Here is a 44,436-nt window from a genome sequence, read left to right on the forward strand (position 1 = left end):
GGCCAACCGGACCAGGTCAGCCGGATCGACCAACTTCCGGTCCGGGGGCCGCACCCTCGGGAGCGCCACCTTCCTGGCCGGCCAGCGACCGATCAGGTCAGCGTCGACTGCGGCGTTGAGGGCGGCGCGCCGCGCGGCGACCCGGCATTTGGCACATCAGCGCACGTGATACCAGCGCGGCTGCGCCCAGCAGCAGGAGCCGCGTCGGCTGCTCGGGATTCGGCCCAACGCCAGCAGTGGCCGCGATCAGGGACGCCGGACGGCGATACGTCGGCTGTTGGCCGCCTGGGTGCGCAGTGCCTCGAAGTCGGCCACGTCCGACGTGAGCACAAGCACGTCGTCGCGTCGGGCCACGTGGTCGGCAACCGCGACGACCACCGCGTCAACGGCCGAGGGCGCTCGTCTGCGGGTCGGGGCCACCTTGTGACGTAGCGCGCCGGCCGCGTAGGCGCGGGCCTCATCGAGCGGCGTGCGCCGGGTTGCCCGCAGCGCCGTTCGCAACTGGTGGTCCTGAGGTCGACCCGTATGCCGCTCAGCCAGCACCACAGTGGGTACCACGAGGTCGTACCCGGCTTCGAGCAGGGCTCGACGCCACTCTGGCGTGCCCAATTCGTCCAGCGCCGTCGAGTCGAGGATGCACGCCGGCACTCAGCCCGCCTTGCGTTCGACCGCCAGGGCGGCCTGGGCGTCGGCCAGGACGTGCCTCGCTCGCGCCAGCTTCTCGTCGTCGTAGACGCCGCCGTTGTCCTCGTAGTCGGCGACCTGGCGAGCCAACTCGGCTCGGGCGCCCACGGTCTCGGTGACCTCGGCGATTCCCCGCTCGCATGCCGCCGACAGATTCACCCCCAGCGACCTAGCCCGGTCGAGTAATGCCTGGTCGATCGTGACGGTGATCCTGCCCTTCGACATGTGTGCATGATAGTACACACACTGCCTCTCGCCAGGCCTATGCGCCACGCCCGCCCCGGCACCCGAGCAGTGCGCGCCGACGTGCCGAACTACGGCGCCCGTAGCCGGCGGCCGCCGAGCCCCCCGGGCGGTGAAGTCACCGGCTCTCCGAACATTCCATCGCGCTGGCCACGCGCTGGCCCCGGCGGCGCGGCGAGCCGGCAGGGAGAATCGAATCATTCGGTGTGGGCAGGCACGCGAGCCACGCGATCACTGAGCGTGCCCGAGCAAGGAACCTGTCCGGGATGCGGCCAGCCGATGGAGCACGGCTTTATCGAGGGGCGAGATCTGGGTTGGGGCGAAGTCGAAGCGCGGCGGCGGCATCCGGTCAGCGCTGGACGGAATCGAATCGGGGGGCGAGATGTCCACACAACCCGTCCCGCCTCGGGCCGCCGACAGCCTGGAGTTGCCCGTGGAGGAGCTGCTCCGGCGGGCACGGCCGCTGCCGCCGCAAGAGGAGATGGTGATCGACGATCTCAGCGAGGAAGAGGGCGCCGCCTTCCTCGCCGCGCTGGAGGCGTGACCGCGCAGCTACGGCGGGGCCCGGTTGTCATCGACACCGACGTGTACGGCGCCGATCTCGTGCCGGGCTCGGCGCTGGCGGTGATCTACGAGCCCATCATCGCCGGGCGGCCGGCGTTCATCTCGTTCCAGACGTCCGCCGAGCTCCGCTACGGGGCGCTCCGACGGAACTGGGGTGCAGCGCGCATGCGGAAGCTCGCAGCGAGGATCGCCGAAGCGGAGACGGTCCACTCCGGGCCCGAACTGGTCGCCGTGTACGCCCACTCCGCGTCGACTGCGAACGGATCGGCCACGCGCTCGGCCAGCGCGACCACGACGCGGACCGCTGGATCGCAGCCACCGCCCTCCGGCTCGGCGTCCCGCTCGTCTCCAACGACCAGATCTTCGAGAACGTCCCGGGCCTGGTGTTCGAGTCGGCGACCCGGAGGTGACCGGCATCGAGTCCGCCCCGTGTCGTGCCCGCTGCGTGCCCGGCACGTGCCCGTAGCGAACGGAAATCCCGGATTCTCACGGTCACCGGCGGACAAACTCCAGGGGCACCTGCACCCCCTCTGAGCTGGGGTTTTGGGCCTCCCTGGTGGTGGGGCTAAGTGGAGTCGAACCACTGACCTCAGCATTATCAGTGCTGCGCTCTAACCAGCTGAGCTATAGCCCCGAGGGAGGACGACGTTACACCGCCCGGGCTCAGACGGTGCTGCGAGCGGGCTCCTCCTCGAGCACCACGACCTCGATCCCGCCCACCACGTCCGACGTCAGGTTGTAGAGCACCGCCATCAAGACGTTGGCCCCGGCGCCCAGGAGTACGAGGACGCCGCCGCCGATCATCGTCGAGCGGAAGATCAGGCCACCGTTGATCCGGAACGACTCCAGGGCGAACAGCTCCTTGACGAAGCGCTCGACGTTGTCGATCACGCCCGTGGTCGACGCCGCCGCCCACAGCAGGAAGCCGGCGACCAGCGCCACCACCAGCATGCAGACGTAGAACAGCAGCGAGAAGCGCAGCACCGTCCACGGGTCGACGCGGCGGATCACCCGGCGGACCCGTCTCCCCTGCGCCACCCGCTCACGGTAGCCGCCGCTCCGGTGGCGGACAGAGCTCGAAGTGGGTGGGGTGGGTCTCGGGGTACGGCCGGCACAAACCGGCCCCGGTGGCGACCGGGAGGAGCGCCGGCACGAACGACGGAGGGACGTCGAAGGCCAGGCCCCGTGCGTGACGGGCGGCGCTGTCGCCCGGGGCCGGTCCCCCCGGAGCCGGCGGAACGGTCGGGACGGGCCGGCCGGCCAGCTGGGCGGCCCGGGCCAGGGCGGCCCGGAGGGCGGGCGCCGCGACGCCCTGGTCGGCGCCGCTGCTGCTCCTACGCGCCCGGGCCGACGCGACAGCGCCACCACCCAACGAGACCGAGGCGCGGGTGTCGGCGCCTGCGGTCTCCACCCGGGTGAGGCGGGCGCCGTTGGCCTCGGCCGCCGCCGCCGCCGCGTCGGCACCGGCCGCTGCCCCGGCCAGGGCGGCCGCGTCGGCCGCGGTGGCGGCCTGCGCCTCCTCCACGGCCCGGCCGCCCACCCTCCCGGCGGCCAGCGACACCATGCCGGCCACCACGATCACCACCGTCAGCAGGGGCAGGACCTGCCCGTGCTCGCGCCTGTGCATCCCGACTCCTCGTTGCTCGTCCGCGCTGGAGGGGGAAGAGGCGACCGGCAGAGCCGGCCCGGTCAGATGCCGGCCGGCTCACTCTCGTCGGCGGCCAGGATGGGGGCGACGGACGCCACCGTGGCGCCGGCGTCGAGGTTCATGATCCGCACCCCGGTGGCGTCCCGGCCCTGCGACGGGATGCCCCGCACCGGGATGCGCATGGTGACGCCGGCCGAGGAGACGGCCATGATCTCGTCGTCGAGGCCGACCATGAAGGCGCTCACCACGTAGCCGCGACGGGCGGTGAGCTTGATGCCCTTCACACCCATAGTGCCCCGGCCCTTCCTGGGGAACTTGTCGAGCTGCGTGCGCTTGCCGAAGCCGGCGTCGGTCACGAGGAGGATGGCGGCGTCGTCCCGGGCCACGTCGCACGACACGACCTCGTCGCCGTCCCGCAGGCGCATGCCGATCACGCCCTGGGCGGCGCGGCCGGTGGCCCGCACCTCGTCCTCGGCGAAGCGGATGGTGAGCCCGTGGCGGGTGACCATGAACAGGTCGTCGGCGCCCGACGTGCGGATCACCCGCACCAGCTCGTCGCCCTCCTTGAGGTTGATGGCGATGAACCCGTCCCGGCGGGACTTGTCGTACTCCGAGAAGGTCGTCTTCTTCACCTGGCCCAGGCGGGTGGCGAAGACCAGGAACTCGTCGTCGCCGAACTCCCGGGTGTCGATGATGGCCTGGATGTGCTCGCCGGTGTTCAGCGGCAGGAGGTTCACGATGGCGGTGCCCCGCGCCGTGCGCTCCTTCATGGGCACCTCGTGGGCCTTCAGCCGGTACACCTTCCCCTGGTTGGAGAAGAAGAGCAGGTAGGCGTGGGCCGTGGTGTGGATGACGGTGTTGACGAGGTCCTGCTCCTTGAGGCGGGCGCCCTGGATCCCACGGCCGCCCCGCCCCTGGGTGCGGAACGCCCCCGCCGCGACGGTCTTGATGTAACCGGCCCGGGTCATGGTGACCACGAGGGGCTCGTCCTCGATGAGGTCCTCGACGCCGATGTCACCCGGGTCGAAGGTGATCTCGGCCCGGCGGCCGGTGGCGAACTTCTCCCGGATCTCCCCCAGCTCGCTCTTGATGACGCCGCGCAGGCGGTCGGGGTCGGCGAGGATCGCCTCCAGCTCGGCGATGGTCTCCCGCAGCTTGGCCATCTCGTCCTCGAGCTCCTGGCGGCCCAGGCGGGTGAGCCGCCCCAGGGTCATGTCGAGGATGTGGTTGGCCTGGACCTCGCTGAACCGGAACGGCTCGGCCATGAGCCCGGTGCGGGCGGCCGAGCGGTCGGCCGACCCCCGGATGAGGGCGATGATGGCGTCGATGGCGTCCAGCGCCTTGAGGAGGCCCTCGACGATGTGGGCCCGGTCCTGGGCCTTGCGCAGCCGGAACTGCGAGCGGCGGGTGATGACCTCGACCTGGTGGTCGATGTAGGCGCGGAGCATCTGCGCCAGGTTCAGCGTGCGGGGGATGCCGTCGACCAGGGCGACCATGTTCACCCCGAAGCTCGTCTGCAGCGGGGTGTGCTTGAACAGGTTGTTGAGCACGACGTGGGGGTTGGCGTCGCGCTTGAGGGGGATGACGACCTTGGTCTCCAGCCCGGCCGAGAGGTTCTGCACGTCCCGGATGCCCTCGATCTCGCGCGCGTTGACGAGCTCGGCGATGCGCTGCTCGATCGCCGCCACCGAGGCCTGGTACGGCAGTTCGCTGACCACGATCGAGTGGCCCGACTTGGTCTCCTTGATCTCCGCCCGGGCCCGCATGCGGATGCTGCCGCGGCCGGTGCGGTACGCGTCGAGGATCCCGGCCCGCCCGAGGATGAATGCCCCGGTGGGGAAGTCGGGGCCCTTGACGAAGTGCATGAGGTCGTCGGGCGTGGACTCGGGATGGTCGATCAGGTGGACGGTGGCGTCGATGACCTCACCGAGGTTGTGGGGCGGGATGTTGGTGGCCATCCCCACGGCGATGCCCTGGCTGCCGTTGACCAACAGGTTGGGGAACCGCGACGGCAGGACGACGGGCTCCACGAACTCGTTGGTGTACTGGGGGACGAAGTCGACGGTGTCCTCGTCGATCCCGGCCAGCATGAAGGTGGCCAGCGGCGACAGCCGGCACTCGGTGTAGCGCTCGGCCGCCGGCGGGAAGTCGGGCGAGCCGTAGTTGCCGTGGAAGTCGACCAGCGGGTTGCGCAGGCTGAACGGCTGGGCCATGCGCACCAGGGCCTCGTAGATGGCCTGCTGGTTGTGGGGGTGAAACTTCCCCATCACCTCTCCGGTGACCCGGGCGCACTTCATGAACGGCCGGTCGGGCCGCAGGCCCAACTCGTGCATGCCGTAGAGGATCCGCCGGTGCACCGGCTTGAACCCGTCACGCGCGTCGGGCAGCGCCCGCTGCGTGATCATCGACATGGCGTACTCCAGGAAGGAGCGCTCCATCTCCTCCTGGATCTCGACGGGCTCGATCCCCCCCAGCCCGTCGTCGCCCGAACCGATCATCACATCAGTCACGCCAGAACCTCGGAGAGAAGGGGCGAGGACCGTTCCGGCGGCAAGAACGGGCGGATACCGCCCCGTTTTGCCGCCAGAGCCGGAGAAGAGCGTCACCACGGGGAGGGCGGGGCGGGGCGGTATAGCGGGAGCGGGCGCCAGGGCACCCGGCAACGGGACGCCGCCGCAGGCGGCCGCCCTGGCTGGGCGCCACCACCGCCGGCCCAGCCGGCGGTGCGAGAACCCGAGCGCGGAGGCGGACGGGCTCCGCCCGTCCGCCGGAGCACCGTCGAGCTCGGTGAGCAGGCTCTGCTTGCGAACCGAAACTAGATGTCAAGGAACCGCACGTCCTTGGCATTGGTGACGATGAACTGCTTGCGCAGCGGCACGTCGTCGCCCATGAGGACCGAGAAGATGTCGTCGGCGATGGCGGCCTGCTCCACGGTGACCTGGAGCAGCGTGCGCTTGTCGGCGGCCATGGTGGTCGAGCCCAGCTCGTCGAAGTCCATCTCGCCCAGGCCCTTGAGGCGCCCGAACTCGGCCTTGTGGTTGGGGTGCTGCTCCAGGAAGCGGGCCTTGGCCACGTCGTCCTTCAGGTACGCCTTCTCCTTGCCCACCACCGTGGAGTAGAGCGGCGGCTGGGCCACGTAGACGTGCCCGTGCTCGACCAGCGGCTTCATCTGCCGGAAGAAGAAGGTGAGCAGCAGGGTGCGGATGTGGCTGCCGTCCACGTCGGCGTCGGCCAGCACGATCACCTTGTGGTAGCGGATCTTGGCCAGGTCGAACTCGTCGCCCACGCCGGCGCCGATGGCGCCGATGAGCGACTGGATCTCGGTGTTCTTGAGCATGCGGTCGAGACGGGCCCGCTCGACGTTGAGGATCTTCCCCCGGATGGGGAGGATGGCCTGGGTGTTGGGGTCCCGGGCCCGGATGGCGGAGCCGCCGGCCGAGTCGCCCTCCACGATGAACAGCTCCGCCTCCTCCGGCTTGCGGCTCGAGCAGTCGGTGAGCTTGCCCGGCATCCCGGCGCCCTCGAGGGCCGACTTGCGGCGGATGAGGTTGCGGGCCTGCTGGGCGGCGGAGCGGGCGCGGGCGGCCTGGACGCTCTTGTTCACCACCTGGCGGGCCTCGGTGGGGTGCTCCTCGAACCACTCGGCCAGCTTCTCGTTGGTGGCCCGCTCGACCAGGCCGCGGATGGGCACGTTGCCCAGCTTCGACTTGGTCTGCCCCTCGAACTGCGGGTCCTGGAGACGCACGGCGATGATGGCGGTGAGCCCCTCCCGGATGTCCTCGCCCAGCAGGTTCGGGTCCTTCTCCTTGAGCAGCCCCTTGGCCCGGGCGTACTTGTTGAGCACGTTGGTGAGGGCCTTCTTGAAGCCCTCCTCGTGCATGCCGCCCTCGGTGGTGGCGATGCCGTTGGCGAAGCTGTGGATCCCCTCGTAGAACCCGGCGTTCCACTGGAGGGCGACCTCGACCTCGTGGTCGCGCCCGGCATCGTCCTGGCCGGCGTGGCTGTAGGAGGCGACCTTCTTGAACAACGGCTCCTTCGCCGCGTTGAGGTGCCTGACGAAGTCGACGATGCCGCCGGCGTAGCGGTAGGTGACCTGCTGGTCGTGGCCCGGGCGCTCGTCCCTGAAGCGGATCTCCAGGCCCTTGTTGAGGAAGGCGATCATCTGGAGGCGCTCGACGACCGTCTGGGCGCGGAACTCGACCTCCTCGAACACCGTCGGGTCGGGCCAGAACACAACGGTGGTGCCGGTGCGGTTGCGGGGCGCCCGGCCGACCACCTCCAGGTTGCCCTGGGGCTTGCCCCCCTTGGCGAACTCCATGCGGTGGCGCTCCCCGTTGCGGTCCACCTCGACGATCAACCGGCTGGACAGGGCGTTCACCACCGACACGCCCACCCCGTGCAGGCCCCCGGACACCTTGTAGCCGCCGCCGCCGAACTTGCCGCCGGCGTTCAGCATGGTGAGGGCGATCTCCACGCCGGACTTGTTGCGGTGCTGGGGATGGCGGTCGACGGGGATGCCGCGCCCGTCGTCGCTGACCCGGCAGCCGCCGTCGCCCTGGAGGGTTACCTCGATGCAGGTGCAGAAGCCGGCCATCGCCTCGTCGACCGAGTTGTCGACGACCTCCCAGACCAGGTGGTGGAGCCCGCTCGACCCGGTGGACCCGATGTACATGCCCGGGCGCTTCCGGACGTGCTCGAGACCCTCGAGGACGGTGAGGTCCTTCGCGTCGTAGGAGGCGGGGCGGCGGCTGCCGTCCGCAGTGTCAGCCATTCAGGCGCGACCTTTCACAGGCGGTATGGATGGAGGCGATCCGGGCGCAAAGACGCAGGTCAGCAGCCCGAATTGCAATGATGGCAGTTTACCACCGGGGTGGGACTGCGAAGGAGGAGCGGCCCTCAGCGACGGCCGCGGACGCGCACCTCGATGCGCTCGGCGACCCGGCTCCCGGCCACCTCGGCGACCCGTTCGAGGACCTCGTTCCCCCGGTAGCGCAGCTCGGTGGCCGCCGACGGGTCGCCCACCCCGACGACCAGCGTCCCCCCCGTCAACCACAGGGGCCGGGTGGTCCGGGCCAGGTCGGGACCGGCGATGCGGGGCCACTGACCGAACACGGCGGCCAGGACCGCGGCGGACGGCGCGCCGAGGCGCTGCGCCACCCGGTCCAGCGACGACGAGATGCGCTTCGGCGCCCTGGCGCCCGACGTCGGCAGGTCCCGCCACGTGCTCACAGGATCCTCCCGTCGCTCATCCGCAGGGTGAGCGCGGGCCGGATGCCGTCGGGGACCGCCCCGGCCGTGGTGAGCAGCGCCTGGCCGTCGGGCAGGTGGGCCACCAGGGCGGCGCTGCGGTCGGGGTCCAGCTCGGAGAACACGTCGTCCAGCAGCAGCACCGGCGGCTCCCCCACCGCCTCGGCGACGGCCGCGTGCACCGCCAGCCGCAGGGCCAGGGCCAGCGAGCGCTGCTCACCCTGGGAGGCGTGGGTGCGGGCGGGGACGCCCCCGATGGTGAGGCGCAACTCGTCGCGGTGGGGGCCGGTGGTGGTGAGCCCCCGGCGCACGTCGTCGTCGCGGGCGGCGGCCAGGGCGGCGGCGAGCGGGCCGTCCCACGACCGCTCGTAGCCCACCCCCACGTCGGCCGGGGCGCCCGCCACCTGATCGTAGGCCTTGGCGATGGGGATCTCCACGGCGCCGACCAGCCCGGCCCGGGCGGCGGCAAGGGCCTCCCCGGCGGCGGCCCACTTGGCGTCCCACACGTCCAGGGTGGCGGCGGCCGACGGGTCGAGCCGGCCCCGGCACTGCTTGAGCAGGGCGTTGCGCTGGCGGAGCACGCGCTCGGCGTCGGCCCGGAGGGCGGCATTGCGGGGGTGGAGGGCGGTGAGGGCGTCGTCGAGCCAGCGGCGGCGGCCGGAGGGGCCGGCCTTGACCAGCTCCAGGTCGTCGGGCGAGAACAGGGTGACCCGCAGGGCGCCGAGCAGGTCGGCGGCCCGGCGCAGCGGCTGGTGGTTCACCAGCGTGCGGGACCGCCCGGCCGGGTTGATCTCCACCTCGATCAGCAGGTCCCGCCCTTCCCGGCGGCCCTCGGCCCGGACCACCGCCGACGCCGCGCCGGTGCGCACGAGGGCCTCGGGCGGGGCGCCGCGGAACGACGAGAGGGTGGCCAGGTAGGCGACGGCCTCGATCAGGTTCGTCTTCCCCTGGCCGTTGCCGCCGACCACAACGCTGAGCGCGTCGGGTGCCAGCACCACGTCGGCCGCCGCGTAGTTCCGGAAATCGGCCAGCCAGAGGCGCTCCAGCTGCACGACGGCCCGCTACGACACCCGCACGGGCATGAGGAGGTACAGGTACTCCTCGCCCTCCACGGCCCGGATGACGGCGGGGCGGAGGGCGTCCAACGTCTCCAGGGTGACCTCGTCGCCCCCGACCGCCTCGACGCCCTCGATCAGGTAGGCGGGGTTGAACGCCACGGTCATCTCGGTGCCCTCGTACTTGGCGTCCACCTCTTCGCTGGCCTGGCCCACCTCGCTGCTCACCACGGTGAGGACGATGACGTCGGACCGCAGCGCCATTCGGACCGGCGTGGTGGCGTCCCGCACGAGCAGCTTCACGCGGCGGACGGCGTCCACCAGGGCATCCCTCGCCACCACCAGCCGGTTCGGGTACGACGACGGGATCAGCTGGCGGTAGTTGGGGAACTCGCCCTCGATGAGCCGGGTGGTGAGGCGCACGGGACCGACGTCGAACGTGGCGTCGTGCTCGCCCAGGCGGAGCACCACCTCCGAGTCGCCCGTGAGCAGGCGCTGGAGCTCGGACAGGGCCTTGGACGGCACCAGCACGTGCTGGCCCTCGCCGAGCACGGTGGTACCGGGCAGGTCGCGCACGGCCAGGCGGTACGAGTCGGTGGCGACCAGGCGCAGCCCCGTGGCCTCGGCGGCCATCAGCACGCCGGTGAGGATGGGCCGGGCGTCGTCGGCCGAGGCGGCCCGCACGACCTGGCGCAGGGCGTCGGCGAACTCCCCGCCGGCCAGGGTGACCGCCTCGCCGGGCGTGCCGTCCCGGCCGGCGAAGGGAAGCCGCGGGAAGTCCCCCGCCGACAGCATGCGCACGGCGAACTGCGACCGGCCCGAAGTGATCCGCACCTCGTCGTCGCCCGCCTCGAAGGTGACCGCGCCCGGCTCCAGGGATCGCACGATGTCGGCCGCCAGGCGGGCCGGGATCACACAGACCCCGTCCTCGGCGCCGCCCACCCCGACGTCGACCTGGATGGTGAGGTCCAGGTCGGAGCCGGCCACCAGGAGCCGGTCCCCCCGCACCTCGAGCCGGACACCGGAGAGCACGGGCATGGCCCCGCCGCGGCTCGTGACGGCCCGGCCGGCGGTGGTGAGCGCCTCGACCAGGGTGTCTCGTTCACTCCTGAGCTTCAACCAACTGCCTTTCTTGTGTAGAGAAAACCTAGAAGCGTTAGTAGGCGGTGTGGATTGGGGAAAACGGCGGTTGCCGCAGGTCAGCGGGGGTGTGACGTCGTGGGGTGATCCCCAGGCTCCCACACCGGTGTGACGGTCCCGGCGATGCGCCGTGGGCGCGGGCGTGGCCGTCCCCCGAATCACATCGGTCCGGCACAAGGTCATGCATCGGTTGTCAGCTTCCGCGTGAGCAGCTCGACGTCCTGGTACACCTTGGCCCGCTCCGCCATGAGGCTCTCGATCTTGTTCACGGCGTGGATCACGGTGGTGTGGTCGCGGCCGCCGAACTCGCGGGCGATGGTGGGGTAGCTGTGGTCGGTGAGCTGGCGCAGGACGTACATGGCCACTTGGCGGGCCTGGACCAGCGGCCGGTTCCGGCTGGGGCCCTGCAGCTCCTCGGGCGTGAACCCGAACACCTCGGCCGCCGTGGCGATGACGAGCTCGGGGGTGATGGGGCGGGGCCGGCTCTTGGAGAGCACGTCGGAGAGGACCTTCTCGGCCAGTTCCTTGGTCAGCGGCTCGTCGTGGTGGCGGGCGAAGGCCACGACCTGGGTGAGGGCGCCCTCCAGCTCGCGGATGTTGTCGCGGATGTTGGTGGCGATGAGGACCAGCACCTCGTCGGGTACCCGCTCGCCCCGCCGCTCCGCCTTCTTGCGGAGGATGGCGATGCGGGTCTCCAGGTCGGGCGGCTTGACGTCGGTGACCAGGCCGGCGAGCAGGCGGCTGCGCAGGCGGACGTCCACCGAGCCCATCTCGTTGGGTGATCGGTCGGAGACGATCACGATCTGCTTGGACGACTCGTGGAGCTCGTTGAAGGTGTAGAAGAACTCCTCCCCCAGCCGCTCGCTCGTCATGATGAACTGGAAGTCGTCCATGAGCAGCACGTCGCACTGGCGGTAGCGGCGCTTGAACGCCAGCGTGGTCTTCGTGCGCAGGGCCTCCACGAACTCGTTCATGCAGCCCTCGGTGGGCGTGTAGCGCACCGTGTAGTTCGGGAAGTTGTCGCTGACGTAGTTCCCGATGGCGTGCAGGAGGTGGGTCTTCCCCAGACCGCTGCCGCCGTAGATGACGAGGGGGTTGTAGGCATGGCCCGGGGTCTCGGCCACGACGCCGGCCGCGGCCCGGGCGAAGCGGTTCGAGTCGGCGGTCACGAAGGCGTCGAAGCTGAACTCCGGGCGCAGCAGCCCCCGCTCCCGGTTGCCGCTGCCGTCGCCGGTGGCCCTCGGCCCCGCCGGGCCGCCGTTCGCCGTGGACTCGGCGGCAAGGGTGCCGTCGTCGTCGCCCGGGTGGAGGCCGGCGTCGTCGGCCACGTTGGTGTCGTCCGGGCTCGACCCGTCGGCCGGCGTGGAGTGGACCACGAACTCGACGGCTACCGGTGCGCCCGCCACCTCGGACACGACGTCGGTGATGACCGGGAGGTGGACGGTGGAGAGCCGCTCCTTGGCCATGGCGCTGTGAACGGAGAGGACCAGGCGACGCTCGTCGGCGAACGACGGCTCGACGTGGGCGAACCACATCCTCCAGGCGGCGTCCGTCACCATCGGCCGGAGCGCCTCCGCAGCCAGGGCCCAGAGCTGCTCTGCGTCCGTCAACGGCGCCTCTGCCTTCCCCTCGAGCTCAGTGTCCACAACATCGTCCACACCTGTGCATAACGACAACAGGCCCCGGAGGGCCTGACCGCCGGCCCCCGGGCCCGAGGGCTCCGGGGGAAGTCGGAGCCGGGCGGGGGAGGCGGTGGAGCGACGGTAGCACCGGCACTCGGCGGTGGCGAGAGGCGACCCGGAATAGGGGCTGACCAGCCCGTCCGCCGGCCCGGCCGGGCGACCGCGCCCTGGACCACCCTCCCTCCGGCACCGGGCCCGTTTGTCATCGGCCCGGCGCCGCCCTACCGTGGAGCGGCCGGGCCAGTCACTGCCCCCAACAGGGAGCTCATGGGTGAAGCGAACCTTTCAACCGAACAACCGGAAGCGGGCCAAGAACCACGGGTTCCGCCACCGGATGTCGACGCGGGCGGGGCGCGCCATCATCAAGGCCCGCCGGCTGAAGGGCCGCCACCGGCTCTCCGCCTGATCCGGCGCATCAGCGACAAGGCCACGTTCACCGCCCTGCGCCGCTCCGGCTGCCGGAGCCGATGCGGGCCGATCACGGTAACCTTCCTACCCGGCGCTCCGCCGGGGCCGCCCCGGGTGGCCTATGCCGTCGGCCGGGCGGTCGGTGGTGCCGTCGTTCGCAACCGGCTCCGGCGCCGGCTGCGTGCCGCAGTGTTCGAGCTCGGTCCGCATCTGCGACCGGGTGCCTATCTGGTGGGAGCCGCTCCGGAGGCGGCGTCCCTTCCGTTCGGGGAGTTGAAGGCGATGGTCTCGGGAGCGTTGGACGACGCCGGCACCAAGGTCCGGCGGTGACCGGCCCCGCCCGCCTCCTGGCGGCGCCCGTCCGCCTCTACCGCACGGCCCGGGCCGGGTCGTCGTCGCCCTGCCGCTTCGTCCCCAGCTGCTCCTCCTACGCGCTGGAGGCGCTGGAGACCCATGGTGCGGCCCGGGGGAGCTGGCTGGTCGTGCGCCGGCTCGGCCGGTGCCACCCGTGGGGCGGCCTCGGATGCGATCCCGTCCCGGTGCGGGAGCGCTGATGTTCCAGCTCCTGGCCGGGCTCCTGGCCTTCTTCTACGCCGCCGTCCCCAACTACGCCGTCGCCATCGCGCTCTTGACGCTGACGGTGATGCTCGTACTGTCGCCCCTCACCCTCAAGAGCACCCGCTCCATGCTGGCGATGCAGAAGCTGGGCCCGGAGATGAAGGCCCTCCAGGCCAAGCACAAGGGCGGCGATCGCCAGAAGCTCAACGAGGAGATGATCGCCCTCTACAAAGAGCACAAGGTCAACCCGGTGGCCGGGTGCCTGCCCATGTTGCTCCAGATGCCGGTGTTCCTGGTGATGTACCAGGTCATCAACGGGCTGACCCGCAAGGCGGAGGGGGGCGGCTTCGACCCCAAGTACCTCGACAAGGGGACCGACCTGTACCAGGCCCTCCGAGAATCGGGCGGGGAGATGAAGTCCTTCGGCGTCGATCTGGCAAAACGTGCCAGCGAGAGCCACGAGTCCTTCGGGGCTGCCGTGCCCTTCTTCCTGATCGTCGGCCTCGTCGTGTTCACCCAGTACATGCAGACCCGCCAGACGATGTCCCGCAGCACCACCACCAATCCCCAGCAGCAGATGCTGTTCAAGATCATGCCTGCCTTCTTCGGCTTCATCTCGCTCAGCATCCCCGCCGGGGTGAACATCTACTTCCTCGTTTCCGCCGTCTTCCGCATCGCTCAGACGGGTGCCATGTACCGCTTCGACCCCACGCTCTCCGCCCACGCCAAGAAGCACGCCCGGGAGATCGAGGCGAAGGCGGTGGACGTCAAGCCGCCCCGGTCCAGCCGCACCACGCCGGGCAAGGGGGTGGCCAAGCCGGCCGCGAAGCCGGCCCCCAAGACGCCGCCCAAGACGCCGCCCAAGCCGGCGCAGGCCAAGGGCGCCGACCCGAAGGCGAAGGCGCCGGAGCGCAACGGGGCCAAGCCGAAGCCCGGCGGTTCCTCGAGCCCCGGCAACGGGAGGCGCCCACCGAACCGATCGCCGCAGAAGCGGCGGAGCAAGAAGGGCAGGTAGCCGCCCGTGGAGTGGGTCGAGACGACCGGGCGCACCGTCGAGGAGGCCAAGGACGCGGCACTCGACCAGCTCGGCGTCGACGAGAACGACGCCGAGTTCGAGGTCCTCGAGGAGACCAGGCACGGGTTGTTCGGGCGCATCCGCTCGGAGGCCAGGGTCCGGGCGAGGGTCCGGCCCAACCGGCCCCGCCCCAAGGACGACCGCCGGGACCGGCGCCGACGCAGCAAGGGCTCGGGCGGGGGAAGCGCCGGCCGTTCCGGTGAGGACGCCGGCCCGGCGACGGGCGAGTCACCGGCTGCCGCCCCCACGACCGGTGACGCACGGCCCGCCGGCTCGCCCGCCGAGGTGTCCGCCGATGCCGAGCGCCAGCAGGACTCGAGGCCCCGAGCCGAGAAGCAGCGACCCCAACCTGCGGCACCGGCCGCACCGACGACCGCCCAAGGAGCGACGATGGAAGACGACGTGCCGTTGAGCGAGCAGGCCGACACGGGACGGGTGTTCCTGGAAGGACTGTTGTCTTCCTTCGGCGTCCGGGCGGACGTGGACATCCGTACGGTCGACGAGGACACGGTGGAGCTGTCCGTCAGCGGCGACGACCTGGGCCTGCTGATCGGGCCGGGCGGCTCCACGCTCACCGCCGTGCAGGAGGTGACCCGCACCGTGGTCCAGCGCCAGACCGGGGGCCGCAACGGTCGTCTCCTGGTGGACGTGGCCGGCTACCGGCAGAAGCGCAAGGCGGCCCTGGAGCGGTTCACGCGCTCGGTGGCGGAACAGGTGAAGGCGAGCGGCGTCGCCAAGTCGCTGGAGCCCATGCACGCCGCCGACCGCAAGATCGTCCACGACACGGTGAACACCATTGCGGGCGTGGCGACGTCCTCGGAGGGCGAGGAGCCCCGCCGCCGGGTGGTCATCAACCCGGCTTGAGCCCGGACCGGTGCCCGACTCCGGGCTGGAGAAGGTACTCGAGGAGGCCCGTGCGCTGGGCTTCCTGGGCCCCGGACCGGTCGCCGGGCACGTCGAGCATGCGGCCGGCTTCCTGCGGGCCGTGGGGGAGCCGCCGCCCACCCGTGTCGTCGACCTCGGCAGCGGCGGCGGGCTGCCCGGGCTCGTCCTGGCCCGGGCCTGGCCCGACGCTCGAGTCGCACTTCTCGACTCCAACGACCGCCGCACCGCGTTCCTGGCTCGGGCGGTGCTGGCTCTCGGGCTCGACGGACGGGTGTCGGTGGCGCACTGCCGAGCGGAGGACGCCGGGCGGGACCCCGCATGGCGCGGCCGCGCCGACGTCGTCGTCGCCCGCAGCTTCGGCCCGCCTGCGGTGACGGCTGAGTGCGGCGCCCCCCTTCTCGCCGTGGGCGGCCGGCTCGTCGTGTCGGAGCCCCCGGATGGAGGGCCAGAGCGATGGCCGGAGGGCCCGCTGAGCAGGTTGGGGCTGCGCCCGGTCGCTCGGCTGGAGCAGGCGTTCTCCCGGTTTCAGATTCTTCGCCAGGAAACGGGCTGCCCGGAGCCGTTCCCGCGACGGGTCGGCGTTCCGTCCAAGCGCCCGTTGTTCTGAGGTTTCACGTGGAACCAACCACCCGGTCCCGCCGGACAAAGTTTCACGTGAAGCACGAGGGTCCTTGACCTTGCGCCCCCCGCGGGCAAGAGTGGCGCCGTGCACGACGTCGCGCCAGCCGAGCGGTGTCCATGACTTCGCCGGAGCACGACGATCTGGCCGTTCGGGGCCGGGCGATCTTCGACCAGCTCCGGCAGCAGGAGCCCACCGAGACGACCCCCCCGCCCGCCACGGTGTCGGCGGTCGCCACCGATGAGGACGCGTCGCCATCGCAAGACGCGTCGGCGCCCTCCACCCCTCCGGCCGACGGCCCCGAGGCGGTCGTGGCCGAGGTGGGCGGCATGGAGACCGGGCCGCCCGACGTCCCCGAGGACCGCCAGACCGCGACCCAGGTGTCCGACGACGTCCGAGCCGTCGGCGCCGACGTCCCCGAGGAGGTTGCCGTCGACGCCGTCCTCCACGAGATCGTCGCCGACGCTGCGGCTGCGCCCGCCGAACCGACCGTACCGGCGGCCACCACGGGTCCCCAGCCCCCAACGGCGTCCCCGGACCCGGTTTCGGACATCGAGGCGGGGACGGCCATCCCCGACGCCAGCCCGGAGCCGCCGGCCGCCGGCGTGGCGACGCCGGCAGATGCGCAGGACGCCGTCGGGACGGCGACGCCCTCCATCTCCGACGCCAGCCGGGAGGAGCCGCCGGTGGGCGCCGTGGTGGTGCCGGGGCACGGCCAGGACGCCGCCGCGGCCGGGGAGCCGGCGACCGCCCCCGACGCCGCACCGGCCCCGGCGCCGGCGCGTCGAACGCCGGGACCGGTGCCCCTCGCTATCCCCGCCGACGCCATCGCCACACTGCTCGCGACCGACAGGCCGCCCGGGCCCGTCGACCCCACGGACCTCTCCCCGACCCGGTTCGCCCGCCCCCTCCCGAGGGTGATCGCCATCGCCAACCAGAAGGGCGGCGTGGGGAAGACCACCACCGCCGTCAACCTGGGCGCCGGCTTCGCCGAGCTCGGCTACCGGGTGCTGGTCGTCGACCTCGACCCCCAGGGGAACGCCACGACCGGCCTGGGGATCAACCCCCGCAACCTGGAGTCGTCGGTCTACGACGTGATGATGCACGACGTCGCCATCGACGACTGCATCGAGCCCACCACCCTGCGGAACCTGTTCGTGTGCCCGGCGACGATCGACCTGGCCGGAGCAGAGATCGAGCTGGTGCCCGCCTTCAGCCGGGAGTTGAAGCTGCGGCGGGCGCTGGGCCCGGTGCTCGAGGACTTCGACTTCGTGGTCGTCGACTGCCCGCCGTCGTTGGGCCTCATCACCGTCAACGCCCTGGCCGCGGCGAGCGAGGTCGTGGTGCCGATCCAGTGCGAGTACTACGCCCTCGAGGGCCTCGGCCAGCTGCTCCGCAACGTGAACCTGGTGCAGACAAACCTCAACCCCCGGCTCGAGGTCAGCGCCATCATCCTCACCATGTTCGACGCCCGCACCAAGCTGGCCGACCAGGTGGCGGCCGAGGTGCGGGCCCACTTCGGGGCCAAGGTGTGCCGCAACATCGTCCCCCGCACGGTGCGCCTCTCGGAGGCGCCGTCGTTCGGGCAGCCGATCCTGGTGTTCGACCCGACGTCGCGAGGGGCCATCGCCTACCGCGAGCTGGCCAAGGAGGTGAGTGGTGGCGCGCCGCAGCGGGTTGGGTAAGGGCCTCGGGGCCCTGATCCCGTCGGAGGTCACCGGGGACCGGGGGTCGGCACTGGCCGAGGTCCCCATCGCCAGCGTCGTTCCCAATTCCTTCCAGCCGCGCCGGCACTTCGACGAGGAGCACCTGGCGTCGCTGACGGCCTCGATCCGCGAGCTCGGCGTCCTCCAGCCCATCCTCGTGCGCCCCGCCGCCGAGGGTCGCTACGAGCTCATCGCCGGCGAGCGCCGCTGGCGGGCCGCCAAGCGGGCCGGCCTCCAGACCATCCCCGCCCTGGTGCGGACGGTGGCCGACGAGGCCAGCCTCGAGCAGGCGCTGGTGGAGAACATCCACCGCCAGGACCTGAACCCTCTGGAGGAGGCTGCGGCCTACCAGCAGCTCCTGGAGGACTTCAACCTCACCCACGAGGAGCTGGCCACCCGGGTGGGCAGGAGCCGGGCGGCCATCACCAACACCCTGCGGCTGTTCCAGCTGCCCCCGACCATCCAGCGCCTCGTCGCCGAGGGCCAGTTGGCCGAGGGCCATGCCCGCGCCCTGCTGGGGACGCCGGACCGGGCGTTCCAGGAGGCGCTGGCCCGGCGTGCGGTCAGCGAGGGGCTGTCCGTGCGGGCCGTGGAGGAGGCCGTGCGGGCCCGGAGCGCCCTGGGGGAGGCGAAGGCGGCGTCGCACACCGACCGCCCCGGCCGCCGGCTGCGGCCGCCGGGGCTGCTCGAGCTCGAGGAGCTGCTGTCCCGGCACCTCGACACCCGGGTGAAGGTCGAAATGGGCGCCAAGAAGGGCCGGGTGACCGTCGAGTTCGGCTCCCTCGAAGACCTCGAGCGGATCTACCGGGCGATGACGGAGCCCGGCTCACCCGTGCACTAGAGGTCCACTCCCCGAACCACCCCGGACCGGACGTGGAGGTCGGGGGACGTCGAGGGTCGTCCACAACCTGTGCATGAGGTTGTGGACGAGGTTGCGGAGGCTACGTCTCGTCGACCGGCGCGGCGGCCCAGGCGGCCAGCACCGCTCCCAGGGCGTCGGCCAGGGCGGCGGTGGCGGCGACCACGGCTGCGGGGGGCCCCAGCTCGCACACCACCGCCGGCATCCGCGTCTCCTTGAGGAGGGGGATGGCCATGCCCCGGACCCCCTTGTCGGCGATGCCCACCGCCGCCGGCACGGTGGCCTGGACCAGGTCGGCCAGCCGCCTCCCGCCCGGCGACTCGTAGCGGTGGCCGGCGTAGTGCGCTGCCGAGCAGCCGTCGCTCGCCGGGTCGAGGCGCAGGCCGAGGAAGACGTCGCCTCCGGCGGCGTTGGCCTCGGCCGCCTGCTCGGACTGGTCGGGGTGGTGGACGACGGTGACGTCGGCACCCCATTCCTTGAGCACCCGCTCGGTGGCGCTCACCACGGCATGGAGCCCGCCGCCGTCGCCCAGCACGACCCGCCGCCCCTGGAGGGTCCGGGGGGCCTGGCGCAGCATCTCGAGCTCGCGGACGGCGGCGACGGGCTGGCGGTCGCCGACCTGGGTCCCGAACCGCTCGAACGTCTCGATCGTCCCCGGCCCGCACACGCCGTCGACGACCAGGCCGGCGTTGCGCTGGAACTCGGTCAGGGCCCGCTCGGTGGCCGGCCCGAAGATCCCGTCGATGCGCCCGGCGTCGAACCCGAGCGCCCCGAGGCGGCGCTGTAGGGAGGCGACGTCGTCGCCCCGCAGCATGGGCTGGCGCAGGTAGAGGAGGCGGTCGCCCAGGCGGTACCCGGCCTCGACGAGGGCAGCCCAGGTCTGGGCGCCGCACGTCCCGTCGACGCGCAGGCCCCGCGCCGCCTGGAACCCGCGGACGGCCGCCTCCGTGCGCCGGCCGAAGTGCCCCGGCTCGTCGCCCGAGGCGGCGTGCCCGACGCCGCCGAGGCGCTGCTGGAGGTCGCGGACGGGCTCCCCTCGGTCGCCGGCAGCCAGGGGCAGGCCCTCTACAGGAATTCCTCGAGCTCCTGGACCAGCTGGCCCTTGCCCTTGGCGCCCACCAGCCGCAGCTGGGGAGCGCCGTCCTTGAACAGGATGAGGGTGGGGATGCTCATGACCTCGAACCGGCGGGCCACCCCGATGTTGTCGTCGACGTTGAGCTTGGCGACCCGGATCCTGCCGGCGTGCTCGGCGGCGATCTCCTCGAGGATGGGCGTGATCATCTTGCACGGCGCGCACCACTCCGCCCAGAAGTCGACGAGCAGGGGCTCGGACGCGCCCGCCACCTCCTCGTCGAAGGTGGAGTCGGTCAGTTCGGCGATGTTGGCCGCCACGGCGGGGGACCTCCTGGAGGAGCGGGAATGGGGAGAAGGGGAAGGGAGACGCGGGCTACCAGTTGGTGGGAGTCGCCGCGACCTCGTCCTCGACGTCGGCCTGCGTCTCCAGCCAGCGTTCGGCGTCGATGGCGGCCATGCACCCCGACCCGGCGGCGGTGACGGCCTGGCGGTAGGTGGAGTCCTGCACGTCGCCGCAGGCGAAGACGCCCTCGACGTCGGTGCGGGCCGAGCCCTCCCGGGTGACCAGGTAGCCGTCGTCGCGCATCTCCAGCTGGCCCTCGAACAGGCTGGTGTTGGGCACGTGCCCGATGGCGACGAACAGGCCGGCGATCGGGAGCGTCGACTCCTCGTCGGTGACCACGTTGCGGAGCCTGACGCCCTCGACGGCCCGGTCGCCCAGGACCTCGGTGACCACCGAGTCCCACAGGAACTCGACCTTGGGGTTCTTGAAGGCCCGGTCCTGCATGATCTTCGACGCCCGGAGCTGCTTGCGGCGGTGGATGACGGTGACCTTGCTGGCGAACTTGGTGAGGAAGATCGCCTCCTCGAGGGCGGAGTCTCCGCCGCCGACCACGGCGATCTCCTCGTCGCGGAAGAAGAAGCCGTCGCAGGTGGCGCAGGTGGAGACGCCGTAGCCGAGCAGGCGCTGCTCGCTCGGGAGGTCCAGCATGAGGGCGCGCGCCCCGGTGGAGACGATCACGGCCCGGGCCCGGTACTCCTCGTCGCCCGTCCAGGCCCGGAAAGGGCGTTCGGACAGGTCGACGCGGGTCACCTTGGCGGTGACGAAGTCGGCGCCGAACCGGGCCGCCTGGGCCCGGAAGTTCTTCATGAGGTCGGGCCCCTGGATCCCGTCCGGGAACCCCGGGTAGTTCTCCACCTCGGTCGTGAGCATGAGCTGGCCGCCCGGCTGGTCGCCGGTGGAGGAGATCTCCCCCTCGATGACCAGGGGCCGGAGGTTGGCTCGGGCGGTGTAGATGGCGGCCGTCAGCCCGGCCGGCCCCGAGCCGATGATCAGGACGTCCCGCACCCCGGTGCTCACGCGTTCTCCCTCGACGACTTGTCCGACGTCGCCCTGCGCAGCAGGAACAACCCCACGACGGTGAAGATTCCACCGACCACGAGGTACGCCGCCCATACGTCGCCCGGGAGGACGACGTTGAGCAGGCGGACGGCGGCGATGGTCACGAACGCCAGCGTGGTGAGCCCCATGACGGCGGCCACGAGGCCGAACACGAGGGCTCGGGCGACCGTGGTGAGGGGGACGGACGTCTTGTCGCGGACGGTGCCGACGAACCGCTCGATCGTGTCGGCCGCCTGGACGCTCCAGTCGTTCCCCGCGGGCGCCGCACTGGGGGACTCTCCCGGCTGGGCCACAGCCGCACACTACCCTTGCCGGCCGTGCGCCGACTCCTCGCCGTGGCCGTCGGGGCGGTGGCCGCCGCGTTCGGGGCGGTGATCCTCGGCGAGTACCAGCTGGACGGCCCGACCCCGCTGGTGGCGGGCGCGCTGTTCGGCCTGATCCTGGCCGAGCTGGTTACGGCGGTGGCCAAGAGCCGCGACCCGGCCATGGCCGGCGCCTGTGCCGTCCTGGCGTCGGCCGGCATGACGTGGGGGGCGTGGCTGTCGACGGGGCCGGACGAGGACTGGTCCTTCGTCCCGGGACTGGCCTGGGTGGGTGTCGCCCTGGCCGCCGCCGCCGCCGCCGTGTGGGTCAGAAGCCCTGCGAGGCGAGCAGGCGGCAGTCGTCGCGTGCGATGACCACCGCGAGGTGGTCGGGCCCGGGCGCCGACGTGTCGGCCAGGCGGTAGGCGAGCACGACGGCGTCGGTGTCCTGCCAGCGCAGGCTGGCGGCGTAGAGGAGGGCACCGAGGCGCCCGCCGAACTCGGCGCGGACCTCGGCCCGGCACGCCGTGGCCGCCGCCCCCGCGCCGCCGGCGTTGCGGGCCGCGGCTTCGGGCGCCGGCGCCGCCAGCGTGTCCGCCGCCTCGTCGGCGCCAGGGGGCGCCGGCGCCTTCTGGGCCACCGCCCCGGGGACGGCCCGCAGGAGTTGCTCGCGCAGCGCGGCCGGGTCGGAGAGCGAGCCCAGCTCGCCGCCTTCGACGACGCCGGCGTCGAGCGACGGGGTGTTCCCGGCCGCGTCACCGGCCGGCGCCGACGCCGTCCGTTGCCCGGTGTCGGAGTCGTCGTCGAGCACCATGGGCACGGCGAGGAGCACCGCCACCAGGGCGGCCACCGCCCCGAGCGCCCACGGGGGGAAGGTGCGCCGGTCGGGGCGGCGGGGCAGCGGCACCACGTTGTCGTCGCCCCGGGCGGTGCCGTCGCCCCCTGCGGGCCCGGGCCGGGGCGGCGTGGGGGCGGGACCCCCGGCGGCCGGCTCCCGCTCCGGCTCCGGCACCGCCACTAGGGCGGCCGCCTGCTCGCCGGCCCAGGCGGCGGCCGCCGCGCCCAGCGCCCGGTCGGCGACGTCGGCCGGCGTCGCCCCGGGGCCGGTGCCCACCGCCCGGCGGACGCGGTCGAGGGCGTCGAGGCGGGCGAGGCAGGCGTCGCAGCCGCCCAGGTGGGCGACCGTGGCGGGCTCCGGCTCGCCGTCCAGGGCGGCGCTGAGCAGCTCGTCGTCGGGATGGTGCTGGGTCATGGGCGTGGAGTTGGACGGTCGGCGGGGGGCGCCGGGTTCCCCAGCAGGGGGACGAGGGCGGCCCGGCCGCGGGCGATCCGGGAGCGGACGGTCCCCGGCGGGATGGCGAGGACGTCGGCGATCTCGGCGTAGTCGAGGCCGCACAGGTCCCGCAGGACGACGGGGGCGCGGAAGTCGAGGGGCAGGCGGCGGAGGGCGGCCTCCACGTCGAGGCGGCCGGCGACGGCGTCGGGCCCGCCGCCCGGGCCGTCGCACCCGGCGGGGAGGGTCGTGGCGCTGAGGGCCCGCTCCAGGTCCTCGTCGCTGGTGGCGCCCGGTCGCCGGCCGCGGCGGCGGAGCTCGTCCAGGCAGGCGTTGGTGGTCACGCGGTACGCCCACGTGCCGAACGACGAGCGGCCGTCGAACCGTCCGGCGCCGAGCCCCCTGGCGATGGCGACCAGCGCCTCCTGGGTGGCGTCGTCGGCGTCGGCGTCGGACCCGAGGAGGCGACGGCACAGCCCGTGGAGGCGGTCCAGGTGGCGACGAAGGAGGGTGTCGAGGGCGCCCCGATCGCCGGCCTGCGCCGCCTCCGCCAGCTCCCGGTCGCCGCGGCCCTCGTCGATGGGCGCCAGCGTACCGACGAGGCGCGCTACGAGGCGGTGACGGAGACCTCGGAGACGCTGGCCTGGCGCCCGGGGCCGGGATCGGTGATCCACAGGAGCACGGCGCCTCCCTCGCGGCCGTCGAGGTCGAACTCGGCGTCGCCCGGGATGCCGCTGCGGCTGGTCACCGGCTCGCCCCAGCCGGCCAGCTGGTCGGCCGGCTGGTCGGCCACGTACACCGAGGCGGCCCAGTCGGACGTGGCCGAGGTGACGGCCAGCCGGCCCAGGCCGGTGGGAGAGGCGAGCTGGAGCACCAGGCCGACACCCGGCTTGAGGCCGCCGAACTGGCGCGTGTTGTAGCGGTCCGTGCTCCATGCCGTGGCCGGGTTGCCGTCGGCGGCGAGCGGCGCCCGCGGCTCGTTCTCCTCGCCGTCCCGGCCCTCGGGGTCGAACGACCGGACCGAGGCGATCTGCACGCCGCGGCCCTCCGACGTGCCCCCGCCTCCGGTGCGCCCGTCGCCCCCGTCGCGGGCGACGAAGGCCACCACCGCGGCGGCCACGACGACGAGGACGGCCACGACGACGGCGGGCGCCCGGCTGGGGGTGGGCTCCCGGGGCACGACGGGGACGCCGGCTGGCGGCGTGGGGTCGCGGACGACCTGCGGCACGGCGTCGTCCTCGGCGCCCGCCCGGGCGGCCGGCGTGTCGAGGTCGACGCTGAGCAGGGCCCGGCGCAGGGCGGCGGCGGACTGGAACCGGGCGCCGGGATCCTTGGCCAGGGCCTGGAGGACGACCGCCTCCAGGTCCTCGGGCACCTGGCGGGCGACGCTCCGCAGCCCCGGTGGCGCCTGCCGGACGTGGAGCACGGCGGTGGCGAGCTCGGTCTCGGCCTGGAACGGCGGGCGGCCGCACAGCATCTCGTAGAGGACGACGCCGAGGGCGTAGACGTCGGAGCGGGCGTCCGGCGTCTGGCCCTGGACCTGCTCGGGCGACAGGTAGCGGGCCGTTCCGACGACGGCGCCCGTCTGGGTGAGGTCGGCGCCCGCCGTGTCGGGAGGCACCGCCAGCTTGGCGATCCCGAAGTCGGCCACCTTCACCCGCAGCAGGGGGGCGGTCTCGCCCTGGTGCTCGGACAGCAGGATGTTGGCCGGCTTGACGTCGCGGTGCACCAGGCCCGCCTGGTGGGCGTGCTCGAGGGCGTCGGCGACCTCGGCGGCGATGGGCACGGCGACGGCGGGCGGCAGCGTGCCCGCCTCCTTGATCGCGTCGCGGAGCGTCCTGCCCCGGACCAGCTCCATCACGATGAAGGTGACGTCGCCGTCGGTGCCGGTGTCGAAGGTGGCGACGATGCTCGGGTGGGCCAGGCGGGCGGCGGCGATGGCCTCGCGCCGGAACCGCTCGACGAACGCCTCGTCGGCGGCCAGGTGGGGGTGGAGGACCTTGATGGCCACGGGCCGGGCGAGGACGTCGTCGTAGCCCTCCCAGACCTCGGCCATCCCCCCGCGCGCGATCAGCCGCACGGCGCGGTAGCGGCCGACGAGGACACGGTCGAGCAGGGATTGCGGGTCGGGCACGGGTACGGGTACGGCGGGCCGGACCTACCCGGGGACGGAGTAGGTCACACCGATGACCCGGGGCCCGGCGTGGGTGCCGATGACGGCGCCGATCTCGGCCACGGTGATCTGGTCGCGGGGGTGGAACTCGGCCAGGAGGGAGACCAGCTCGGCGACGTCGGGGGCGCGGCCGTGCATCACGGAGAGGTTCTCGACCGGGGCGTCCTGGCGGACCTTGTCGGCCAGGTAGCGCAGGGACCGGCCCCTCGTGCGCTGCTTGGACTCCGGCTCGACCTTGCCGCCCGTGACCTCGATGACCGGCTTGATGGACAGCACGGACCCGAGGAACGCCTGGGCGGCACCGATGCGGCCGCCCTTGCGGAGGTTCTCCAGGGTGTCCAGCGCCGCGTAGGTGCGGGTGAGCGGCACCATCGCCTCGGCGGCCGCGGCCGCGTCGTCCAGCGACTTGCCGGCGGCCGCGGCGCGGGCGGCCGCCAACGCCACCGTGCCCTCGGCCATGGACACGGCGCGCGAGTCGACGACGCGGACGGGGACGTCGGCGCCGGCGGCACCGGCGGCCAGGCGGGCGGCCTCGTAGGTGGCCGACAGGCTCGACGAGATGGTGACGCAGACCACCCCCTCGGCACCGGCGCCGGCGGCCCGGCGGTACGCCTCCTCGAACGCCCCCGGCGACGGTGCGGCCGTCTCCGGCAACCCGGGCGACGAGGCGACCCGGGCCCAGAAGTCCTCGGAGGTGAGGTCCCGGCGGTCGACCAGCTCCTCGGCGCCGAACCGAACGGTCAACGGGACCAGCTCGATCCCGTTGGCCGCCGCCAGATCGGGGGGGAGGTCGGATGCGGTGTCGCTGACGATGTGGACCCCGGGCACGGTCGGTCTATCTCCTCACTCTGGCGGCGGACGCGGTGACCTCCACGTCGTACCAGGATTCGAGCTGCTCCACCTTCTTCAACAGGAAGGACCGCGCTTCGCGCTCCACGGTAACCGTGACGCCGTTGGTCCCGACGTCGAAGAAGGTGAGCGCGGCGTCCTTCTCCTTGGCGATGTCGTCGGCGATGAGGCGTGCCTGCTCGACCTCGTCGGGATGGTCGAGGAGGTGGAGGACGGCGTTGTCGGCCGCGTCGTGGGCGACGCCGTCGAGCTGGGCGCGGACGGCGACGGGGGAGATCAGCTCGACCGCCAGGAAGCCGACGAGCGCGATGCCGATGACGATCTTCGACAGCCACCCGGTGATCACGCCACGCCCCTCCGGATCCGCGCGAGCCCCGACAGCTCCTGGACACCGAGGCGTCGAGCGACGACGAGGTACACGGTAACACCGGCCGGTACGGCGACCCCGACCCGCAGCAGGGCGGGCCCGACGACGGCGGCGACGGCCAGCACGACGGCCGCCATCGCCGCGCTGGCGACGGCGATGCGCACCCAGGTGCGGACCACGCCGCCCAGGTCGACGGCGCCCGTTTCCCTCCGGAGGCGGGCCAGGGCCATGGCGGAGCCGATCGTGTACGCCGCCGCGTACGCCAGGCCCAGCCCGTGGACGCCGAGGGCGGGGTAGAGGGCGAGGGCGAGGACGATGTTCACCCCGTTCTCCCCCAGGTACAGGACGAACATGGAGCGGGTGTCCTGCATCGCCTGGTAGCAGCGCATCAAGAAGTAGTAGGTGCTGAAGCCGGGGAGGCCGAGGGCGAGCATGACCAGCACATCGGCAGTCCGCGAGGCGGACCCTGAGCCCAATGCGCCGTGTTCGAGGGCGACGCCGACGACGGGCCGGGCCAGGCACACCAGGCCCACGGCCGCGGGTACCGCGATCGCCGCGATCGTGCGCAGACCGCGCCCGACGTGGCGCCCGAAGCCGCGGCGGTCCTCCAGGGCCCACCGCTCGGCCAGGTCGGGCTGGAGGGCGGTGGCGATGGAGACGGCGAACACGCCGTGGGGGAGGAGGAAGAAGATCATCGCCGCCCGGTAGGCGGCCACGTCCCCGGCGTCCCCGTTGGCCAGGACCAGCACGACCGTGAGGGCCACCTGGTTGGCGAGCACGTACCCGAACGTCCAGCCCGACAGGCGGACGATGGTGGTGACGGCGGGGTGGCGGGGCGCCCACACCGGTCGCAGGCGGGCACCCGAGCGCCGCAGCGACGGCAGCAGGGCCGCGGCCATGGCCGCCACGCCGGCCGTGGTGCCGAGGCCGAGGAGGAGCTGCGCCCCGGTGTCGTCGCGGACGGCGGCCAGCGACACCTCGTCGGCGACGGAGGGGAGGGCGAGGAGGACGCCGATGACCACCAGGTTGTTGAGCACGGGGGCGAACATCGGGGCGGCGAAGCGGCGGCGGGCATGGAGGACGGCGGTGGTGAGGGCGACCATGCCGTACAAGGCGACCTGGGGGGCGAACATCCGCAGGAGGCTGGTGGCGACCTCGCGCTGGGCGCCGAGGGAGGCGGTGTCGTTCCCGATCGTGTAGAGGCGCACCAGCAGCGGGGCGACCACCACGAAGATGCCGGTGACGGCGACGAGCACGACGGCGGCGGTGGTGACCACGGCGGACACCGCCCGCCACGCCTCGTCCTCGTCCTCGGTGGCGAGCAGGTCGACGAACACGGGCAGGAGGGTGGCCGAGAGGATGCCGCCCAGGATCAGCTCGTAGACGATGTTGGGCGTGACGTTGGCCAGGTCGTAGCTGTCGGTGAGCCGGGTGAACCCCATGGCGTAGGCCAGCGCGACCAGGCGGCCGAACCCGGTGACCCTCGACAAGAGGGTGCCGACGGCCATGACGGCGGTGCTGCGGGCGAAGGTGGGCGCTGCCCGGCCCCGTCGGCCCCTCCCGTCGCCCTCCGCGCCGTCGTCGTCGATCGGGGTGCGCCCCGGCCTCACGCAGGGACCAGGCGCCGGTTGCGGCGGCCCCGGACCAGGTGGCGCCCCCACCACAGCAGGAGGAACGTGCCCGCGCCGACGGAGAGCACGACGCCCACCCCCGAGGCCGCCGTCGAGCGGACGGTGAAGCGGCTGCTCCCGAGGACGAGGGCGCCGTCGGGCGACACGAGGCTCACCCGCAGCGGGAACGAGCCGGACGTGCGGGCCCGGACGGAGAACCGCTCGGTGGTGCTCCGGCGGCTGAGGTCCACCGCCCGCACCGCCCCCCGGGGGAAGTCGAGCTTGTCGCTCTCCACCCGGATCCGGACGCTCAACGGGTAGCCGGCGCCGCTCAGGACGGTGACGGGGATCTCACCGGTCCGGGCGGTGAGGGTGATGGAGCGGTGGTCGGGGACCTGCACGGTCGAGGTCTGCGCCCGGATGCCGGCCTCGACCCCGTCCAGGTAGGCCTGGCGCCGCCCCGGGCGCAGCCCCGCCCCCCCGGCCACCAGGAGGAGCTCCTCGATCTCCTCGTCCAGGGTGTTGTCGGGGGTGAGCATGCTGGCGAACGCCACCAGCCGGCGGCGGGCCGACTGGAGGTCGTCGGCGGGCAGCGTGGGTGGGTCGGCGAGCGGCCGCAGGCGGCGGACGAGGGGGGCGCCGCGCGTGGTGACCATCGGGCCGACGTCGGTGAACACCGTCTCGACCTTCGACGCCGACACGACGGTGGCCGCCGAGAGGCCGGCGAGGAGGCTGTCGAGGAACGCCCGGTTGGGGCGCCACGTCCGCGGGACCACGACCACCACGCCCCGGGCCCGGCTGGGGTGGTCCTGGTGGACCACGGCCAGGTCGGCCAGGAGGCGGTGGGCGGCCAGCACGGGGTCGGTGGCGGGCCCGAAGTGGCCGGCCAGGCCGGCGTCGCCGGCCAGGGCCGAGGGCCGCCGGACGCCTCGCGTCTCCAGCTCGAAGGGCTGGGCCAGGGTGACGGGCATGTCCACCGGCTCGAACGCCTCCTCCGCCAGCACCAGGCGGTCCACCTGCTGCTGGCGGAGCCGCACCACCGACCGCTCGTCCAGGCGGTCCTCGGAGACCCACGTGCGGGGGTCGGGCCGGCGGCCGAGCGTCCGCTCGACGACCTGGCTGCCGCGGTCGAGCTGGGCGGCCAGCTCGGCGGCCAGGCCGGGGCGCTCGAAGGCGGGGAGGGCGAGGGGGACGTAGGGGCTGGCGACCACCTGGCGGCCGGCCAGGCCGCGCCGCAGCGCGGCAAGGGTCTCCCGGTCCTCGGGGCGGGTGCTGGCGTCGAGGGCGTCCAGCGTCTCCGGGGTGGGGACGAGCGTGACGGGGACGCCGGGCTGGGCCTCGAGGGACCGGGCCAGGGCGCCGACGGCGTCGGCGTCCCTGCGGTTCAGCGACCGCGTGCCGTCGGGCTGGAGGGCCAGGGCCGCGTGCACGGGGAGCACGAGGGCGACCTCCACCGGGAAGCCGCCGGGCTGGGGCGGACGCGTGTAGACGAGGTGGGTGACGAGGCCGGCCAGGGTGGCGCCCCCGCCCGCCTCCCGCAGCTCCACCCGCACCGGGTACACGCCCTCGGCGGCCAGCCGCAGCCGCGCCGGGTCGGGCGGCTGGCCCGGGTCCTGGACCGGGAGGCGGACGACGAACGCCCCCGCCGCGTCGGTGGCCAGCTCCGACAGGGGCGCGGGCGGCACCACCGTGATCGGGTTGCCGCGGGGGCCGTCCTGGAGGCTCTGGGCGAACTCCGACCGGTTGCGGGCCCGCCGGTAGACGCCCACGGCCAGCTCGACGTCGGCCGGCTCCTCGGCGGTGGTGACGTCGAGGCGGAGGACGAGCTCCTCGCCGGGGCCGACCCACGGCGTCTGGGAGGCGAGGCGGAGGACGCTGCCCGAGTCCTGGGCCCCGGCCCGGCCCACACCGACGCCGGGGAGGACGCCGGCCAGCCCGGCCAGCACGGCCAGCACGGCGGCGGCTGCGGCGCCGGCCCGTCGCCCGCGCCTCATCGGGTGGCCGGTCCCGGGCGGGGGCGGGAGACGGCGCGGGCGGCCGCCGGCTCCGCCGCCGGCGGCACCAGGCGGGGCTCCAGCGAGAAGGTCAGCACGCACAGCCCGGCCGGCTCGCGGCGGAAGCCGAGGCTCTCGTAGAGCGCCAGGGCGGCCTCGTTGCCGACCTGGGTGTTGACGACGGCCTGCTCGACCCGCCACCGGCGCAGCCAGCGCAGGGCGTCGACGGCGAGCGCCCGCCCGAGGCCCTGGCGCTGGCACGCCGGGTCGACGGCCAGCCGCTGGAGGAAGCCGCGCCGCCCGGCCCGGCCGGTGACGGCGTAGCCGACGACGACTCCGCCCGGAGCGGCGACGCGGAAGCGGCTGTTGGGCGTGGCCGTCAGGGCGTCGCCCAGGGCGGCGTCGTCGATCCGCCAGAACCCCGGGAAGGCCCGGGCGTCCACGTCGAGCACGGCCGGGTGGTCACCGGGGACGGCCCGGCGCAGGGCGGAGACGTCGGCCCGGGGGACCCGGCGCAGGTCGTGGGCGAGGAGGTGCAGGCGCTCGTGGACGTCGAACCCGGCGGCCAGGAAGCCCACCTGCTCGGCCGGCGCCAGAGCCGAGGTGATGACCCGGCGACAGCCCTTGGCCGCCAGCTGGTCGAGGCAGCGCCGCACGAACACGACCGACGGGACGGGGGCGTCGGGCAGGGGGCTCAGGTAGGCGATGCCCGCGTTGCCGCGCCACGGGCCGGTGCGCACCCGCTCCCGGCCCCAGCGGATGACGTCCAGGTGCGCGCCCACGGCAGGTGGAGGTTACCGAGCGGGCCCGTGCCGGCGCATGACGGGCCCTCAGGGTCGGATGGCGGGATGCCGATGCTCCGATGATGCTGGACCTCGACGAGCTCCTCCGCTACACCGTCGCCCATTCCGGGTCGGACCTCCACGTGAAGGTCGGCTCGCCGCCCCACGTCCGGGTGGACGGCTACCTGCTGCCCGCTCCCTTCGACCCGGTCACCGCCGCCGACAGCGAGCGCATGGCGTTCGCCGTCATGCCGCGCGACCGGGCCGACGAGTTCGTGGCCGGCTCCGAGGCCGACTTCGCCCTGGGCATGCCCGACCTGGGCCGCTTCCGCGTGAACGTGTTCCGCCAGCGGGGGGCCGTGGGCCTGGTGTTCCGGCGCGTCCTGCCCGGGATCCCGTCGTTCGAGGCCCTCGGGCTGCCGCCGGTGGTGCGGCGCCTGGCCGAGGAGCAACGGGGCATGGTGCTGGTCACCGGGCCCACCGGCTCGGGGAAGACGACGACCATCGCGGCGATGATCGACCACATCAACGAGACGAAGTCGGTGAACGTCGTCACCGTCGAGGACCCCATCGAGGTCCTCCACACCGACAAGCGGGCGCTGGTCAACCAGCGGGAGATCGGGACCGACACCAAGGACTACGCCACGGCCATGCGCCGGGTGCTGCGCCAGGACCCCGACGTCATCTTCATCGGGGAGATGCGCGACCCCGAGACGGTGTGGGCGGCCCTGGCCGCCGCCGAGACCGGGCACCTCGTGCTCTCCACGCTGCACACCACCAACGCGGTGGAGACGGTGAACCGCATCGTCGACTTCTTCCCGCCGTTCCAGCAGAAGCAGGTGCGCCTGTCGCTGGCGTCGTCGCTCAGGGGCGTGGTCAGCCAGCGCCTCCTGGAGCGGTCCGACCACAAGGGACGGGTGCCGTCCGTGGAGGTCCTGGTGAACACGGGCCGCATCTTCGACCGCATCGTCGACCCCGACCAGGGCGACAACGACTCGATCGAGGAGATCATCGCCGACGGCGAGTACTACGGGATGCAGACCTTCGACCAGAGCCTGTTCAACCTGTTCAAGAACGGCCAGGTCGACCTGCGCAGCGCCATGGCGTCGGCGTCCAACCCGCACGACTTCCGCATCTCGCTCCAGCAGGCCGGGCTCATCCCGGCCTGATCCGGCGGGCGGGAACCGCCGGAGGTGGCGGGACCGGCACCTACTACCCTCGACCGGTGATCCCCGAGCGGCTCCAGCCGCTGATCGACGAGACGGCGTGGTTCGCCGAGCGCTTCGCGGCGGCTGGCCACAACCTGTACCTCGTCGGCGGCGTGGTGCGCGACGCGGTGCTGAACCGCCTGGCGCCGCAGGCCGACATCGACCTGACCACCGACGCCCGGCCCCCGGAGATCAAGCGGCTGGTTCGCCCGGGCGCCGACGCCCTGTGGGACCAGGGCGAGCGGTTCGGCACCATCGGCGTGGAGCGCGACGGCCGCCGCTACGAGATCACGACCCACCGCGCCGAGGCGTACGTGCCGGAGTCGCGCAAGCCCGAGGTCGAGTTCGCCGATGCGGTGGAGGCCGACCTGTCCCGGCGCGACTTCACGGTCAACGCCATGGCCCTGCGCCTCCCGGGCATGGAGCTGGTCGACCCCTTCGGCGGCATCGGCGACCTGGCCGACGGCCGGCTGCGCACGCCGCTGCCCCCGGTGGAGTCGTTCGGCGACGACCCCCTGCGCATGCTGCGGGCCGCCCGGTTCATCGCCGGTTACGGCCTGAGGCCCGAGCCCGACGTGGTCGCCGCCGTCGAGAAGCTCCGCGACCGCCTGGAGATCGTCTCCGCCGAGCGCATCCGCGACGAGCTCGACAAGCTGGTGACGGTCGAGCACCCCACCGCCGGCCTGCGGTTCCTGGTGTCCACCGGCCTGGCCGACCACTTCCTGCCCGAGCTGTCGGGAATGGCCCTCGAGCAGGACCCCGTCCACCGCCACAAGGACGTGCTCGAGCACACCTTCGCGGTGGTGGAGAAGGTGCGCCCCTCGCACCGCCTGGTCCGCCTGGCCGCCCTGTTCCACGACGTGGGCAAGCCCCGCACGCGGGCGTTCGGGCCGGGCGGCGTGTCGTTCCACCACCACGAGGTGGTGGGGGCGCGCATGACCCGCGAGCGCATGAAGGCCCTGCGCTACTCCAACGAGGACATCGCCGCCGTCACCCGGCTGGTGGAGCTGCACCTGCGCTTCCACGGGTACCGGGACGGCGACGGCGGGTGGACCGACAGCGCCGTGCGCCGCTACGTGCGCGACGCCGGGCCGCTGCTGGAGGAGCTCAACGAGCTCACCCGCTGCGACTGCACGACCCGCAACGAGGCGAGGGCCCGCACCCTGGCCCGGCGCATGGACGAGCTGGAGGCGCGCATCGAGCGGTTGCAGGAGGAGGAGGAGCTGGCCCGCCTGCGGCCGGACGTCGACGGCCGCCGCGTCATGGAGCACCTCGGCATCCCGCCCGGGCCCGCCGTCGGCCGCGCCCTCGACCACCTCCTGGAGCTGCGCATCGAGGAGGGGCCGTTGGGCGAGGAGGAGGCCCTCCGCCGCCTCGACGCCTGGTGGGCGGACCAGCCCGAGGCTCGCTGACCGCGGCGGCGAACGGTCCCTCAGGAGCGGAGCAGCTTCAGCACCCGGTCGGTGTCGGTGAGGTCGGGCAGGAGCTCGTCGGCGTCCTCCGCCTCCAGCTCGTCGAGCGAGTAGCGGCCCGTGGCCACCAGCAGGCACCGGGCGCCGCCGGCGCGGGCGCAGGCCAGGTCGCGCGGCGTGTCGCCCACCACCCAGACGTCCTCGGGCCCGAGGTCCCGGCCCCGCAGGCGGCGGACGCGGTCCAAGGCGATGGGGACGAGCTGCTCGCGGTCCGAGTCGTCGCTGCCGAAGGCGCCCACCTCCACGTCGAGCCAGCGGTCCAGGGCGAACGCCTCCAGCTTCACCGCCGCGTTCGCCGCCGTGTTGCCGGTGAGCACCGACTGGACGACGCCCGGGTCGTCGTGCAGCTCGGCCAGCACCGTCTCCACGCCGGGCATCACGTGGCCCTGCTCCCGCACCAGCTCGCGCGCCTCGGCCAGCTCGGTCTCCAGCCGCTCGACCACCTCGGGGAGCCGCTCGTGGGCCTCCTCCTCGGACAGGCCGGCGAAGAGCAGGATCTCCAGGGCGATGAGCGGATCGGTCTTCCCGCTCATGCGGACCTCGTGCTCGCCCGGCGGGCGGCCGAGGACGTGCTCGGCGGCGACGTCGAACGCCCGCTGCGCCACGCCGTTGCTGCGTAGGAGGGTGCCGTCGACGTCCCAGAGCACGAGCCGCTCGCCCACGCGGGGGACGGTACCCGACGCGGCGGAGCCGTCAGTTGCCCAGCTTCCGGGCCCGCACGACCAGGGTGCGGGGGACGTAGCGGAACGCCTCCTGCCACATCTCGCTGCGGGGCCCGCTGGTCGACGGCTGGGGCTCGAGGATGGTGTCGACCGAGTAGCTGGCCCGGGTGAGGGCGGTGTGGAGGTCGCCGATGGTGTGGTGGTGGATGGTGAAGGTGACGCCGTGGCGGGCGTGCTCGATGGGGGAGCGGTCGAAGTACGAGCGCCGCACGCGCGGCGGCTGCTCGGGGTCGTCGCCGTCGATCATGTGGTAGGCGGGATGGGGCATCGAGAACACCAGCGGCGCGCCGGTGCGCAGCACGCGGTGCACCTGGCGGAAGACCCGGCTCAGGTCCTCCACGAAGCCGAAGGCGCAGGAGCTGAAGGCCAGGTCGATCGAGTCGGCCCGTAGGAAGGCCAGGTCGGCCATGTCGCCCTGGCGCAGTTCCACCCGGACCTCCTCGCGGTCGCACAGGCGCCGGGCGATGGCCAGCATCTCCGCCGAGCTGTCGACCCCGATGGCGATGGCGCCCTGCTTGGCGAAGGCGATCGAGTTCTGGGCGGCGCCGCAGCCCAGGTCGAGGACCCGCTTGCGCGTGAGGTCGCCCAGGAGGCGCAGCTCGGCCTCGGTGCCGATGTCGGCCCCGTACTGCACCACGTCGGTGGGAGGGCGGGCCCGCTCCTCGTAGACGGCTGCGTACTGGTCCCACGCGGCGACGTTGTCCGAGGGCACGGGGGAATGTTGCTACAGCTGTGGCCGCCCCATGAGGATCGTCACCTTCAACATCCAGCACGGGCGCACGCCGGCAGGGCGGGTGGACACGGCGGCGCTCGCCCGGTACTGCGCCGGCCTCGACGCCGACGTGCTCGCCCTCCAGGAGGTCGACCACCGGGTGCGGCGGTCGGGCCGGGCCGACCAGGCGGCCGAGGTGGCGCGGACGGCCGGCATGGCGGGGGTGTTCGGCGCCGCCCGCCGGCTCGGCCCGTGGGCCCGCTACGGGAACGCGCTGCTCGCCCGGGGCCGCCTGGTCGACGTCGCGACCATCGCCCTCCCCCGGGCGGTGGGGCGAGAGCCGCGCGTCGCCGTGCTGGCGCGCGTCGAAGTGGGCGACCGCGCCCTGTCGGTGGCCGCCACCCACCTGTCCACCGACGGCGGCGACGCTTCCGTCCAGCTGGCCGTGGTGCTCGGGGCGCTGGGCACCCGGCCCCTGCCGCGCCTGGTCGTGGGCGACCTCAACCTGCGCCCTGACGTCGCGGTGCCCGCCCTCGAGCGCGCCGGGTACTCGGTGGCGCCCACGGCCGGTGCGACCTACCCGGCGGCCCGGCCGTTCCTGCGCATCGACCACGTGGCCGCCCAGGGCCTCGACATCGAGCGGGCGACGGTGCTGGACGCGGCGCCGGTCAGCGACCACCGCCCCCTGCGGGTGGAGGTGCGCTGACGGCGCGACGGCGGATCAGTCGCCGGAGCCGGCGGCGAACTCCTCGACCATGCGGTGGGCCAGCTCGTCGCGGTACTGGACGGGCGGCGACTTCATGAAGTACGCCGACGGGCCGAGCAGCGGGCCGCCGATGCCGCGGTCGAGGGCGAGCTTGGCGCAGCGGACGGCGTCGATGATGACGCCCGCCGAGTTGGGCGAGTCCCAGACCTCCAGCTTGAGCTCCACGTTCAGGGGCACGTCACCGAAGTTCCGGCCCTCGAGGCGGATGTAGGCCCACTTGCGGTCCTCCAGCCAGGCGACGTGGTCGGAGGGGCCGATGTGCACGTCGTCGGCGGCGATGCCGTTGTCCAGCTGCGAGGTGACCGACTGGGTCTTGGAGATCTTCTTGGACTCCAGGCGCTCGCGCTCGAGCATGTTCTTGAAGTCCATGTTCCCGCCCACGTTGAGCTGGTAGGTCCGGTCGAGGACCATGCCCCGGTCCTCGAACAGGCGGGCCAGCAGGCGGTGCACGATGGTGGCGCCGACCTGGCTCTTGATGTCGTCGCCCACGATGGGGACACCCGCCTCCTCGAAGCGGCGGGCCCACTCCGGATCGCTGGCGATGAACACCGGGATGGCGTTCACGAAGGCCACCTTGGCGTCGATGCAGGCTTGGGCGTAGTGCTTCTGGGCGGCCTCCGACCCGACGGGCAGGTAGGCCACCAGGACGTCGGCGCCGGAGGCCCGGAGCGCCTCGGTGACGTCCACCGGCTCGGCCGGCGACTCCTCGACCGTCGCCCGGTAGTACTTCCCGAGGCCGTCGAGGGTGGGGCCCCGCTGCACGGTGACGCCCAGCTCGCCGACGGGCGAGAACCGGATGGTGTTGTTCTGGCCGGCGAAGACCGCCTTGCCCAGGTCGAGGCCGACCTTGGCGGCGTCGACGTCGAAGGCGGCGACGAACTCGACGTTGCCCACGTGGTAGCCGCCCAGCTCGACGTGCATGAGCCCGGGGACGGTGTCGTTGGGGTCGGCCGAGCGGTAGTACTCGACGCCCTGGACCAGCGAGCTGGCGCAGTTGCCGACGCCCGCTATGGCGACCTTGACGGTGTTCCTCACTTGGGATCCTCCTGCCGCTCGGCGGCGATGAGTTGGTCGAGCCACGAGATGTCACGCTCGGTGGCCTCGGTTCCGTGCTCCAGCAGGGAGCGGGTGTAGGCGTCGAGGCGCTCCCGGCTGGCCCGGATGGCGTCCCGGGCGCGGGCGAGGCGCTCCACGAGCAGGGCCCGCCGCCGTTCGAACAGCCCGAGGCGGGCGTCGGCGGGCAGGTAGCGGGCGAAGGCCAGGCGCAGGTTGAACGCCCGGTCGTCGTCGCCGGAGTTGGAGTCGGTGAGGAGGAGCTCGGCGAACAGCTCCTCCCCCCGCTCGGTGATGCCGTAGACCTTCTTGCCCCGGCTCCCGCGGGTGGTGCGGGCGGCGGCCCGGCGGGCCCGGAAGGCGAGCAGCTCGCCGCCCAGGGAGCCGGTCATCGGGATGGGGGCGAGGGGCACGGGGTTGGCCTCCACCGCCTTGACGGCGCCGGCCGCCTCCAGCTTGGCGAGGGTCGGGTAGAGCGAGCCGAACGAGACGCTCGAGAGGGGGCCGAGCACGCTGCTCAGCCGCTTCTTGAGCTCGTAGCCGTGGAGCTCCTGCTCCTTGAGCAATCCCAGTACCGCCAGTTCCAACACGTTCGTCCCGGTGTCCTCGATGTATCGGTCCGATATATCGGTACGAGCATAACGCAGCACGGCGGGCGGCGGGCGCGCACGTCGCCTCGCCGCGGGCGGGCGCTGTGGGGAAGCGCCGCTACCCTGGGTCGCCGTGAGCTTCCGCCCCGACGCCGTGCGCGGTGCCCCCGGTGGTGCGGCGCTCCCCGGGCAGATCGACTACCGCATGGCGCGGAACTTCGTCATCAAGGAGTTCCATCGCGGTCGGCTGTCCAGGCTGGACGTGTGCGACGCCCACCCCGAGCTGCTGCGGGCGGCCAGGGGCATGGGAACGCCGGGCGGGCAGCAGTGCCCGATCTGCGAGGAGCTCGAGCTGGTGCACGTGGCGTACGCGTTCGGGTCGCACCTTCCGCCGGGCGGCGCCGCGTTCCAGGGGGCGGCCGAGCTGGCCAAGCTCACCCGCCGCGCCGGCGAGGTGGCGTGCTACGTGGTGGAGGTGTGCACGGGGTGCTCGTGGAACCACCTGGCGCGGACGTACGTGGCGGGCCGGAGGCGGACGAGGTCGGGCTGATCGCCGGGCCGCTGCGCCTGGGCGCGGCGGCCGCGGCGGCGGCGCTGGCGCTCACGTCGTCGGGCGAGGTGGTCTTGCTCGCCTGCCTGCTGGCGCTCGTCGCCGCCGACGTGCGGGCCGGGGCTGCGGCAGCTGCCGCCCTCCTGGCGCTGGCCGTGCGCTGGGGCTCGACGTCGCTCGACGCCATCTCCGGTGCCCAGTCGGTGCTCGGCCCCGGCGCGACGCTCGGGTCGCCCGCCGAGGTCGCCGCGTCGTGGTCGGCGGCCGCCGCCCTCGTGCTCTCCGCCCCGCCCGGGTGGTGGCCCGCCGTCGCCTTCGGGTCGACGGCGGCCCTCGCCGTCGCCGGGACGGCGGGTGGTCCTGCCGACGTCGCCCTGCGCCTGGGGGCCGCCGCCGCCGGCGTCGCCGTCACCGTGGCGGTGGGCCGGCGCCTGGCACCCGGGACGGCCAGGCCAGCCGCGGTGGTCGCCGGGGGCGCCGCCCTCGTGCTGGCGGTGCTCGGGTGACCGACGTCGCCTCCGAGCCTCCCCGGGTCGGTGGCGAACAGCGGCGCCCTGCCCGGGTCGGTGGCGGGTGGCGTCGCCCTCCCCGGCTCGGTGGCGGGTGGCGCCGCCTCGGCCAGGTGGTGGAGCGGCGACCGCGTCTCGCCCGGCTGGTGGAGCGGGCCGGTGCGGCTGGCACCGGCCCCGGTTGGCCGGCGGCGGGCGCGCTGGCCACCGGCGCCTGGGTGCTCGTGGCGGTGGCCGGAGGCGACGGCTCACCCGTCGGCACGACGGCCTCGGGGGCGGCGGCCGCCGCCGGCACCGCCGCCCTGGTCGGGGCGTCGTGGCGTCCTCGGGCGCCCGGGAGCGCGGGGGCGGCGTTCGCCGTGCTGGCGTTGCTGCCCATCGCCGTCGCTGGCGCGTCGGCCGGGCACACGGCGCCGCTGGCCGCCGCCCTCGCCGTGTTCGCCGTCGTCGAGATCGAGGCGCGCGCCGTGGCCGGAGGGTGCGCGGCCCTGCTCGCCTCCCTGGTCGCCGCCCGCCTCTCGGCCGGGGGGTGGGTGCTCCCCGGCGACGGCGCAGCCGACCTCGCCCTCGCCCTCGCCGGAGGCGCCGTGTTGGTGGTCGGCGTTGCCCGGGGGCCCGACCGGGTTTGGCCTCTGGCTGCGCCCGCCGTGGTCGTGGCGACGGCTGCCGCCGCCTTGGCGACGCCGGGCGCTGCGTCCGTGCTGGGGGCCGCGCTGGCCGTGGCGGCGGCCGTCCTGGTCGCCGAGCGGCCGTCGGTCGCCCTCGCCGCGCTGGCCGTGGCGGCGGCGGCCGTCCCCGTCGCACCGGCGTGGGGCCTGCTGGCGGCGGGCGCCCTTCTCGGGCTGGCGGTACCCGGGCGGGCGGCGGTCGTCCTCGGCCTGCCCGGCGCGGCTGCCCTCGCCGCCGCCGAGGTGCCGCCCGGCGGGGGGTTCGCCGGCGCCGCCCTGGTCGCCGGCGCGGCCGGCGTGGCGGTCGCCCTCGCCGGGCGCCCGGGCGAGCGTTGGTCCCTGCCCGTGGCCGACGGCGCCGTCCTTCCCGCCCTCGTCCTCGGGGCGTGGTTGGTGGTGGTGCCGGGAACGTGGCGATGGGCGGGCGGCGACGGGCTCGGCCCCTACGACCGCGGCGTGGCCGTGGCGGCGGCCGTCGCGCTCCTGGCCCTCCTGGTGACCGGCGCGGCCGCCGTCGGGGGCGTGCCCGTCGACGACGTCGTCGAGCCGCCGCCGCCGACCGGTCGGCCGGTGCCGTTGCGCCGCGCCCACGCCCGCCGTCACTGGCCGCGCCGCCGCCCGCCGGCTGCTCCGGCTGCGCCCCCCCTTCCCACGTCCCGCCGCCCCTGGCCGCCGCGACGCCGAGGTGGGGACGCGGCGCCGTCGGCTCGAGGAGACGCCGGCCCGGCGCCCGACGGGGGCACGGCGCCTCCGGCTGCGCCGCCCAGCCCCGCAGGCTCGGCGCCGGCGCCCGAACCCGCCGCGCCCGTCGTCCCGGTCGCCCCGGCTCCCGCCGCCCGACCGCCTCGACCGGGTGCCGGGCCACGGCGTTCCCGGCCTGCCCCGGTACCCGCCGCCGAGGAGCCGCAGCCCGCCGCCGAGGAGGCCGAGCCCGGCGCCGTCCCGGCCCAGCGGGCTGCGGACGACGACGCGGCCACCGACACCGTGCCCGTCGTGGTGGTGCGCCCGCCGGGCGGGCGCCGCCCGCCGGCCGGCCGGGGCGGAACGGCGGGCCGGCGGTAACCTTGCCCAGCCGTGGGGGGCTCGGACCAGCGTGGCTCCCCGGGAGCCCGTATGCCCTCTCCCCATCCCACCAGCCGCCGCCCGCCGGTGGTGGCGCGCCGGAGCTGGGTCTGGCGCTACCGGCGCCTCCTGTTCCTCGTCACCCTGCTCGCCTTCACCGCGCTGTCGGGCTCGGCGTACCTGCTGGTGCGGGTGCCGCTGCCGCCCGAGGTGCCCCAGGACCAGACCACCATCATCACCGACGTCAACGGCGCCCGGCTGGCCTCGCTGGACAGCGGTGAGAACCGGGTCAAGGTCGAGCTGGAGCAGGTCCCGCAGGTCCTGGTGGACGCCGTGCTCGCCGCCGAGGACCGCGAATTCTTCGACCACGCCGGCATAGACCCCGTCGGCATCGCCCGGGCGACCTGGGCCGACGTGCGGGGCAGGGCGCTCCAGGGCGGCTCGACCATCACCCAGCAGTACGTCAAGAACGTCTACCTCACCAGCGAGCGCACCCTGATGCGCAAGCTCAAGGAGGCGGTGCTGGCGGTCAAGCTGGAGCGCCGGTACGACAAGCGCGAGATCCTGGAGCGCTACCTGAACACCATCTACCTGGGGCGCGGCGCGTACGGCGTGCAGGCGGCGTCGCGGTCGTACTTCGGCAAGGACGTGACCGAGATCGGCCTGCGGGAGGCCGCCTACCTGGCCGGTCTCATCCGCCTCCCCGAGGTGGCCGACGCCGCGAAGGCACCCGAGGCGGCCGCCGCCCGGCGGGCCCGCATCCTGGCGGCGATGGAGGACGTGGGTGCGATCGACGGCCGCCAGCGGGCCGAGGCGGAGAAGGAGCCGGTGACCTCGTACGTCATCGAGCGGGGCCGGGCCGAGACCACGTTCGCCCGCCCCGAGAAGGGGACCCAGTACTTCGTCGAGTTCGTACGACGCCAGCTCGAGCAGCAGTACGGGCGGAGCGCGCTGTACTCGGGCGGGCTCCGGGTGCGGACGACGCTCGACCTGAACCTCCAGGTCCAGGCCTACGACGCGGTCTACGGCTACCTCGACCGGCCCGACGACCCGGCGGCCGCCCTGGTGGCGATCGACGAGAACGGCTACGTCAAGGCGATGGTGGGCGGCCGGGACTGGAACGCCCCGGACGCCTTCGCCAAGGTGAACCTGGCCGTGGGCCGCGACGGCGGCGGCACCGGGCGCCAGCCGGGGTCCACGTTCAAGCCGTTCGTGCTCGCCACCGCCGTGCGCGACGGCTACAGCCCGCGGGCGCCGCTCCCGGGCCCGCCCGAGGTCACCTTTCCCAAGGCCAACCAGGGGAAGGACTACGTGGTCAAGAACTTCGAAGACGCCGACTTCGGCGAGTCGGTGAGCCTGGTCGACGCCACCAGGAACTCGGTGAACACCGTCTACGCCCAGCTGATCAAGGTGGTCGGCTCGGCCAGGGTGGCCGAGCTGGCCCACCAGGCCGGCATCCGCTCGCCGCTGGTGGAGAACATCTCGCTGGCTCTCGGGACGTCCGAGGTGTCGGTCCTGGAGATGGCCAGTGCCTTCTCCACCTTCGCCAACCGCGGCGTCCACGTGGAGCCGACCGTGATCCTGGACGTCGTCAGCGCCAGCGGCCACATCCTCCGGCCCGCCCAGGCGCCCGTTCGTCGCCGGGTCCTGGACCGCGGCGTCGCCGACGTGGTCACCCACGCCCTCCAGCAGGTCGTGCAGTCGGGGTCGGGGACGCAGGCCAGGATCGGCAGGCCGGTGGCGGGCAAGACGGGGACGACCCAGGACTTCGGCGACGCCTGGTTCGTCGGCTACACGCCCACGCTCACCACCGCCGTGTGGATGGGGTTCCCCGAGGGCAACGTCCGCAAGATGGACAACGTGCGCGGCCGCAAGGTGAACGGCGGCTCGTTCCCGGCCGTGCTGTTCCGCCGCTTCATGTCGGAGGCCACCAAGGGCGTCGACGCCGGCGGCTTCCCGGCCGCCGAGCTGGGCCGGGGCAGGCCCGTCAAGCCACCCTCGGGCGTGCTGTTGCCGACGACTACCACGTCGTCGACCACGACGCCGCCCACCTCGGCGGTCCAGGCCGCGCCCCCGACGACGGACGTCGAGGCGTCCCCGCCCACCACGGCGGTGGCGGCCGCCAGGGTGCCGGACACGACGAGCACGACGGCGGGCCTGCTGGGGCTGGGCAGCGGCCGCCCCTAAGTAAAGTAGGCGGCTCCGCCCCCGCCGCCCGACCTGTGGCGGGAACGACCCGGATGCGAGTCGTTCCCGCGACAGGTTCGAGGCCCGCTCGGCGCCGGCCCGCTCACCCCTCGTCGAGGGCCACGTGGTCGGCCGTCGACCGGCATTCGAAGCACCACAGCTCCGGGCCACCGGGCACGTCGCCGGCGGTGGCGGCCGGCGCCCGGACGAGCACCAGGTCGTCGTCCTCCCCGGCGCACCGCTCGCAGACGCGCTCCACGCGCCGGACGATACCCGGCGTGCCACACTGGGGGTGCCGCCGGCAGCCTCCGCGCGCTGGACGGTCAAGGAGGTTCGCCATGCCGACACGACCGACCGCGGTCACCGTCCCCGCCGTGCGGGCCCGCAAGGGCGAGGCCGGCGCCTCGCCCCTGGTGATGGTGACGGCCTACGACGCACCGTCCGCCCGCATCGCCGACGAGGCGGGCGTCGACCTGATCCTGGTCGGCGACTCGGTCGCCATGGTCGTGCTCGGCTACGAGGACACCCTCCGGGTGACGGTCGACGACATGGAGCACCACACGGCGGCGGTGGCCCGTACCGGTCCCCGAGCCCTGGTGGTCGCCGACCTGCCGTGGCTCAGCTACCACGTCGGTGCCGAGGATGCCGTGCGCAACGCCGGCCGGCTGGTCCGGGCCGGCGCCGCGGCGGTGAAGCTGGAGGGCGGCCGCAAGCGGCTGCCCGTCGTCTCGGCCCTGGTCGACGCCGAGATCCCGGTCATGGGCCACCTCGGCCTCACGCCCCAGTCGGTGAACGCCACCGGCGGCTACCGGGTCCAGGGCAAGGACACCGGCGCCGCCGCCGCGCTGGTCGTCGACGCCCGGGCGCTGGCCGCCGCCGGCGTGTTCGCCATCGTGCTCGAAGGCGTCCCCGCTCCGGTGGCACGGCTGGTCACCGAGGCGGTGGAGGTGCCCACCATCGGCATCGGGGCCGGCCGGTGGTGCGACGGCCAGGTGCTGGTGTTCCACGACGTGGTCGGGCTGGAGGACCGGGTGCTGCCCCGGTTCGTGCGCCGGTACGCCTCGCTCAAGGCCGAAGGAGTGGCCGCCGTGTCGGCGTTCGCGGCCGACGTGCGGGCGGGCCGGTTCCCCGCCGACGCCGAGAGCTACCAGCTGGGGGAGGCGGCCGCCGCCGCCCTCGGTCTCGGCGGAGGTGCTAGCAAGACGGCGTGACCGCGCCGCCCCCGCCCCGGGCCTGATGCCGGGGCGCCACTCCATCAAGGGCCCGAGGCGCGCCCGGCGCTGGCTGGGCTGGGCGGTCGCGCTGCTGGCCGTCCTGGCGCTGACGGGCTTCCTCCTCGTGGGCGCCGACGGGCCCGCCGACCCCGTCCTCGGCGGCATCCCGGGCTACGGGGAGACGGCGTTCCGGGTGACCCCGGCGGGAGCCGCCTCGCCGGCCGGCCGCTACTGCGCCCTCCTCGCCGACACCGAGGCCCAGCGGGCCCGCGGGATGATGGGGCGGCGCGACCTGGCCGGCTTCGACGGGATGCTGTTCCGCTTCGACGCCGACACCACGTCGGCGTTCTACATGCGCAACGTGCCGGTGCCGCTGAGCATCGCCTGGTTCGACGCCGAGGGCCGGTTCGTCTCCGCGACCGACATGGCGCCGTGCCCCGACCAGGAGGGCTGTCCCACCTACCCGCCGCCGGCGCCGTACCGCGTCGCCCTCGAAGTGCTCCAGGGCGGGCTGGGCCGGCTCGGCATCGGACCGGGCTCCACCATGAGCGTCGGCGGGCCCTGCACGGAGTGAACCGCCGGTCGTGTCCCGGCCGGACGTGTCCCGGACCCGACGTGGATGTCACACCCGGCTGGCAGGCTTCTCGCCGAGATGGAGCGATCGCCGGTGTCGACTAGGATGGCCACTTCGAATGCGACCCTGCCCCGGACCGACCGGGGCCCCGAGCGCCAGGGGCGCCGGGTCCAGAGGGAGGTGCGGCCCTTGCGGCCCTACGAAGTCATGGTCATCCTCGACGCCGGCCTGGAGGAGGACGTCATCCGGGCCACGATCGACCGGGCCACCGGCGTCATCTCGGCCGGCGGGGGCAACCCGGGCCGGGTCGACCGCTGGGGCAAGCGCCGGTTCGCGTACGAGCTGAACCACCGCTGGGAGGGCTTCTACGTCCTCCTCGAGGCGTCGGCCGAGCCTTCGGCCATGGCCGACCTGGACCGGATGCTCTCCCTCACCGACGAGGTCATCCGCCACAAGGTGATCCGCCTGCCCGATGTCGTGGCCAACCGCGCCGTTGCGCGGTCGTCGGCCACGGCGGCGGCGGCGGTCCCCACCGACGGCGGCGAGAGCACGAAAGAGGGCTGAGGACCATGAGCAACGGCAACAGCGTCACCCTGGTCGGCAACATCACGCGCGATCCCGAGCTGCGCTTCACGCCCAGCGGGCAGGCCACGGCCTCGTTCGGGCTGGCCGTGAACCGCCGGTGGCAGGACCGCCAGAGCGGCGAGTGGCAGGAGGCCACGTCGTTCTTCGACGTGGTGTGCTGGCGGGAGATGGCGGAGAACGCCAGCGAGTCGCTCTCGCGCGGCTCGCGCGTGATCGTCACCGGCCGGCTGGAGCAGCGCTCCTGGGAGAACCAGGAGGGCGAGAAGCGGTCGAAGATCGAGGTGGTGGCCGACGAGATCGGCCCCAGCCTGCGGTGGGCCACGGCCACGGTCACCAAGAACGAGCGCCGGTCCCCGGGCGAGGGG

At 73.8% G+C, this 44,436-nt stretch carries 47 protein-coding genes and 1 tRNA gene; 20 read left to right on the forward strand and 28 right to left on the reverse strand.

Translation table 11 applies throughout. The features are described 5' to 3' along the window. Nucleotides 1–246 precede the first annotated feature (246 nt). Nucleotides 247–648: a hypothetical protein gene (locus VM242_00115; GenBank protein HVM03552.1), complete on the reverse strand. Its 402-nt coding sequence runs from the start codon at nucleotides 646–648 to the stop codon at nucleotides 247–249. Next, nucleotides 649–909, reverse strand: a complete 261-nt coding sequence (locus tag VM242_00120) for a type II toxin-antitoxin system CcdA family antitoxin (protein ID HVM03553.1) — start codon at nucleotides 907–909, stop codon at nucleotides 649–651. A gap of 400 nt (nucleotides 910–1,309) precedes the next feature. On the opposite strand from VM242_00120, the gene VM242_00125 reads away from it, so the two are divergent. Beyond that, complete coding sequence (locus VM242_00125) at nucleotides 1,310–1,471, forward strand: hypothetical protein (protein ID HVM03554.1); 162 nt, start codon at nucleotides 1,310–1,312, stop codon at nucleotides 1,469–1,471. Nucleotides 1,472–2,048: 577 nt separating this feature from the next. Here the strand turns inward: VM242_00125 and VM242_00130 are convergent. The 9 genes from VM242_00130 to dnaA form a co-directional block, all read right to left on the reverse strand. Continuing rightward, nucleotides 2,049–2,125: transfer RNA gene (locus VM242_00130), tRNA-Ile, on the reverse strand. Between the two features lie 29 nt (nucleotides 2,126–2,154). Continuing rightward, the gene (locus VM242_00135; GenBank protein ID HVM03555.1) at nucleotides 2,155–2,529 is read right to left on the reverse strand and encodes a DUF3566 domain-containing protein; all 375 of its coding nucleotides are present in this window, start codon (nucleotides 2,527–2,529) and stop codon (nucleotides 2,155–2,157) included. A gap of 4 nt (nucleotides 2,530–2,533) precedes the next feature. Further along, entirely contained in the window at nucleotides 2,534–3,118 is a 585-nt protein-coding gene (locus VM242_00140) for a hypothetical protein (protein ID HVM03556.1), read from the reverse strand. Nucleotides 3,119–3,180: 62 nt separating this feature from the next. Further along, nucleotides 3,181–5,649 (reverse strand): DNA gyrase subunit A, encoded by a 2,469-nt coding sequence (gyrA, locus tag VM242_00145; GenBank protein ID HVM03557.1) that lies wholly within the window; start codon nucleotides 5,647–5,649, stop codon nucleotides 3,181–3,183. Between the two features lie 305 nt (nucleotides 5,650–5,954). After that, on the reverse strand, nucleotides 5,955–7,910 hold the full coding sequence (gene gyrB, locus VM242_00150; protein ID HVM03558.1) for a DNA topoisomerase (ATP-hydrolyzing) subunit B: 1,956 nt from the start codon (nucleotides 7,908–7,910) through the stop codon (nucleotides 5,955–5,957). A gap of 125 nt (nucleotides 7,911–8,035) precedes the next feature. After that, nucleotides 8,036–8,368 (reverse strand): DUF721 domain-containing protein, encoded by a 333-nt coding sequence (locus VM242_00155; protein HVM03559.1) that lies wholly within the window; start codon nucleotides 8,366–8,368, stop codon nucleotides 8,036–8,038. Continuing rightward, nucleotides 8,365–9,438, reverse strand: coding sequence for a DNA replication/repair protein RecF (locus VM242_00160; protein HVM03560.1), 1,074 nt, complete (start codon nucleotides 9,436–9,438; stop codon nucleotides 8,365–8,367). Before VM242_00160 ends, VM242_00155 begins: the two co-directional genes overlap by 4 nt. 9 nt (nucleotides 9,439–9,447) lie before the next feature. Beyond that, a complete protein-coding gene (dnaN, locus tag VM242_00165) occupies nucleotides 9,448–10,560 on the reverse strand; it encodes a DNA polymerase III subunit beta (GenBank protein ID HVM03561.1) in 1,113 nt (370 codons plus the stop codon). A 200-nt stretch (nucleotides 10,561–10,760) separates the two neighbouring features. After that, entirely contained in the window at nucleotides 10,761–12,191 is a 1,431-nt protein-coding gene (dnaA, locus tag VM242_00170) for a chromosomal replication initiator protein DnaA (GenBank protein ID HVM03562.1), read from the reverse strand. A 343-nt stretch (nucleotides 12,192–12,534) separates the two neighbouring features. Between dnaA and rpmH the strand changes: the two genes are divergently transcribed. From rpmH to VM242_00205, 7 genes are all read left to right on the forward strand, one after another. Continuing rightward, on the forward strand, nucleotides 12,535–12,669 hold the full coding sequence (gene rpmH / locus VM242_00175) for a 50S ribosomal protein L34 (protein HVM03563.1): 135 nt from the start codon (nucleotides 12,535–12,537) through the stop codon (nucleotides 12,667–12,669). Between the two features lie 328 nt (nucleotides 12,670–12,997). Next, on the forward strand, nucleotides 12,998–13,225 hold the full coding sequence (gene yidD, locus VM242_00180) for a membrane protein insertion efficiency factor YidD (protein ID HVM03564.1): 228 nt from the start codon (nucleotides 12,998–13,000) through the stop codon (nucleotides 13,223–13,225). Further along, on the forward strand, nucleotides 13,225–14,244 hold the full coding sequence (locus VM242_00185; protein HVM03565.1) for a YidC/Oxa1 family membrane protein insertase: 1,020 nt from the start codon (nucleotides 13,225–13,227) through the stop codon (nucleotides 14,242–14,244). The genes yidD and VM242_00185 overlap by 1 nt, the downstream gene beginning before the upstream one ends. A gap of 6 nt (nucleotides 14,245–14,250) precedes the next feature. Continuing rightward, the gene (gene jag / locus VM242_00190; GenBank protein HVM03566.1) at nucleotides 14,251–15,168 is read left to right on the forward strand and encodes an RNA-binding cell elongation regulator Jag/EloR; all 918 of its coding nucleotides are present in this window, start codon (nucleotides 14,251–14,253) and stop codon (nucleotides 15,166–15,168) included. A 10-nt stretch (nucleotides 15,169–15,178) separates the two neighbouring features. Then, nucleotides 15,179–15,796, forward strand: a complete 618-nt coding sequence (locus VM242_00195) for an RsmG family class I SAM-dependent methyltransferase (GenBank protein HVM03567.1) — start codon at nucleotides 15,179–15,181, stop codon at nucleotides 15,794–15,796. A 131-nt stretch (nucleotides 15,797–15,927) separates the two neighbouring features. Next, complete coding sequence (locus tag VM242_00200) at nucleotides 15,928–17,493, forward strand: AAA family ATPase (GenBank protein HVM03568.1); 1,566 nt, start codon at nucleotides 15,928–15,930, stop codon at nucleotides 17,491–17,493. After that, nucleotides 17,468–18,355 carry a ParB/RepB/Spo0J family partition protein gene (locus tag VM242_00205; GenBank protein ID HVM03569.1) on the forward strand — a complete coding sequence of 296 codons (888 nt, stop codon included), beginning with the start codon at nucleotides 17,468–17,470 and terminating at the stop codon, nucleotides 18,353–18,355. The genes VM242_00200 and VM242_00205 overlap by 26 nt, the downstream gene beginning before the upstream one ends. Nucleotides 18,356–18,455: 100 nt before the next feature. Here the strand turns inward: VM242_00205 and VM242_00210 are convergent, their stop codons facing one another. From VM242_00210 to VM242_00225, 4 genes are all read right to left on the reverse strand, one after another. After that, entirely contained in the window at nucleotides 18,456–19,187 is a 732-nt protein-coding gene (locus tag VM242_00210) for a peptidoglycan-binding protein (GenBank protein HVM03570.1), read from the reverse strand. Between the two features lie 251 nt (nucleotides 19,188–19,438). Then, entirely contained in the window at nucleotides 19,439–19,765 is a 327-nt protein-coding gene (gene trxA / locus VM242_00215) for a thioredoxin (GenBank protein HVM03571.1), read from the reverse strand. A gap of 55 nt (nucleotides 19,766–19,820) precedes the next feature. Next, nucleotides 19,821–20,807: a thioredoxin-disulfide reductase gene (trxB, locus tag VM242_00220; GenBank protein ID HVM03572.1), complete on the reverse strand. Its 987-nt coding sequence runs from the start codon at nucleotides 20,805–20,807 to the stop codon at nucleotides 19,821–19,823. Continuing rightward, nucleotides 20,804–21,142, reverse strand: a complete 339-nt coding sequence (locus tag VM242_00225) for a phage holin family protein (GenBank protein HVM03573.1) — start codon at nucleotides 21,140–21,142, stop codon at nucleotides 20,804–20,806. The genes trxB and VM242_00225 overlap by 4 nt, the downstream gene beginning before the upstream one ends. A 24-nt stretch (nucleotides 21,143–21,166) precedes the next feature. Here VM242_00225 and VM242_00230 point away from each other — a divergent pair, with 24 nt between their 5' ends. Beyond that, nucleotides 21,167–21,526: a hypothetical protein gene (locus VM242_00230; GenBank protein HVM03574.1), complete on the forward strand. Its 360-nt coding sequence runs from the start codon at nucleotides 21,167–21,169 to the stop codon at nucleotides 21,524–21,526. Here the strand turns inward: VM242_00230 and VM242_00235 are convergent. From VM242_00235 to VM242_00270, 8 genes are read right to left on the reverse strand one after another with little or no spacing between them, the layout of a single operon-like run. Beyond that, entirely contained in the window at nucleotides 21,480–22,403 is a 924-nt protein-coding gene (locus VM242_00235) for a hypothetical protein (protein HVM03575.1), read from the reverse strand. The two genes, VM242_00230 and VM242_00235, sit on opposite strands and share 47 nt — an antisense overlap. Then, entirely contained in the window at nucleotides 22,400–23,098 is a 699-nt protein-coding gene (locus VM242_00240; GenBank protein HVM03576.1) for a sigma-70 family RNA polymerase sigma factor, read from the reverse strand. Before VM242_00240 ends, VM242_00235 begins: the two co-directional genes overlap by 4 nt. Continuing rightward, nucleotides 23,032–24,558 (reverse strand): protein kinase, encoded by a 1,527-nt coding sequence (locus VM242_00245; GenBank protein HVM03577.1) that lies wholly within the window; start codon nucleotides 24,556–24,558, stop codon nucleotides 23,032–23,034. Before VM242_00245 ends, VM242_00240 begins: the two co-directional genes overlap by 67 nt. 24 nt (nucleotides 24,559–24,582) lie before the next feature. Then, a complete protein-coding gene (locus tag VM242_00250; protein ID HVM03578.1) occupies nucleotides 24,583–25,425 on the reverse strand; it encodes a DegV family protein in 843 nt (280 codons plus the stop codon). Nucleotides 25,426–25,432: 7 nt separating this feature from the next. Beyond that, entirely contained in the window at nucleotides 25,433–25,792 is a 360-nt protein-coding gene (locus VM242_00255) for a hypothetical protein (protein ID HVM03579.1), read from the reverse strand. After that, nucleotides 25,789–27,423 carry a murein biosynthesis integral membrane protein MurJ gene (murJ, locus tag VM242_00260; protein HVM03580.1) on the reverse strand — a complete coding sequence of 545 codons (1,635 nt, stop codon included), beginning with the start codon at nucleotides 27,421–27,423 and terminating at the stop codon, nucleotides 25,789–25,791. Before murJ ends, VM242_00255 begins: the two co-directional genes overlap by 4 nt. After that, entirely contained in the window at nucleotides 27,420–29,417 is a 1,998-nt protein-coding gene (locus VM242_00265) for a DUF6049 family protein (GenBank protein ID HVM03581.1), read from the reverse strand. The genes murJ and VM242_00265 overlap by 4 nt, the downstream gene beginning before the upstream one ends. Continuing rightward, nucleotides 29,414–30,199 carry a GNAT family N-acetyltransferase gene (locus tag VM242_00270; protein HVM03582.1) on the reverse strand — a complete coding sequence of 262 codons (786 nt, stop codon included), beginning with the start codon at nucleotides 30,197–30,199 and terminating at the stop codon, nucleotides 29,414–29,416. The genes VM242_00265 and VM242_00270 overlap by 4 nt, the downstream gene beginning before the upstream one ends. Nucleotides 30,200–30,282: 83 nt before the next feature. Here VM242_00270 and VM242_00275 point away from each other — a divergent pair, with 83 nt between their 5' ends. Together VM242_00275 and VM242_00280 are read left to right on the forward strand one after the other, a co-directional pair. Beyond that, nucleotides 30,283–31,368, forward strand: a complete 1,086-nt coding sequence (locus VM242_00275; GenBank protein HVM03583.1) for a PilT/PilU family type 4a pilus ATPase — start codon at nucleotides 30,283–30,285, stop codon at nucleotides 31,366–31,368. A gap of 56 nt (nucleotides 31,369–31,424) precedes the next feature. Continuing rightward, nucleotides 31,425–32,819, forward strand: coding sequence for a CCA tRNA nucleotidyltransferase (locus VM242_00280; GenBank protein HVM03584.1), 1,395 nt, complete (start codon nucleotides 31,425–31,427; stop codon nucleotides 32,817–32,819). A 20-nt stretch (nucleotides 32,820–32,839) separates the two neighbouring features. Here VM242_00280 and VM242_00285 read toward each other — a convergent pair whose 3' ends face one another. Both VM242_00285 and VM242_00290 read right to left on the reverse strand, forming a co-directional pair. Then, on the reverse strand, nucleotides 32,840–33,541 hold the full coding sequence (locus tag VM242_00285; protein ID HVM03585.1) for a haloacid dehalogenase-like hydrolase: 702 nt from the start codon (nucleotides 33,539–33,541) through the stop codon (nucleotides 32,840–32,842). A gap of 31 nt (nucleotides 33,542–33,572) precedes the next feature. Then, nucleotides 33,573–34,313: a methyltransferase domain-containing protein gene (locus VM242_00290; protein ID HVM03586.1), complete on the reverse strand. Its 741-nt coding sequence runs from the start codon at nucleotides 34,311–34,313 to the stop codon at nucleotides 33,573–33,575. A 31-nt stretch (nucleotides 34,314–34,344) separates the two neighbouring features. Between VM242_00290 and VM242_00295 the strand changes: the two genes are divergently transcribed. Continuing rightward, entirely contained in the window at nucleotides 34,345–35,019 is a 675-nt protein-coding gene (locus tag VM242_00295) for an endonuclease/exonuclease/phosphatase family protein (protein HVM03587.1), read from the forward strand. Nucleotides 35,020–35,034: 15 nt separating this feature from the next. Here the strand turns inward: VM242_00295 and VM242_00300 are convergent, their stop codons facing one another. Together VM242_00300 and VM242_00305 are read right to left on the reverse strand one after the other, a co-directional pair. Beyond that, nucleotides 35,035–36,114 carry an inositol-3-phosphate synthase gene (locus VM242_00300; GenBank protein ID HVM03588.1) on the reverse strand — a complete coding sequence of 360 codons (1,080 nt, stop codon included), beginning with the start codon at nucleotides 36,112–36,114 and terminating at the stop codon, nucleotides 35,035–35,037. After that, the gene (locus tag VM242_00305) at nucleotides 36,111–36,719 is read right to left on the reverse strand and encodes a PadR family transcriptional regulator (GenBank protein ID HVM03589.1); all 609 of its coding nucleotides are present in this window, start codon (nucleotides 36,717–36,719) and stop codon (nucleotides 36,111–36,113) included. Before VM242_00305 ends, VM242_00300 begins: the two co-directional genes overlap by 4 nt. 136 nt (nucleotides 36,720–36,855) lie before the next feature. Here VM242_00305 and VM242_00310 point away from each other — a divergent pair, with 136 nt between their 5' ends. From VM242_00310 to VM242_00325, 4 genes are all read left to right on the forward strand, one after another. Continuing rightward, the gene (locus VM242_00310) at nucleotides 36,856–37,272 is read left to right on the forward strand and encodes a DUF5318 family protein (protein HVM03590.1); all 417 of its coding nucleotides are present in this window, start codon (nucleotides 36,856–36,858) and stop codon (nucleotides 37,270–37,272) included. Then, the gene (locus VM242_00315; protein HVM03591.1) at nucleotides 37,215–37,778 is read left to right on the forward strand and encodes a hypothetical protein; all 564 of its coding nucleotides are present in this window, start codon (nucleotides 37,215–37,217) and stop codon (nucleotides 37,776–37,778) included. Before VM242_00310 ends, VM242_00315 begins: the two co-directional genes overlap by 58 nt. Before the next feature lie 119 nt (nucleotides 37,779–37,897). Continuing rightward, entirely contained in the window at nucleotides 37,898–39,511 is a 1,614-nt protein-coding gene (locus VM242_00320; GenBank protein ID HVM03592.1) for a hypothetical protein, read from the forward strand. 51 nt (nucleotides 39,512–39,562) lie between these two features. Further along, nucleotides 39,563–41,698, forward strand: a complete 2,136-nt coding sequence (locus VM242_00325; GenBank protein HVM03593.1) for a transglycosylase domain-containing protein — start codon at nucleotides 39,563–39,565, stop codon at nucleotides 41,696–41,698. Nucleotides 41,699–41,801: 103 nt separating this feature from the next. Here VM242_00325 and VM242_00330 read toward each other — a convergent pair whose 3' ends face one another. Further along, entirely contained in the window at nucleotides 41,802–41,957 is a 156-nt protein-coding gene (locus tag VM242_00330) for a hypothetical protein (protein HVM03594.1), read from the reverse strand. Between the two features lie 79 nt (nucleotides 41,958–42,036). Here VM242_00330 and panB point away from each other — a divergent pair, with 79 nt between their 5' ends. The 4 genes from panB to ssb all read left to right on the forward strand — a co-directional run. Beyond that, on the forward strand, nucleotides 42,037–42,909 hold the full coding sequence (gene panB / locus VM242_00335; protein ID HVM03595.1) for a 3-methyl-2-oxobutanoate hydroxymethyltransferase: 873 nt from the start codon (nucleotides 42,037–42,039) through the stop codon (nucleotides 42,907–42,909). Nucleotides 42,910–42,934: 25 nt separating this feature from the next. Continuing rightward, nucleotides 42,935–43,486 (forward strand): DUF192 domain-containing protein, encoded by a 552-nt coding sequence (locus tag VM242_00340; protein ID HVM03596.1) that lies wholly within the window; start codon nucleotides 42,935–42,937, stop codon nucleotides 43,484–43,486. 189 nt (nucleotides 43,487–43,675) lie between these two features. Further along, nucleotides 43,676–44,050, forward strand: coding sequence for a 30S ribosomal protein S6 (gene rpsF / locus VM242_00345; GenBank protein ID HVM03597.1), 375 nt, complete (start codon nucleotides 43,676–43,678; stop codon nucleotides 44,048–44,050). Nucleotides 44,051–44,055: 5 nt separating this feature from the next. Beyond that, nucleotides 44,056–44,436: single-stranded DNA-binding protein (gene ssb / locus VM242_00350; GenBank protein HVM03598.1), on the forward strand; the 381-nt coding region annotated here is incomplete at its 3' end.

The organism is Acidimicrobiales bacterium, assembly GCA_035540975.1.
Classification (GTDB): Bacteria; Actinomycetota; Acidimicrobiia; order Acidimicrobiales.

Excerpts from the sequence above, each read along its gene's own strand:
- VM242_00120 (HVM03553.1), bottom strand. The coding sequence starts at position 909 with ATGTCGAAGGGCAGGATCACCGTCACGATCGACCAGGCATTACTCGAC.
- VM242_00125 (HVM03554.1), top strand. The coding sequence starts at position 1,310 with ATGTCCACACAACCCGTCCCGCCTCGGGCCGCCGACAGCCTGGAGTTG.
- VM242_00140 (HVM03556.1), bottom strand. The coding sequence starts at position 3,118 with ATGCACAGGCGCGAGCACGGGCAGGTCCTGCCCCTGCTGACGGTGGTG.
- gyrB (HVM03558.1), bottom strand. The coding sequence starts at position 7,910 with ATGGCTGACACTGCGGACGGCAGCCGCCGCCCCGCCTCCTACGACGCG.
- VM242_00185 (HVM03565.1), top strand. The coding sequence starts at position 13,225 with ATGTTCCAGCTCCTGGCCGGGCTCCTGGCCTTCTTCTACGCCGCCGTC.
- VM242_00200 (HVM03568.1), top strand. The coding sequence starts at position 15,928 with ATGACTTCGCCGGAGCACGACGATCTGGCCGTTCGGGGCCGGGCGATC.
- VM242_00210 (HVM03570.1), bottom strand. The coding sequence starts at position 19,187 with ATGCTGCGGGGCGACGACGTCGCCTCCCTACAGCGCCGCCTCGGGGCG.
- VM242_00235 (HVM03575.1), bottom strand. The coding sequence starts at position 22,403 with ATGACCCAGCACCATCCCGACGACGAGCTGCTCAGCGCCGCCCTGGAC.
- VM242_00265 (HVM03581.1), bottom strand. The coding sequence starts at position 29,417 with ATGAGGCGCGGGCGACGGGCCGGCGCCGCAGCCGCCGCCGTGCTGGCC.
- VM242_00275 (HVM03583.1), top strand. The coding sequence starts at position 30,283 with ATGCTGGACCTCGACGAGCTCCTCCGCTACACCGTCGCCCATTCCGGG.
- VM242_00295 (HVM03587.1), top strand. The coding sequence starts at position 34,345 with ATGAGGATCGTCACCTTCAACATCCAGCACGGGCGCACGCCGGCAGGG.
- VM242_00325 (HVM03593.1), top strand. The coding sequence starts at position 39,563 with ATGCCCTCTCCCCATCCCACCAGCCGCCGCCCGCCGGTGGTGGCGCGC.
- panB (HVM03595.1), top strand. The coding sequence starts at position 42,037 with ATGCCGACACGACCGACCGCGGTCACCGTCCCCGCCGTGCGGGCCCGC.
- VM242_00340 (HVM03596.1), top strand. The coding sequence starts at position 42,935 with ATGCCGGGGCGCCACTCCATCAAGGGCCCGAGGCGCGCCCGGCGCTGG.